Source organism: Mesorhizobium sp. WSM4989, from assembly GCF_029625795.1.
Taxonomy (GTDB): domain Bacteria; phylum Pseudomonadota; class Alphaproteobacteria; order Rhizobiales; family Rhizobiaceae; genus Mesorhizobium.
Genome location: NZ_JARTVN010000001.1, coordinates 841,852 through 898,540 on the forward strand (window position 1 = coordinate 841,852; position 56,689 = coordinate 898,540).

The 56,689-nt window shown below is 63.4% G+C and carries 56 protein-coding genes, 1 tRNA gene and 3 pseudogenes (2 of these 60 running past the window's edge); 12 read left to right on the top strand and 48 right to left on the bottom strand.

Translation table 11 applies throughout. The annotated features are described in order from the left end of the window. Positions 1-305: the start of a phage tail protein gene (locus P9217_RS04270; protein WP_278086577.1), read on the bottom strand. It extends 1,228 nt beyond the left edge of the window; only the first 305 of its 1,533 coding nucleotides appear in the window; its start codon is at positions 303-305; its stop codon lies beyond the left edge, outside the window. A gap of 108 nt (positions 306-413) precedes the next feature. Between P9217_RS04270 and P9217_RS04275 the strand changes: the two genes are divergently transcribed. Continuing rightward, on the top strand, positions 414-632 hold the full coding sequence (locus tag P9217_RS04275; protein WP_067327977.1) for a hypothetical protein: 219 nt from the start codon (positions 414-416) through the stop codon (positions 630-632). A 1-nt stretch (position 633) separates the two neighbouring features. Here the strand turns inward: P9217_RS04275 and P9217_RS04280 are convergent, their stop codons facing one another. The 28 genes from P9217_RS04280 to P9217_RS04415 form a co-directional block, all read right to left on the bottom strand. Next, the gene (locus tag P9217_RS04280) at positions 634-1,170 is read right to left on the bottom strand and encodes a DUF4376 domain-containing protein (protein ID WP_278086576.1); all 537 of its coding nucleotides are present in this window, start codon (positions 1,168-1,170) and stop codon (positions 634-636) included. Next, a complete protein-coding gene (locus P9217_RS04285; RefSeq protein WP_278086575.1) occupies positions 1,170-2,303 on the bottom strand; it encodes a hypothetical protein in 1,134 nt (377 codons plus the stop codon). The genes P9217_RS04280 and P9217_RS04285 overlap by 1 nt, the downstream gene beginning before the upstream one ends. Before the next feature lie 19 nt (positions 2,304-2,322). After that, the gene (locus P9217_RS04290) at positions 2,323-5,565 is read right to left on the bottom strand and encodes a DUF4815 domain-containing protein (protein ID WP_278086574.1); all 3,243 of its coding nucleotides are present in this window, start codon (positions 5,563-5,565) and stop codon (positions 2,323-2,325) included. 6 nt (positions 5,566-5,571) lie between these two features. After that, positions 5,572-6,699, bottom strand: coding sequence for a phage tail protein (locus tag P9217_RS04295; RefSeq protein ID WP_278086573.1), 1,128 nt, complete (start codon positions 6,697-6,699; stop codon positions 5,572-5,574). Continuing rightward, complete coding sequence (locus tag P9217_RS04300) at positions 6,696-7,559, bottom strand: baseplate J/gp47 family protein (protein WP_278086572.1); 864 nt, start codon at positions 7,557-7,559, stop codon at positions 6,696-6,698. The genes P9217_RS04295 and P9217_RS04300 overlap by 4 nt, the downstream gene beginning before the upstream one ends. A 104-nt stretch (positions 7,560-7,663) precedes the next feature. Continuing rightward, positions 7,664-8,059 carry a GPW/gp25 family protein gene (locus P9217_RS04305; protein WP_278086571.1) on the bottom strand — a complete coding sequence of 132 codons (396 nt, stop codon included), beginning with the start codon at positions 8,057-8,059 and terminating at the stop codon, positions 7,664-7,666. Further along, positions 8,056-8,235 (bottom strand): hypothetical protein, encoded by a 180-nt coding sequence (locus tag P9217_RS04310; protein ID WP_127215575.1) that lies wholly within the window; start codon positions 8,233-8,235, stop codon positions 8,056-8,058. Before P9217_RS04310 ends, P9217_RS04305 begins: the two co-directional genes overlap by 4 nt. 9 nt (positions 8,236-8,244) lie before the next feature. Further along, the gene (locus P9217_RS04315; protein WP_127215574.1) at positions 8,245-8,790 is read right to left on the bottom strand and encodes a phage baseplate assembly protein V; all 546 of its coding nucleotides are present in this window, start codon (positions 8,788-8,790) and stop codon (positions 8,245-8,247) included. Then, positions 8,790-9,599 carry a hypothetical protein gene (locus tag P9217_RS04320; RefSeq protein WP_278086570.1) on the bottom strand — a complete coding sequence of 270 codons (810 nt, stop codon included), beginning with the start codon at positions 9,597-9,599 and terminating at the stop codon, positions 8,790-8,792. Before P9217_RS04320 ends, P9217_RS04315 begins: the two co-directional genes overlap by 1 nt. A gap of 91 nt (positions 9,600-9,690) precedes the next feature. Then, complete coding sequence (locus tag P9217_RS04325; RefSeq protein WP_278086569.1) at positions 9,691-10,083, bottom strand: hypothetical protein; 393 nt, start codon at positions 10,081-10,083, stop codon at positions 9,691-9,693. 24 nt (positions 10,084-10,107) lie between these two features. Next, positions 10,108-10,344 (bottom strand): hypothetical protein, encoded by a 237-nt coding sequence (locus P9217_RS04330; protein ID WP_127246326.1) that lies wholly within the window; start codon positions 10,342-10,344, stop codon positions 10,108-10,110. Between the two features lie 54 nt (positions 10,345-10,398). Continuing rightward, entirely contained in the window at positions 10,399-11,454 is a 1,056-nt protein-coding gene (locus P9217_RS04335; RefSeq protein ID WP_278086568.1) for a major capsid protein, read from the bottom strand. 63 nt (positions 11,455-11,517) lie between these two features. Further along, positions 11,518-12,294 (bottom strand): hypothetical protein, encoded by a 777-nt coding sequence (locus P9217_RS04340; RefSeq protein WP_278086567.1) that lies wholly within the window; start codon positions 12,292-12,294, stop codon positions 11,518-11,520. Positions 12,295-12,340: 46 nt separating this feature from the next. Continuing rightward, complete coding sequence (locus P9217_RS04345; protein WP_278086566.1) at positions 12,341-13,675, bottom strand: S49 family peptidase; 1,335 nt, start codon at positions 13,673-13,675, stop codon at positions 12,341-12,343. An 8-nt stretch (positions 13,676-13,683) separates the two neighbouring features. After that, positions 13,684-13,956 (bottom strand): hypothetical protein, encoded by a 273-nt coding sequence (locus tag P9217_RS04350; protein ID WP_278086565.1) that lies wholly within the window; start codon positions 13,954-13,956, stop codon positions 13,684-13,686. Next, positions 13,956-15,557 carry a phage portal protein gene (locus tag P9217_RS04355; protein WP_278086564.1) on the bottom strand — a complete coding sequence of 534 codons (1,602 nt, stop codon included), beginning with the start codon at positions 15,555-15,557 and terminating at the stop codon, positions 13,956-13,958. Before P9217_RS04355 ends, P9217_RS04350 begins: the two co-directional genes overlap by 1 nt. Next, positions 15,554-17,554, bottom strand: coding sequence for a terminase gpA endonuclease subunit (locus P9217_RS04360; protein ID WP_278086563.1), 2,001 nt, complete (start codon positions 17,552-17,554; stop codon positions 15,554-15,556). Before P9217_RS04360 ends, P9217_RS04355 begins: the two co-directional genes overlap by 4 nt. Beyond that, positions 17,551-18,117 (bottom strand): hypothetical protein, encoded by a 567-nt coding sequence (locus P9217_RS04365; RefSeq protein WP_278088270.1) that lies wholly within the window; start codon positions 18,115-18,117, stop codon positions 17,551-17,553. Before P9217_RS04365 ends, P9217_RS04360 begins: the two co-directional genes overlap by 4 nt. Positions 18,118-18,293: 176 nt before the next feature. After that, positions 18,294-18,890, bottom strand: coding sequence for a phage tail protein (locus tag P9217_RS04370; RefSeq protein WP_278086561.1), 597 nt, complete (start codon positions 18,888-18,890; stop codon positions 18,294-18,296). A gap of 96 nt (positions 18,891-18,986) precedes the next feature. After that, a complete protein-coding gene (locus P9217_RS04375) occupies positions 18,987-19,823 on the bottom strand; it encodes a hypothetical protein (RefSeq protein WP_278086560.1) in 837 nt (278 codons plus the stop codon). Positions 19,824-20,165: 342 nt separating this feature from the next. Then, entirely contained in the window at positions 20,166-21,977 is a 1,812-nt protein-coding gene (locus P9217_RS04380) for a DNA primase family protein (protein WP_278086559.1), read from the bottom strand. Next, the gene (locus P9217_RS04385; protein WP_278086558.1) at positions 21,974-23,233 is read right to left on the bottom strand and encodes a P4 alpha zinc-binding domain-containing protein; all 1,260 of its coding nucleotides are present in this window, start codon (positions 23,231-23,233) and stop codon (positions 21,974-21,976) included. Before P9217_RS04385 ends, P9217_RS04380 begins: the two co-directional genes overlap by 4 nt. Further along, entirely contained in the window at positions 23,230-23,373 is a 144-nt protein-coding gene (locus tag P9217_RS04390) for a hypothetical protein (RefSeq protein ID WP_278088271.1), read from the bottom strand. Before P9217_RS04390 ends, P9217_RS04385 begins: the two co-directional genes overlap by 4 nt. Then, entirely contained in the window at positions 23,370-23,873 is a 504-nt protein-coding gene (locus P9217_RS04395) for a DNA methyltransferase (RefSeq protein WP_278088272.1), read from the bottom strand. The genes P9217_RS04390 and P9217_RS04395 overlap by 4 nt, the downstream gene beginning before the upstream one ends. Further along, complete coding sequence (locus tag P9217_RS04400) at positions 23,870-24,109, bottom strand: hypothetical protein (RefSeq protein ID WP_278086556.1); 240 nt, start codon at positions 24,107-24,109, stop codon at positions 23,870-23,872. Before P9217_RS04400 ends, P9217_RS04395 begins: the two co-directional genes overlap by 4 nt. After that, positions 24,099-24,386 carry a hypothetical protein gene (locus P9217_RS04405; RefSeq protein WP_278086555.1) on the bottom strand — a complete coding sequence of 96 codons (288 nt, stop codon included), beginning with the start codon at positions 24,384-24,386 and terminating at the stop codon, positions 24,099-24,101. Before P9217_RS04405 ends, P9217_RS04400 begins: the two co-directional genes overlap by 11 nt. Next, positions 24,379-24,654, bottom strand: coding sequence for a hypothetical protein (locus tag P9217_RS04410; RefSeq protein ID WP_278086554.1), 276 nt, complete (start codon positions 24,652-24,654; stop codon positions 24,379-24,381). Before P9217_RS04410 ends, P9217_RS04405 begins: the two co-directional genes overlap by 8 nt. After that, positions 24,651-24,899, bottom strand: a complete 249-nt coding sequence (locus tag P9217_RS04415) for a Cro/CI family transcriptional regulator (RefSeq protein ID WP_278086553.1) — start codon at positions 24,897-24,899, stop codon at positions 24,651-24,653. The genes P9217_RS04410 and P9217_RS04415 overlap by 4 nt, the downstream gene beginning before the upstream one ends. An 83-nt stretch (positions 24,900-24,982) precedes the next feature. Between P9217_RS04415 and P9217_RS04420 the strand changes: the two genes are divergently transcribed. Continuing rightward, complete coding sequence (locus P9217_RS04420) at positions 24,983-25,687, top strand: helix-turn-helix domain-containing protein (protein ID WP_278086552.1); 705 nt, start codon at positions 24,983-24,985, stop codon at positions 25,685-25,687. Between the two features lie 147 nt (positions 25,688-25,834). Here P9217_RS04420 and P9217_RS04425 read toward each other — a convergent pair whose 3' ends face one another. Beyond that, positions 25,835-26,347 (bottom strand): hypothetical protein, encoded by a 513-nt coding sequence (locus P9217_RS04425; RefSeq protein WP_278086551.1) that lies wholly within the window; start codon positions 26,345-26,347, stop codon positions 25,835-25,837. Positions 26,348-26,610: 263 nt separating this feature from the next. On the opposite strand from P9217_RS04425, the gene P9217_RS04430 reads away from it, so the two are divergent. The 3 genes from P9217_RS04430 to P9217_RS04440 all read left to right on the top strand — a co-directional run bounded on the left by P9217_RS04430 (position 26,611) and on the right by P9217_RS04440 (position 30,613). Next, positions 26,611-27,291 carry a DUF4145 domain-containing protein gene (locus P9217_RS04430; RefSeq protein ID WP_278086550.1) on the top strand — a complete coding sequence of 227 codons (681 nt, stop codon included), beginning with the start codon at positions 26,611-26,613 and terminating at the stop codon, positions 27,289-27,291. Positions 27,292-27,505: 214 nt separating this feature from the next. Then, a complete protein-coding gene (locus tag P9217_RS04435; protein WP_278086549.1) occupies positions 27,506-29,044 on the top strand; it encodes a hypothetical protein in 1,539 nt (512 codons plus the stop codon). A 27-nt stretch (positions 29,045-29,071) separates the two neighbouring features. Continuing rightward, positions 29,072-30,613: a hypothetical protein gene (locus P9217_RS04440; RefSeq protein WP_278086548.1), complete on the top strand. Its 1,542-nt coding sequence runs from the start codon at positions 29,072-29,074 to the stop codon at positions 30,611-30,613. Positions 30,614-30,639: 26 nt separating this feature from the next. Here P9217_RS04440 and P9217_RS04445 read toward each other — a convergent pair. The 5 genes and pseudogenes from P9217_RS04445 to P9217_RS04465 all read right to left on the bottom strand — a co-directional run. Next, positions 30,640-30,715 (bottom strand) — tRNA-Thr (locus P9217_RS04445). A 277-nt stretch (positions 30,716-30,992) separates the two neighbouring features. Then, positions 30,993-31,415, bottom strand: a pseudogene (locus tag P9217_RS04450) (thermonuclease family protein); the annotation flags it as partial. Between the two features lie 300 nt (positions 31,416-31,715). Further along, the gene (locus P9217_RS04455; protein ID WP_278086547.1) at positions 31,716-32,573 is read right to left on the bottom strand and encodes a plasmid partitioning protein RepB C-terminal domain-containing protein; all 858 of its coding nucleotides are present in this window, start codon (positions 32,571-32,573) and stop codon (positions 31,716-31,718) included. Then, positions 32,570-33,793, bottom strand: a complete 1,224-nt coding sequence (locus P9217_RS04460) for a recombinase family protein (protein WP_278086546.1) — start codon at positions 33,791-33,793, stop codon at positions 32,570-32,572. The genes P9217_RS04455 and P9217_RS04460 overlap by 4 nt, the downstream gene beginning before the upstream one ends. Before the next feature lie 85 nt (positions 33,794-33,878). Then, positions 33,879-34,118 (bottom strand): annotated as a pseudogene (locus P9217_RS04465) (recombinase family protein); the annotation flags it as partial. A gap of 65 nt (positions 34,119-34,183) precedes the next feature. On the opposite strand from P9217_RS04465, the pseudogene P9217_RS04470 reads away from it, so the two are divergent. From P9217_RS04470 to P9217_RS04480, 3 genes and pseudogenes are all read left to right on the top strand, one after another. Then, positions 34,184-34,438: pseudogene (locus P9217_RS04470) on the top strand (type II toxin-antitoxin system HicB family antitoxin); the annotation flags it as partial. Between the two features lie 182 nt (positions 34,439-34,620). Next, positions 34,621-34,938 carry a YMGG-like glycine zipper-containing protein gene (locus tag P9217_RS04475; protein ID WP_127246343.1) on the top strand — a complete coding sequence of 106 codons (318 nt, stop codon included), beginning with the start codon at positions 34,621-34,623 and terminating at the stop codon, positions 34,936-34,938. 114 nt (positions 34,939-35,052) lie between these two features. Continuing rightward, entirely contained in the window at positions 35,053-35,670 is a 618-nt protein-coding gene (locus P9217_RS04480; RefSeq protein ID WP_278086545.1) for a methyltransferase domain-containing protein, read from the top strand. Positions 35,671-35,800: 130 nt separating this feature from the next. Here P9217_RS04480 and P9217_RS04485 read toward each other — a convergent pair whose 3' ends face one another. From P9217_RS04485 to P9217_RS04495, 3 genes are all read right to left on the bottom strand, one after another. Further along, on the bottom strand, positions 35,801-39,166 hold the full coding sequence (locus P9217_RS04485; RefSeq protein ID WP_278086544.1) for an adenylate/guanylate cyclase domain-containing protein: 3,366 nt from the start codon (positions 39,164-39,166) through the stop codon (positions 35,801-35,803). 302 nt (positions 39,167-39,468) lie between these two features. Next, the gene (locus P9217_RS04490; protein ID WP_278086543.1) at positions 39,469-39,720 is read right to left on the bottom strand and encodes a hypothetical protein; all 252 of its coding nucleotides are present in this window, start codon (positions 39,718-39,720) and stop codon (positions 39,469-39,471) included. A gap of 138 nt (positions 39,721-39,858) precedes the next feature. After that, entirely contained in the window at positions 39,859-40,239 is a 381-nt protein-coding gene (locus tag P9217_RS04495; protein WP_278086542.1) for a hypothetical protein, read from the bottom strand. A gap of 154 nt (positions 40,240-40,393) precedes the next feature. Here P9217_RS04495 and P9217_RS04500 point away from each other — a divergent pair, with 154 nt between their 5' ends. From P9217_RS04500 to P9217_RS04510, 3 genes are all read left to right on the top strand, one after another. Beyond that, a complete protein-coding gene (locus tag P9217_RS04500) occupies positions 40,394-40,909 on the top strand; it encodes a hypothetical protein (protein ID WP_278086541.1) in 516 nt (171 codons plus the stop codon). A 35-nt stretch (positions 40,910-40,944) separates the two neighbouring features. After that, positions 40,945-41,589, top strand: a complete 645-nt coding sequence (locus P9217_RS04505; RefSeq protein ID WP_278086540.1) for a hypothetical protein — start codon at positions 40,945-40,947, stop codon at positions 41,587-41,589. A 233-nt stretch (positions 41,590-41,822) separates the two neighbouring features. Then, positions 41,823-43,118 (top strand): tyrosine-type recombinase/integrase, encoded by a 1,296-nt coding sequence (locus P9217_RS04510; RefSeq protein ID WP_278086539.1) that lies wholly within the window; start codon positions 41,823-41,825, stop codon positions 43,116-43,118. A 281-nt stretch (positions 43,119-43,399) separates the two neighbouring features. Here P9217_RS04510 and P9217_RS04515 read toward each other — a convergent pair whose 3' ends face one another. From P9217_RS04515 to P9217_RS04540, 6 genes are all read right to left on the bottom strand, one after another. After that, complete coding sequence (locus tag P9217_RS04515) at positions 43,400-45,190, bottom strand: alpha/beta fold hydrolase (RefSeq protein ID WP_278086538.1); 1,791 nt, start codon at positions 45,188-45,190, stop codon at positions 43,400-43,402. Beyond that, positions 45,187-47,724 carry a glycoside hydrolase family 2 protein gene (locus P9217_RS04520; protein ID WP_278086537.1) on the bottom strand — a complete coding sequence of 846 codons (2,538 nt, stop codon included), beginning with the start codon at positions 47,722-47,724 and terminating at the stop codon, positions 45,187-45,189. Before P9217_RS04520 ends, P9217_RS04515 begins: the two co-directional genes overlap by 4 nt. 37 nt (positions 47,725-47,761) lie before the next feature. Continuing rightward, positions 47,762-48,760, bottom strand: a complete 999-nt coding sequence (locus P9217_RS04525) for a DUF1839 family protein (protein WP_127325801.1) — start codon at positions 48,758-48,760, stop codon at positions 47,762-47,764. Between the two features lies 1 nt (position 48,761). After that, the gene (locus tag P9217_RS04530; protein ID WP_278056171.1) at positions 48,762-49,685 is read right to left on the bottom strand and encodes an amino acid--[acyl-carrier-protein] ligase; all 924 of its coding nucleotides are present in this window, start codon (positions 49,683-49,685) and stop codon (positions 48,762-48,764) included. A gap of 1 nt (position 49,686) precedes the next feature. Next, positions 49,687-50,826, bottom strand: coding sequence for an acyl-CoA dehydrogenase family protein (locus P9217_RS04535; protein WP_278056545.1), 1,140 nt, complete (start codon positions 50,824-50,826; stop codon positions 49,687-49,689). Positions 50,827-50,894: 68 nt separating this feature from the next. Next, the gene (locus tag P9217_RS04540) at positions 50,895-51,140 is read right to left on the bottom strand and encodes an acyl carrier protein (RefSeq protein ID WP_066997751.1); all 246 of its coding nucleotides are present in this window, start codon (positions 51,138-51,140) and stop codon (positions 50,895-50,897) included. 350 nt (positions 51,141-51,490) lie between these two features. Between P9217_RS04540 and P9217_RS04545 the strand changes: the two genes are divergently transcribed. Continuing rightward, positions 51,491-51,814, top strand: a complete 324-nt coding sequence (locus P9217_RS04545) for a hypothetical protein (RefSeq protein ID WP_066997754.1) — start codon at positions 51,491-51,493, stop codon at positions 51,812-51,814. A 27-nt stretch (positions 51,815-51,841) separates the two neighbouring features. Here P9217_RS04545 and P9217_RS04550 read toward each other — a convergent pair whose 3' ends face one another. The 4 genes from P9217_RS04550 to P9217_RS04565 all read right to left on the bottom strand — a co-directional run. Beyond that, positions 51,842-53,458, bottom strand: a complete 1,617-nt coding sequence (locus tag P9217_RS04550) for an ABC transporter ATP-binding protein (protein ID WP_095800339.1) — start codon at positions 53,456-53,458, stop codon at positions 51,842-51,844. Positions 53,459-53,475: 17 nt separating this feature from the next. Next, positions 53,476-54,600, bottom strand: coding sequence for an ABC transporter permease subunit (locus P9217_RS04555; protein ID WP_067327929.1), 1,125 nt, complete (start codon positions 54,598-54,600; stop codon positions 53,476-53,478). Beyond that, positions 54,593-55,516, bottom strand: a complete 924-nt coding sequence (locus tag P9217_RS04560) for an ABC transporter permease subunit (protein ID WP_066997760.1) — start codon at positions 55,514-55,516, stop codon at positions 54,593-54,595. The genes P9217_RS04555 and P9217_RS04560 overlap by 8 nt, the downstream gene beginning before the upstream one ends. 174 nt (positions 55,517-55,690) lie before the next feature. Further along, positions 55,691-56,689: the 3' portion of a peptide ABC transporter substrate-binding protein gene (locus tag P9217_RS04565; protein ID WP_278056167.1), read on the bottom strand. The gene runs 594 nt beyond the window's last position; 999 of the gene's 1,593 nt are visible here — the last part of the coding sequence; its start codon lies off the right edge, out of view; the stop codon is at positions 55,691-55,693.

Below are 56,689 nucleotides of genomic sequence, written 5' to 3' on the forward strand. Positions count from 1 at the left end.
CCTTCCGCGACGCGGTTGACGACGAGCTGCGCGGCGACTTGGTAGGGGCCGAGCTGTGCATTGATGCCCTCGACGGCGTCGACGAACAGCGAATCGGGATCGCAGAGCGCCAGCTTGGCCGTGTCATTGGAGTTCAGACGGACGGCGACACCGGCCGGGAACGCCGCGTCGAAGGCGGCTTGCGTTGCCGTCGCGGCCTTGCCGAAAGGCATGCAGATGCCGACGACGCTCATCAGCGCATTCGACGGCACGGCCGCCTCGTTGGCGTCGCGACGGATTGTGATCCCGAAAACGGGGTCGGTCATGACAGTCTCTCCTGTGGGGCTGAAAGACAACCCGGCTGATCGGGTTGAGCGATGTACTTTAGAGACAAGTAATATTGGTCGAACTGGACACCACCGGACTGTCAAGCTATGGAACTGGCGCTCAACAGCCTCAGAAGAGAGCCGGCAGTGACTGGAGACAGGCCAAAAAAAGCGGAACGCCTAATCATCGAAGCGCAGGAACGCTTTGAGCAGGACGACTTCAAAGAGGTCGCGCCGAACGCTATCGCGCAAGCGCTATTCGAAATCCGCCTGTCGCTATGGCTTTGTTTCGCCGTCCTTTGTCTACTGCTCTGGCGTCTCTGGTAGGTTAGCGAGGCCATCCGGTTTCGATGTCGACTGCCTCGAGCGCCGCGAAATCAGACGCGGCGCCAATTTCTGCAGACAATGCCCTCGCCCGACTGAAACACGCTTGCACATGCCTCCCGACTGCGATGGCGATTGCGGTCATCGTTACAGCATCGAGCGTGACCCATATGCCCGGCTGCGCCTCCCAATCGATCGCCTGAAGCTCGGGGTCGTTCTTGAAAAGGGCTACGGCGCCCGTGATCTTAGCTTGACTGTTTGCATCAGTGCGAACTGGCGCCCCGTTCACGAGAATCCCACCAATCTCGACCTTCCACCGCTGATCCGAAAGGGCGCTGAGCTTGGCGGCACGGGTTTCCTCTAGCGTTGGAACAGTCCGCGAGTAGGCCGTTGCCGTCCCAGCTGCTTCGGCGAACATAGCCCGGCCCAGTTCCTCCGGATCATCAGGAGACGCCGTGAATGGTATCCAGCCAAATGCAGGATGCTCAATCTCGACATCAATTGCGCCGAACTGGTTATAAACGGGGTTGCGATAGTCCATTACGAGATCCTCAAGAAGAGCGTTTGCCGGCGACGGTTGGACCCGGCACTATTGTTCACGCGCCCCATAGCCCTCCACGTCCCTGAAAGAGCGGCGCCGCCCTTAACGCCAGTCATTGAGCCGGACCCGAACACCGTATCGTCCGTGGCGTCTGTGGTACTGTTCTCGCTAACGCCGGAGGGCTGTATCGCAGACCCGGCGTATGTGGATCCGTCCACGATGCCGGTGCCGTTTAGACTGTAGCCAAAGACATAGGTTCCAACGGCGCCGTAAGTTAAACCTGCGTTGCCAGCGCCATAGTCGACGGTGCCGGGTAGGCCGTTCAGCTTGGCCAACAGCGCCGTCGTGAAGCTCGCGGTAGTTCCGGCAAGCACGGCCGAATAGGCTTGAACGTGCGTGCCAATTACCAAGCCGAGGAGCGACCGCATCGCCGAGTAGTCGGCCGCGGTAATCAACGAGCGAGCGTTGGCGGACGCATCGGTGATGTCTGCAGCGGTCACCGCGAGCAGCGCCTTCATTGCCGCATTGCTTGCCGCCTGCACCAGGGAACGGCCGCTAGCGCTCATGTCGATGATGTCGGCGACCTGAAGCGTCACTGCTCCGCTCTTACCGGCTACGCTCGAAACCTGGTCGGTATTGTCGATCTTGTCCCAAGAGGTGCCGTTCGAAACGATCCAGTCCCCGACCTTCCAGTCGGTGATGCCGCTAACGTTTGTCGCGCCGGGCGTGTCCACTTTATAGTACTGGCCCTTGTTGGCGCTTGACGCCGCCGGAATCGTCGGGGAGTTCGTATTGGCGTTCCAAGTGCCTTGGTAGGACATGGCACCAAAGAGCGCCGCCGGCAGTTGAGCTGCCGGAACCTTGCCGGTAGCGTCGAGAGCGGCATAGCCGTTCGCGTTGCCCTTTTCGAATGCGTCCTGCTTGCTGTCGAGAGCGGCCTGCAGCCCGGTCGTGTCTGAGATCGTGTGTTGATGCACCAGGAGCGCCCGGTTCGCGACTGAGACCAGGATACCCGCGACATCAACGTCGATCGCTGAGAGCGCCGCGATCAGCCGCAGAACGTCGTCTTCGAGATTGTTGCTGCCGTCCGGAAGCTGATAGCCGCGGTTCGGCGTGCTGTTTTCAACAGGCATTGGCGGTCCTAAGCGAGGGTTACGGGGTCGAGATCGCCCGGAAGTCGTAGGCCATCGGCCGCGCCGCCGGGGTGCCGGTGAGCGTGATGCGGATGCGCCCAACGGGATTGGCGTTGAAGCCAATGACGCTGTATTTGCGCTCGACCCAGCCGGCGTCCTGCAGCGGCGTCTGCGTCACCTGCGGAACCGGTGTCCAGACATCGTTGGCGGCGTCAGCATGCAGCGCGATCGTCGCGCCGGTCGGGATCTTGGTCTTCAGGTAGGACAGGATGTCGACGCCGGTCCCCATGTCGAAGGCGCGGGTGACATAGGTGCCCGTCGTCTGCAGCTCACCCTCGATCGCCAGGATCACCGGGAACACCACCGGCGAGACCTTGGCCGAGCCGGTGAGCACGGCGCGGACCTCGACATTGCCGGTGTAGAAGGCTTGCAGTTCCCAGGCCTGGTCCGGGTTGAGCAGGGTGACCGAACCGTCGTCGAGCTCGACCTCGAAATGCATCGCGGCCGCGGCGGTCGGCAGCTCGACCTCGGCTCGAATAAGCAGGTCGCTCATGTTGGCGGCGGCGAAGGTGCCGACATCGACCATCTTCGTCGCCGGCGCGAATTTAGCCGCGACCAGCTGGAAGCAGATGTCCTCGTCCTGGTGCGGCGTCCAGGTGACGGCGTTCGACGACGACAGCATCACGCCGACCGAATAGGGCTGCGCGGCGACCGGCTGCTGCAGGTCGGCATCGAAGTCGCCGAGCTTGGCCGTCTTGATCGAATGGTCGCCGTCATTGGTCTTGACGACGAAGGCGTATTCGATGCCGCCCGCGAGCCAGATCGGATAGGGGAAGCGGATCTCGGTCCACTGGCCGATCACCGCTGCGTTCATGTCGTAGAACGCCTGGGCGATGACGTTGACGGTCGGAATGCCGTTGGCGACCTCGACCAGCTCGAGCACGATCGGATTGTCGGGATCGCCGACCAGGCAGACCTTCAGGTTGACGCCGGCAATGTGCCGCCCCTCGGTCAGCGTGAAGGTCTGCGCCAGCGGGTCGGACCGGCTGCCGCCATTGCCGCCGCCACCGCCGCCGGCACCTCCGGTCTCGCGCGGCGCTGTCACCGAGGTCTGCTGCACGGTCGTGGTGACGACGCGACGCAGCGTCTCGATGTCGATCGTGCCCTGCCCGACGAAGATGGCGGCAGCCTTCGAGCCGCCGGCGCCATCGGCGACGAGGCCCTTCGCGCCGGCCGGCACATTGGCCGGGACGGTGAAGCTGTTGACGATCTGGCCGGCGCCGTCGGCGGAAAGGCCGCCAGGATTGACGTCGATGCCGTCGAATTCGAGCATGGTCAGGTTCTCGCCGGCACCGAAGCCATGAATAGTGAACTGCAGCGATATCTGCCTGAGATAGGAAAGCCGCTCCTCGCGCGTCGAGCTCTCGATCGTCTCCTTCTGCGTCGTCGTGGTCGTCGTCGTGGTGCGGCCGGTGATCGACCTCGACGTGGTGATGACCACGGGCGACGACAAGGCCGCCGCGCTGTCGGAGGCCCATTCGGTGGCGCTCTCGGTCCAGTAGTCGACCGGCGGGTTGATCGTCATTGACGCCGGCAGCGGCGTGAAGTTCTGGTATGGGTTGATCTTGGTGCAGCGCGTGGCCAAAGCCTGCTCGACCGCAACCTCTTCTGTCCAGTTCAGCAGCGTGACGCCGGCCAAGTTGATCGCATGGAAGGTGGGATCGATCGCTAGGCGCAGCAGGCCGCCGAACACGGCCGCGGTCTGCGGCTCGCCCTCGTCACGGTAGCGATCGGAGGTGAAGGGATCGACGAAGACGCCGTTCTTCGAGATCGGCTCGCGGCTGTCGATGTCGCGTTGCAGGCGCTCGAGGGCGATCAGATCAAGCGCATCGACCAGGCTGTTATACATCCGGTCGATCTTGGCCATGGTATAGGCGCGCACACCGATGTTGGTGACGTTCGGCGTGCCAGTCCAGATGTTCTCGACCAAAGCGAGCGGGAGCACGTCGGCGGGCACCGTCGGCGGCAGCGCGTTGGTGCGGCTCGAAACGCCCTTCAGGTAGACTGAATTGCCGTCGCTATCCAAGCCGAGCACGTCGACGCGCGGCAGCTTGAAGTCATAGTCGACCTGGATTTGCCCGCTATTGACGCCGCCGGCGACGGTGATGGTGGTTGCGGTGATATCCGTTGCCGAGACGATGCCTAGATAGCGGTATTTGACGGTGTAGCTCGACCCGGTCGCGGGCTCGGCGCCGCCGGCCGCCCAGGACACCAGGTCGCCGGCCTTGGTGTAATCGGCCGGCGTCGCATAGGTCGTGGCGCCCTGCTTCACCTCGAGGATCGACGTCACGCCCGTGTTGACCAGAGCGTCGGAGCCGTTCGGCGTGCCGCCGCGCACGACTGTCTCGGTGACTTCCTTCTCGACCTGGACTTCGCGGATCGTGGCGATCGGCCCGTGATTGAGGGTGACGATCGTCGGGTTCGCGCCGAATGTATGCACCTCGGTCGGGATGCGGAACAGATCGAAGGTTTCCGTCTCGCGGTGGCGCAGCGCCGCATAGCGGGTCCGCTTCTGGCCCTTGATGTTGGCGACGCCCTCGGCGATCGAGAAGACCTGGTCCGTTCCATCCTTGCCAAGCGCGGAGACCGAGCAGCCCGAGACGATGTAGTTGCCGTTGGCGTCGAAGTCGTAGATCGCGAGCTGCGCGTTGATGCCCGTCAGGTTCGGCGGCGGCGTCTGGTCTATCGCGACGCCATCCTTGAGCAGGTAGACCGAGTAGAGGTCGCCCACGCCGCCGTCACCGGAGAAGCCCCAGGCGAGCGCGTACACGACGCGGGCGGCGCCGGCTTCCCCCTCGGAGAGCGAGCCAGGCATCAGGCCCAGCAGAGCGGGCTCCTCCAGTTCGGTCACATAGGTTTTGAGCAGGCGCACCCCGATGTGCACGGCACCTGTCATCGGCACGTCTGTCAGCACCGCCGCCGGCGCGTCGAGAACGCGGCCCGCCACATAGAGCTTGCCGGCGATCAGCGTGACGGTTTGCGCCTCAACGTCGATGATGATGTCGGCGCCTTCGAGGCGGTCGCCGTCGCGCGCGACCAGATTGCCGATCGAACGGATCTTCCGCTGAAGGATGGTCTGGGCCTCGACCATCTCGGCCGCCTGACCAATCTTGCCTTCACGGTTGAGCACGCTGTCCCACAGCGGAAACTGCGGTGCGCGGTCATAGGCGCCGGTCAGGTTCGACTCGTGCTCGTAAGCCATTTTGCCTCAGCTGATTTTCAAGAGCGCACGAAAGCGTTCGCGCGAGGTTTTGCCGAGAAGCGCCAGCGCGATATCGAAGCCGCCGACCATGGCGCCACCCGCGATTGCGGCGCCGGGCAGCCACCGGATACCGGCGGGGTGTGCGCCGACGGGCGCGCCGCCGAGCGTGACGCTCCAGGATTGGATGGTCTCGCCCTCGCCTTCGCCGAAATCCATCATGGCTTCGACATAAAGGTTCGGACCGGCGCCACTTGCCACGACCCAGCTTTGCCCGGCGGCATGGTAGTAGCCGCCGAAGGAAGCGCTGACCGGCCTATAGACTCGCGCCCTGCGGAAACCGATCGGCGAGCCGTCCTCACGATAGACGCCGATCCAGCACGACTTGGCGAGCAGCGCGGTGGCGATGATCTGCGCCCGGGACAGAGCGGCGTCCGAGACCCATTTCAGGCCGGGCGTGTTCCAGGGGAACGGTCCCCAGCCGATCGACCCGCCCTCGACCGGCTCGATCCAGGCGCCAAGCGCGGTCAGCTCGGCTTCCGTCAGATCGTGCTGGCCGGCATCGAAGGTGCGGCCGAAGGACCATTTGACGCCACCGGCGTGGAGGAACACGCCGGAGTTGTCGCCCCAGATGCCGTCGCCCCACCTGGTGTAGGCCCAGTCGTGCTCGCGCACATTGTAGCCGTTCCAGGCGCGGTAGAACTCGGAGCGGACCGGGTCCGACAGGCGCACCACGGCCTCGATCGTGCCGAGATCGTCCTCGTTGTCGCGAAAACGGTCGAGCTCGAGCTCATAGAGGTGCCAGCGCGTGCGGCGCACCGGCGCCTCGTAGAAGGTCGAGAAGGCGTAGCCGACCCATGTCAGGCTTTCGGCCAAACCCTGCGGCGTGCCTTTCACGCGCTGCCAGCGGAGACCGTATTCGACCACCGAGGCAAGGTCGGGCAGATATTGCGAGATCGCGCCAAGCCCGTATTCGACGACGAGCCAGGGCAGGATCGAGGGCTGCACCGGCGCGAATTTGAAGCCGCGCAGCTCGTCGAAACCGGGCTCAAGCTCCGGCAGCCGGTCGAGCGATTCCGCGAGCGCGCGCTCGAAGGCCGTCGCGTTCTGCGGCAGCAGGTTCTGCCGTTCGCTCACCGGTCGCGGCCCTTGAAGGTGAGCGTCACCGTGCCAAGCTTCACCGCGGCGCCGTCATCCACGGTCGTGTCGGTCACCGGAGCGGTCAGCGACACTCTCTGCACGCCCGGCGCCTGCAGCTTGGCTGTCAGCCAGGAGCGCGTGACGTTGAAGCCGAGACCGCCCTCCTCGGCCATCGCCTGCCGAAGCAGGGTTTCGAGACTGTCGAACACTGTGATCGGCGTCGTCGGCAGAAGCCAGATGTCGGCCGCCACATTGACCGTGGCGCTGGTGGCGGAAACCACGGTGACGCGGTCAGAAATGACGCGGACGCTGTTCTTCTGCACCTCGTTGTTCACGCCCGCCAGAAGCGCTGCGTCGGGCTCGCCGAAATTGTCGGTCGCAAGCACGGCGATGCGGATGTCCGGTCCGGTGCCGACGCGATAGACGGCGACATCCTTGACCCGGATGCTGGCCCGGAAGGCGGCGCTTTTGTACCAGTCTTCGGAGCCGGCTGTTGAGCGGCCGGAAATGGCGACCACAGTGCGGGCGCGCAGCCTGGCATCAGTTTCGCCGGTCAGGCGGATGACGTCATAGAACGCAGCCAGGTGATCGAGATCGGCGCCGGCCGCGAAGGCCAGCAGGTTGGCTTTGACCGCGTCGTTGATCCCCGCCCTGTAGAGCACCTCGCGAAAGGCGCCGACCTGCAGCTGGATGTTGCCGGGCTCTCCCTCGAGATCGATGATGCCGGTGACGTCTAGCCCATAGGCGGTGGCCAGGTCGACGAAGACCGCCTTGATCGCGGCGAGCGCGTCGACCTCCGACGTGACGGAGATCGCCTGCGGCGCCGGCAGGCCCTCGAGCGTGGACAGATCGAGCATGGCGGTTCCTGTTTCCGGGCGAAGCCCGCAAGGCCGACTGGCCGTCGCGGCTGATGCCGCGCCCCACCGGAGCCGCAGGCGGCGAAGCCGTGCGCGGCGTGAGGCTATGAAGAAGTTACGATCAGTTGGCCGCCGGCCTGACCGAGGCGCAGCGAGACGGTGCCGGCCGGCGTGAAGTCGCCGAGATGGGCGCGCGGCCGGTAAATGCCTTCGATGACCCAGGCGGAAGCGCCGGCGCGGTCGAGTGTCAGCGGCGAGATGCGCGTCGGCGTGAGGCGCGGCTCGAAAAGCAGGATCACGGCCGCGACCGACCACTCGAAGCGGATGACGGTCTGGACGTTGGCGAGCTCGCCGAGCAGCGCCGGGACCGGACTGCCGACATATTCACGCAAGACGCGCTCGAAATAGCGTGTCGTCAGCAGGATCTCGATCGCCTGGATGACGTTGTCCCAGCCGCTCTGCCGCAGCCCGGTCGAGCGGTCCATGCCGAATTGCGTCACTTGCGCTTCCCGCGTCTGCCCTTCGCCGGAGCGTCGGCCGATCCATCAGCCTTCGGCTGCGCCGGCTCGACGACATGGCCGCGCAGCCGCTCATAGGCCGCCTGCGACGGCGTCATTTCGACGGCGGTGCCGGCCACGCCAAGGTGCGGCGCGCGCTTGGTGACAACGAGTTTCATGGAGGCCTCCTAGTCGGCGGCGAATACTTTCGAGGAGCCCTCGACGATCGGCCAAAGGCCGGTCGAAGATCCCGACATGACATGGACGCGATCGCCGATGCGGGCGACCTTCTTGCCCTCGGCCGCGCCGAGGTCGACGCGGGATGCCGACAGTTCCGCGCGGTAGCCGCCGCCGTCGAACAGCATCGTCGCCCCGCCGAAGGTCGACAGGATCCGCGTCCCCGGATCGGACGACGGGGATGCGTTCTGGTCCGAATAGGTCATCGGCAGCGCGACCGCCTGGCGCATGTCGCCATGCGGCGCGACCAGCATCATCTGCTGGCCTTGCGTCGGCGGCCGCCAGGACTTTTCGGTGCCGGCGATCTCGCCCCACGGCCGCAGCGGCGACAGGAATTCGCGGCCATTGGCGTCCGACAGCAAGAGCTGCACGCGCTTGGCGTCGTGATCGACCTTCTTCACCGTGCCGAACCGCAGGTTGCCGGCGACCATGCGCTTTAGCGCGGCGATATCGGCCTGGAGGCCGAGGATGACCTTCACCAGTTCCGTGTCATGCATCAGGCGGACCCGCCGAGATCGGGATCGGGCAGGATATCGTCCGTCAGTTCGGTCTGCTCGCCGTTGATGACGGTGCCGACCTGGTCGAACCCGACGACTTCGCCGGCATCGGGCGGTGCGACGCCCAGCATGGCCGGCACCGCGGCCGTGGTCATCAGGGTCGACTGGATCTTCTGCCAGCTCATCAGGTCGAAGCCCTTGGCGAACTCGCCGCGCATGATGACGACCGCAGACTGGTAGTCCGGGACCGTCGCCAGTTTGGTCAGTGCCGCGTCAATGACGGGAGGCAGCTCGGCGCCCGGAGCGGGATCGCAGACCGGCTCGATCTCAATCTCGACCATGCGGATGGCGTGCTTGCGGCCGCCTTCCGGATCGACGCCGCGAGCGGCCTTCACCGGCCCGATCGCGGCGACAAGCGAGCGGAAGCATTCCGCGAAGGCATTGTTGGGATCGGACAGCACGCGCCGCCACTGCCGGTCGAGCATGTCGAGCGAGAATTCAAGACCGGCATCGGTCGGCGCGATCTCGATCTGGTTGACCGCCTGGCCGTCGGTCGTCTGATAGGTGACGCTGCTGGCAACGATCAGGTCGAGCGCGAAGGTCACGGTGCCGGAGGTGACGAAGAAACCCTCGTTCTGGCCGGCATACTTGCTCTCGTCGATGCGAACGAGGATGACCGGCGTCTGTCGGTCGCTCATGATCGAAGACAGCGCCTCGATCGAGGAATCGGTGACGCCGTCGGCGGCGATGGTGTTGCCGCGCAGCGCCTGCACTGCAAGCATGCGCAGCATGGCGTTGACCAGGCTCATCCGTTCTGTCCTTCGCTCGCCGCGGCTTCGCCGCTCGCTGCGGACGGCCGGGCAAACGTGCCCGACGCGCGGTTGCCGCCTTTGGCGGAGATCACGGCGCCGCCTTCAGGTTCGACAGATAGAACACGATCACCTCGGGCAGGTCATCGACGACGCGCTCGATCGAATAGATCGGCTCGGCCGGGCGGCTGGTGACCTCGCACTGATCGCCGGTCTTCGGCAGCCAGGCCATATCGGCGCGCGGGATCGAAGCGGTGCACAGCCGGCCGGCGTAGCGGGTCGGGGCCATGCCGCGATCGCGGCCGCCGAGGAATTCCAGGTCCGGATCGATGTCGAACCGGCCTTTCAGGCCGAGCATGGCCGGGCGCGACGGATCGTCGGCTACCGACATCTCGCCCCGGACCTTGGCGCGGATGGTGATGAGATCGCCGAGGCGGGAGCGCGTCTCATGGACAAGGCGCGAGCGGGCTGCACGAATATCCATGAAAGGCTCCGAAAAGGTGAGGCCTCAGGCCTGGCCGAGGTCCATCTGGCTGGCCTCGTCCGCCTTCACGAGGTCAACCTTGCTGGCCGGGCGCGCGGCACCCTTTGCGACAAGATCGTCGAGCTGCTTCTTGTCGACGTCGATGATTGATCCAGGCGCCTTCACCTCGATTTCTGCGCGCTTGATTGTCTTGCCTTCCAGGCTCTTCTCGCCCGGCGACTTGCACAGGTGAACGGTGCTCAAAGCAACGGCTTTGACCATGATGCTTTCTCCAATTGTGTTGAATTGCCGAGAAACGATGTCGGACCGGGGCAATCAGCCGAGGACGGTCGCCTTCAGCGTCGCGTTCGGATTGACGGGCACCATCAGCGGCGCCGACTGGGTGAGGATCTGCTCGATCGCCACATCGCCTTCGGGAATGTAGTTGCGCGGGAAGATCGCCAGCGCCTCGAACTGCGCATGCACGTCGACGATCGTTCCGAAGCAGCGATAGCCCTGCACGTTCGGACCGGTCAGCACGACATCCTTGGGCGACATGAACGGAGTGACCGAGCCGTTGACGGTGTAATAGTCCTTATAGACCCAGACTTCGATACCGCCACCGAGCGTGCCGCCATAGCGGACCTCGCCGGTGGTCATGAGGCCGGTCTTGATCGTCAGGTCGGCATTGCCGCGCCTGGTCAAGTCCATCTCGGCGAGGATCTCGCTGTCGCGCCGCATGACGCCCCAGGCATCCGTGCCGACGGTGATGCGGTTCGGCGCGCCGCCGAATTCGGCCGAATGCATCGTGTCCGCCCAGCCCTGGATGTCGTCGAGGATGGACACCCCGGGATCACCCCAGCGCGCGCCGGCGCCGAGCACCACGGTGTGTCCGGCCGCTCGACCGAAGTCGACCAGCCGCTGCGGCATATCCTTGCCTTCGATGACGACCTGGCCGTCGATGACGGCCTTGGCGGCCATCCATTCCCAGAGCCTTTCGACCGCGACGCGATGGAACTGCAGGATGTCGGCCTTGACCGCATCGTAGCGGGCCGCGGGGCTCTGCGCATTGGGACCAAGCAACGTCCCTGGGCGGCGGGTGAGAGCCCGCAGCGGCGATACAGGGTCGCTGGCCTTGACGTAACCCGGCTTGAAGCGCTCGACGCGCGCGCCTTCCTCGTAGATCGCCCGCCCCTGCGCCATCGGGGCGACGAAGGGCGCGAGCTTGCGGCCCGAACGCGGAATCTTCTCCAGGTCGATATATTCGTCGGTCGATGACATCTGGTGGGGGAAGAGAAGATCGAGCCAGTAGCTCGGCACGATGTCGAGCTCGCGGAACACACCGAGCAGGGTGTGCGTGTCCCAAAGTTCGTAGTTGTCGAAATCCGCCATGGTCGTGGCCCTTGTGAAGATGCGGCCGACGCCGCGATTGCGTTAAGAGTTTGCGCCTTGCGCTCAGAGCCGCTTGCGGACGAGGATGTTGGTGGGCGCCGGCGCGCCCCGGAAAGCGGCCTCGCGCTTGTCATCCGTGTTGAACGAGGCATCCCAATTGAGCGCATCCGGATTGAAATTGCCGGCCCGGTAGATCGCGACGCGCTGCGCGACATCGGTGTCGACCACCGGGGCAGTCGTGATGCCGAGGGGCGCCACACCGATCTGATCCGCCCCGCCGACGAGGGTGGTGTTCGAAAATGCGATGGCTGCGCCGGTCTCGGTGGTTGCGATCGCGTTGCCGGGCGCTCCCGCGGTCTTGGCGGCGATACCGACGATCCCGGCGGCATCGGACTGAGCGCTGACATCGGGATGGGGCGTGGTGAGCGAACCGTATGCGGTGCCGGCACCAGCTCCGCCATTGATCGCCGCGATCAAATTGCTGGCGGTCTCCGCCGCCGTCGCACCGATCTTGATCTGACCGGCGACAGTCGTCGGCGCAGCCTTCAAGGTATAGACCGTCGCGCCGAGGGTGATGGTGTCGTCGACAGCCCCGGCACCGGAGAGCACCAGCCGGCCGGTCGCCTTGCTGCCGGGCGCATGGACAAAAGTCGCCATGGCCACGGTGTCCGTGGCCGCGAGGCCGACAACCGAGAAAGCCGGCAGCGCTACATCCGCTGCCACGGGAAAGTCCTCGGTGACAGGGTGCGGTATGGCCGAATTGAAGATTTCGGCGGAGGTGAACGTCTCGGAAACGTCCCGTGCCGCCATGCCCGGCTGCGCAAAGGGAATGCTGGTCATGATCGACCCTTTCAGGTGAGGAGTTGCGATTGGATGGTGCGAGGCATCAGCCCTGCCGGGCCGGCGCTCCCGTCGAGGCGCGGTAATTGGCCAGGATCCGGTTGGCCGCTTCCTGCGATGCCGCCGCGGACTTTCCAGCGCCGGGCTGTGCGAGGCCGGCCGCGGCAAGGCGCGATTTCTCATAGACCTCGGCGCCTGCGTCTACCGGCTTGAACGCCGCGACGTTCGCGACGACGAACGCGGCGACATCTTCACCGGTCATGGCAGGCGACTTGGTCGCCAGGTCGAGCGCCGCCGCCATGCGACCGCCGTCTCCCTTGACGCCCTCGGCGCCAAGGGCGGTCGTCAGGCGCTTGTTCTCGGCCGCCACGCCGGCGGCATGGCCTTTGGTCTCGGCAGCCGCGACGGCCGCGTCGTGATCGGCTTTCGGAATGCCGGCAACTCCAATGGCTGCGGGCGCGCCGGGGTTCTCGCTCATGGATGTGCTCCCTTTCTGCGGGGTTGAGCGCCCGCCGTTCGGCGTGGAGGCGCGGGAAAGTTCGGCAAGCACGCTTTCGAACGAACCGACCCGGTCGGCGATGCCGGCGTCGACCGCAGCCTTGCCAATGAACGTGCGTGCTTCCGTCTTGCGCGCGGCGGCTGCGGTGAGCCTGGAGCCCCGGCCTTTGGCTACCGTGGCGAGGAAGGCGCCGTAGAAGGCGTCAACTTCGGCCTGCAGGTCCTCGCGGACGGCGTCGGAAAGCGGCTCGAAAGGGTTGGCGTCGACCTTGTGGGCGCCGGCGTGGATGAGCGTCGGCGTGATGCCGTCGCGGTCCAGCTGCCGGCTGAAGTCGGCGTGCAGAAGAACGACGCCGATCGAGCCCGCTATGCCGGTTTCCGTGGTGACGATCTCGTTGGCGCCGGACGCGATGGCGTACATGGCCGAAGCCGCCATGCCGTTGACAACCGCGACGGTCCGCTTCCTTGCGGCAAGATCGTGCACGAGGGCCGCGGTTTCGAAGGCGCCCACGGCTTCGCCGCCTGGCGAATGCATGTCAAGGATGACAGACCTGACAGCCGGGTCGGCAGCTGCCGATTTCAGCTGGAAGCCGATCCCTTCGTAGGAAGTCAGACCGGAGCTGGCACCGACCCAGGCGCCGCGGTTCACCAGGGAGCCGGTGACCGTGATGATGCCAACCCCGTCGCGGGTGACGCGATACGGCACGGCGCGACGGGCACCGTTCTCGTCCTCGACGACCGATCCCCCCTCGAATCGGGAACTCTCGGGCCCATTGACGCCGAGCCTGCCGGCAAGGACGGAAAGCACCACCTCGGCCTTGTCACGCGTGATCAGCAGCGGCCGGTTCAGCACCCGGTCGGCGATATGGATCAGCGATGTCATGGAAGCTCCTAGCGGATGAACCGCATCGTCTTGGCGTAGCGCGAACGCTTTCCGTTCTTTGCCGAGCAGGCGGCCGCAAGGCGCATCAGTTCGGCGTCGAGCGCCTTGATGTCGGCGCCGGAAAAACGAAGCTGCTCTCGCGTCACCGGGGACTGGATAGACAGTTCCTCGACATGCTCGCCGGCGAGCGCGCGCAGCTTGACCGCATAGAGCGCCTGATAGAGCGCGCAGGGGTCATCCTGGTCGACGGCAACGCCGTTGATGGTGACGAGGGTCGGCATCAGGCATCCTCCTTTTTCTTCGATGCCTTCTCGTCCTGGATGACGTCGTCCTTCGCGTCGCCCGGCCCCTGACCGAACGGCGACGGCATGCCCGCTTCGACATAGCGCTTGTGCCAGTAGAGCCGGCGCTCGAAGACCTCCTCCGCGTCGGCGCCGATCTCGGCGCATTCCATGTCAAGCGTCGACGTCCCGTTGAGCAGCCGCTCGCTCGCGGCCTTGGCGCTCTTCTGGTCGTCGGCAGTGGCCTTGGCCGGGCCTTGCCACATTGCCCAAAGCACCCTGTCGCGGTTTGCGGAGAAAGCCTCGTAGCCACCCTTGAACGGCAGCCGGCCGGTACCGATCAGCTCGTCCACCAGATGCTCGAAGCCGATCTGGCAGATCGGCGAAGCGATGCGATCGCGACGGCGGGTGACAACCGGGTGCAGGGACGCCCCTTCCATTCGGGTCGAGGAATAGGTCGCGCCCTCGTAGTTCATCGTGTAGCTGGCAACGCTGATGCCGATCGCGCGCGCCATGCCGCGCTGCAGCTCGTTGGATACGGGCAGGAATTGCGGCCCCGGAATGCCGGTCGACATCAGGTCGAGTTTCTCTCCGGGCGCCAAATGCGAGATTTTCGGATCGCTGCCGACCGAGATTTCGCTTTCGGCCGCCTTGTCCATGACGGCAAGGAAATAGTCGCGGAACTGGGCGCGCAGCTCCTTGCCGTCCTGGCTCTCGCCGAGCGCCTCAAGAGCCTCGAAGGCCTCTGCCGAAGGCTTTTCGCTGGTCAGCACCTGGGCAAAGACGGTCTGCAGGATGCCTGTCTGGATCGTCACGTCGACCAGCGTCTCCCATTGCAGGTATTCGCGAAAGGCCGCGACGAGCCGAGAAATGCCGCGCACGTCGTTGCCGTCGACCGGATCGAACACATGAGCGACCATCTGCCGCCCTTGCGCGTCATAGGCCCGATGGTCGCGCTTGACGACGATGCCGGTTTCTTTCTCGGCGAGACGGTAAGCCACAGGACGGCCGTTCGGATCGTGGATGACGCCTTGATACAGCCCCTCGAACTCACTGGTGTCCTGCACCAAAGCGGTAGGCGTCGTCAGGCACATCTTGGTTCCGGACGTGATGCCGTAGCGGCGGCGGTCGCCGGCGGACATATAGTCCATCAGCATCAGCGCCTCGCCAAAGACAACGTCATGGCGCAGAGCGATGTCGACCTTTTGCGGCACGATGAATTTGCCCTTAAGGTCGCATTCGCGCGCGTTCCACGCCCAGCGCTTCCACTCGGCCTTCAACAGCTTGATGAAATCGTCCGTCTCCTTCCTGTCGTAACCAAGCTTTGCCAGGTCCGGCATCGGATTGAGGATGAGCTCGACCCCGACGGTGTCGGCGATGACCTGGTCGACCGCACCTCTCAGACGGCCGGAATTCTGGATGATGTCCATGGCAAGGCCGGCCGCGCGGCGCCAGGCGGTGCGGACCTCGTCGCGGTGGTCGCGCAGCGCGGTGCCGCGCGTCGACAGGATCCGCGAACGGCTGTCGCGCAGATACCCGGCATTTGCAGGCGGGCGCGGAGCGGCGCCTCCCCTGCCCAATATCCGCTCCAGCAACTTCATGCGCGCCTTTTCCATTTCTCGCGACGGGCTTGCGAGGCCTCGTCCGTCGTCGATTCCGTCGGGTCCGTGGGTTCAGGCTTCGGGGCATGGCGCAGGCCGTGAAGCAGATCCGGCTCCGAAGCCGGTCTCAGGCGCTCGCGCAGCGCCGCCCAGTCGTCCGCCCTGTTGGTCGACAGCCCGAGCATTTCCGCCATCGCCATGGCGTAGACCTGCGCGTCCAGGCAGTGGTTGTCCGGCCGCAGGCGTTTCCATTCCTCGTGGAACTTGCCGCGCACGACCTCGGCGACGAAGGCCTCCGCCGTAAGCTGCAGGAAATATTCCTTCGGCAGGAAGTCGCCGAAATGCACGTAGCCAGGCGGATCGGCCGGCTCGCCGGAACGCAGGCCGGGCTTGTGCAGATTGGCGAACAGCTCGGACTTCAAGCCCCATGTGCCGACCGGCCACAGCATGGCGCTGCCGAAACGCTTGCGCTTGCCGCGCTTGGTGACCGACTTCTTGGCCGGGACGCTGATTGCCGGCATACCGCGTCCGCCGACGCCCTTGACAGCATAGGCATTGGGGCGCCGCCGGCACCATTCCAGGACCTGATTGGTGCGGCCGCCGTCGCCGCCGTCCACGGCCAGTGCCTCGATCCGCCGCCAGCTACCGAAAGCGTCGTGGAGCGGCTTGGCGAAGAACTCACCGAGCTTCGTCCAGGCGCCTTCGCCTGCATTGTCCGTCGCACCCTCGAAGAAGCGGACGCCCAGCACCCAGCACTGCCGGTCTTCGCCAAAGGCGACGACGACGGTCCAGATGCCATTGTGCTGCACGTCGGCGCCGGCGACGAGAATAAGCCCCTCGGCAGGGATCTTCATTTCCGCGAAGGGTTCGCGGCGCTCCATCAGCCGCTCGTATTCCGGCGCGTTGCCCTTCACCTTTGCGGGAAGGCCGTACACCAGATTGAAAATGCCCTTGTCGCCGAGACCGCCGGCCTTGGAGTGGTTGAGTATGTCCTCGGCGATCGCTTCGTAGCTCATCATCAGCGAGATGAAGGCATCGACGTGGAAGCCGGGGTGCCGGTCAGGACCGGTCAGGGTGGCGATGTAGCGTCCATTGCGGACGCCGATGACCCGCTCGGTTTCGGTGATGATGTGCCCGCAATGCGGGCAGACATAGAAGCTCTTGTGCGGATGCAGGCGATCGAGGTGAAAGCCCTCGTGGGCCTGGACGAACTCGCCGCCACATTCAACACAGGCAATGTTCCAGAAACGCTGGTCGGAGCGCTTGAAGGAACGGTCGATCCGGCAGTGCCCCGGCAGATCGCCGAGTTCGTCGCCGGTGTCGATCTCGGGCGTCGACAGCTCGAAGATCTTGAAGGCCTTTGTGCGCCGGAAGGCGGTGAAGCGACCGAAGAAGAGCGTTTCCGGATCGTCGCCGCTGACATGGGTCTGCCACTTGGAGACCTCGTCCTTGACGCCGTAGCGCGTCGTCTTGCCCGAGAGATCGGTCGCGACGTTGGCGTTGGCGAGCATTAGCGATCCGCCGGCGAAGCGCTTCTCGTAGATGGTGGAGCCCGAGCCGGACCGGCTCACGGCCGGGAAGATCACCTGCTTGCCAGTCTTCGCCTGCCACGCCTCGATAAGCGGCTGCAGCTTCTGGCTGTTCATGTCCTGCAGGAAGTCGATCGACGGCAGGCCATAGATGGTATTGTCTGGCGCCGTGTCGGCGATGTAGAGCGACCAGGCAAGGGCGAGGATCGAGACGCCGGTCTGCTGCGACTTGCGCACCGTCACCAGATTGCAGGGATGCTCGAGCGACAGGCAGTCGGCGATCTCGCCGAGATACGGCGCATCCTCAAGCGCCCAGAGTTCTCCTTTCTTAGGCCCGTCGACGAGCACGATGTTGTCGGGCAGCCACTCGCGAAAGCGCGCCGGCGGGCGAGGCCTGATCGCCTCCGCCAGTGCTACGCCGGCCAGGCGGAGCGCCCCCGGATGGCCAGGCCCGACATGGATGCTCAAATCTCTTCGTCCTCGAGCACGTCGTCATGCTCGGCAGCTTTCTCGACGATGGCGCCGAGCCGATCGGCGATTTCGGTGTTCAACTCGAAAGCGATGCTACGCAACAGCACGCGCAGGCCATGAGCGCCTTCTCTGGAAACTGCCAAAGCCATGTCGTCGGCCTTGTTCTGCAGGCGGGCGATGCTCGACTGGATCTCCCGGCCGCAGACGGTCAGGGCTTCACGCATCCGGTCGGCACGAACCAACTGGCCGATATGCTCCTGCCGACGCAGCTTCTCGCGTCCGACTTTGAGCCAGGCTTCTTGCCGAAGCGCTTCGTCGCGCGACGTGCTGGAGTTGGCCGGCGGGGCTGACGTCGCGTCCTTGCGAGCGGCCGCAATCTTCTCGGAGCTGGCGAACTCGCCGCGGTAGTGATCGTAGTGCGCCAGCGAGAACCGCATGATCCGATCGCGCGCGTCGCGCTCGACCGGAAGGTCGTGCTCCTCGACCAGCCGCCGCACGAGTTTGGTGACGGCCTGCTTCGTGACGCCATCGCGCGCCGCAATCTCGGCAGGCGTCGCCATGATGGTTTCTTCAGACGGCATTCAGACAACTTCCTTCGAGCCGCTGACAACCCTGACAACTCAACTTTTTGGATGGTGCGACTGGCAAAAATTCAGGGGCGGGTCTGCCCGTCCTAGGTCGAGGCTCGGGATACGGTCCCTATAGCTTTGGGCAGCGGAGTGGCTGTCTTGCCCGGTCAGTCGAAGAAGCCGGGGAGCATGAAGCTGATCTCATGCATGACCCTCGGCGGCAGCTCGCGGTTGGCGAAGGTTGTGAACTCTTGAGCCGTGTCGCCCTTGACCATCTCGGCCGGGATGATGACGCCTGAATCCACGAGTGAGACGGGCCTGCCCCACCTCGTCGAGGAGCGGTCCGGCGCGTAGACGTGGCCGCCCAAGCCATTGGCTGCGACGCGATTTGGAAACCGGCCTGCCTTGGTGAAGTCTCCGGCAAACAGCCGCCGCGCGCCGAAAGGCGAAGCGGTCACGCCAGCCCGCGTCTCGCGCGGCTGGAAGTATTTGAGCGAGACGTCGCCGCCCTGCGTGCGCATGGCATAGGCGAGCTCGCCATAGTTGGCCCGCTCGACCTTGATCGCCCTGCGGATCGTCCGGTACGGCAGGCCCGTCTGGTTCGCGAGCGTCCGCGTCAGCTTGGTGCGCAACCGATCGCCGACATGATTCACGGCTCGCGCCAGCACCAAGCTGCGCTGCATCTCGCTCAAGCGGCCCAGCGCATTGTCGAGCCGCCTGAGCCCGGACAGATCGGCCCACCTGATCGTCAGCAGGCCGTTCACGCTCGCACTCCGAAAATGAAAAGCCCCGGTCGCGAGGAGCGCCGGGGCGAGTTCTTTCTTACCGTGATCAGGTCTATGTCAAGTTTCTGCCGCGCGTCAACGGACGGAGGCAGTTTTTTTCGCTCCCCGGTCTGCGGCGCCTTCCGCCAGCCAAATACCCGCCCTGTCCTCCTCGAGCCAGGGCGTCATCGAGCGGTCGGAAGACACCAGCCGATGCGCGATCAGCTGCGGCCCGAGCTCGGCCTCGAGCCAGCGCAACGCCGCGACCCAGATCTGGTAGTCGAGCCGGCCCATGATGTCGCCGCTCGGATCGGTCGCGAACTCGTACTTTCGGTAAGCGCCCTTCGCCGGCCGCTTGAGGCGCTCGTCATAGCCATGCACCTCGATATCGTAGGCCTGGCCGTTATTGTCGATGACGCGCTTCATGACGAACCAGGCCGGCTTGCCGCCGCGCTCCGCCAGCCGAACCCTGGCAGGCTCCGCGGTCCAGTCCGGCTCCCGCCCGAGGATCGCGGTTCCGACGACCAGGCTAACAATGCCTTCGCCGCGTTGCGCGTGCGAACGGGCGCTATAGCGCTCAACCGCCCGCGCAACGTACAGCTCGGCCAAACCGTGCGTATCCGGCCAATCGGCCAAGCCATTCCAGCCCTGCGGTTTGATGACCTCGCAAGCGGCCAGCGCGGCCACCGCCCGGCCAACGGTCACCGCATCCTCATGCGGCTCGCCCTGCTCGATCCAAAAATTATCATAGTCTTTGCGGCCGGCGTCTATCAGCGCGCCAAGCTCGCCAAAGCTGGTGATCTTGCCCCATGAGGAAGCCTGCAACATGCGCCAAGCCGAATGCGGATTTTCCAGACCTTCCACGCCACCGCCCTTCGGCAGCTCATGGACGAAGGCCCAGGTCAACAGCTCTTCTATGTTCACCGTCTTCATGTGCTGGCACTCCTTCGTCCCAATTTTTCTCTTATCGACCCAACTCGCTGCTCTTCGTCCCAAATCGAAAAGGTAACAAAGCGAACAAAAGCAGCAGGATAGCCGGGATGTCGGGACGGGAAGGTCGCAAGGGACGATGAAATCCGCGCCATACATGAAACACCCGCCATCCCTCTTTGTCCTTCGTTTGATCTCATCCGCGCACGGACGAACCGAGAAAAATCGACCCTAGCGTCCCTTGCTTCCTAACCTGCTGCTTTCCCAAACCCTTTCAGTCCGGCTCCCTTCCCCAACTCGCAATCTACCGTCCCTCGCGGCCTTGGCGCCAAAATGGGGAAAGGGTCAGCCCTCAAAGCCGTATGGCTCCGGCGAAGGGCCTGGATCGCGGCCGGGCGGCCTGACGAACTCGTCCTTGACCCTGATGCCCCGGTAAATCGTGGTGCCGCTTTTCGCCTTCCAGAAGCGCTTCATCGCGCCTTCAGGCGATCGCCATGTCAGCCGGGTGTAGTCGGGAAGCTTGCGCGAGAACGTAGAGGCTTTGAACTCGGCCGCACCCTCGCGGACTGCCCAGTTGGCGTAGCCGAGATGCAAATCGCCGGGCGAGGTCTCGTCATCCTCCTTGCCCGTCACGACGCAGGCGTTGCGCAGGAAGGCGCCAATCGGATCGCTCTCTTCCCGATATTCGCGGGTCGCGGCGAGCACGCTTTCCGGTGGTCGCAACCCATAGTTCAGGTAGTCCAGCGTTCCCCGTACCAGCCAGGCGAAGACGCCGTCGGCTTCGGCGCGCAGCTTCTTGGGCAGGTCACGATCGATCCTGTCCTTCGAGATCTGGACTTCCCAGGGTACGAGGTAGACGCGGCGCCAGATGCCGTCGGAGGTGTCGTCGATGCGCGGCTTGTGGTTACCCGAAAGCAGGATCTTGAACTGCGGCAGCACCTCGAAGAAATCCTGGTGCAGCCGCCGCACCGCGATCTTCTCGCCGCCGGTCAGCGTCTTGATCAGCGCATCCTTCAGCTTCACGCCCATTTCGGGTTCCGATGCCGCGACCAGCCGCGCCCCGGGCAGGCGCGCGAGGTCGGGCGTCGCCTCGTTGCCCCCTCGCCTGCTGTCGCCGGCGAAACTGTCGATCGACAGCGTCACCGCAAAGTCGCCGAGGATCGAGCAGAGCAGGTCGACGAAGGTCGACTTGCCGTTCGAACCGGCGCCGTAGAAGAACACCAGGCATTGCTCGACGGTGAGGCCGAGAAGGCAATAGCCCGCAAACCGCTGCAGGAAGCTCCTGATCTCCGGGTCGGGCTGCACTTCCTTCAGGAAGGCGTCGAACACCGGCGCTTGCGCTTCCGGCCGGTACTCGGCCTCGCCGCTTTTCGAGATCAGGTCGACGGGATTGTGAAGGTCGAGGCGCGGCCGCCACTCAAAGACTGGATCCTGCGGATCAGACTCCTCGTGCTCCATCCGCACAAAGCGCAGCGTGCCGGAGCGGCAGTTGAAGGCGTAGACGTCCCTGTTGAGGTCGCCCACCATCCTGGCTACATGCGGCAGCGCCTCCTTCATCATGTTGTCCAGCTTCGAGGAACCGGCCGAGCTTTTCGCATGACGATGCCGTGACGACTTCCTCGCGTTGGCGCTCTTCCGCGCCTCATCGGCCGCGTCGATCATGTCTTCCAGTTCCATCAGCCGGCCGAGCTTCCCGGCGTCCCAGCCCTTCTTCGGCGCGCCTAAGCGCTTGCGCTCCAGGCGGGCGTTCCGGCCGGCCTCCAGGGCCCTCTCCTCATCCTCGGTCGCGGTCAGCAGCGCGGCCTCGGCCGAGATCAATTCGGCGGTTTTCTGGGCCAGCGGCCGGACCACCGAACCACCTTCGTCCTCTTTCCAGCGTGTGCCGTCGAAGCCATGCCAGCCGACGCGGGCCACATGCAGCACCCGCGAGCCGTAGCGGATCAGAAAACGGCGACCATTGCCGATATCCGTCTCGGGCTCCGAGGCGCAGTCGCTCAGCACCGACTGCTCGTCGGGCTGTTCGGGAAGCCGCCGCCGCGTTTCACCCGCGCCAGGCAAGGGGGATCGGGGCTCTATCCCATAGGCGGCAGCCTGGCGCTGGGCTTCCTCGAGGACGGCGGCCACCTGGTCCGGCATGGCGGGCTTCTTCCTGCTCACGCCACCCTCTTCGCGGCTTCGGCAGCCATGGAGGCGAAATCGCTTCCAGGCCGCGGCCAGACGATCGGGATCGCCCTGCCCGGCCTCGCATGCCTGGCGCGGGCGCGCGCCATGGCAGCCGCCGTCATAACGCGCTCGGAGTCGCCGTCGGCGAGCAGCACGAGCTCAGTGACCTGCTCGCCCACCCAGATGGCGTCCTCGGGTTCCTGACCAGGTCGAGGAATCGGGCCGGCAATCATCACCGGTCGCGGCACGCCTTTCGAATCCGGCTTCTTCAATTCCGGATGGGCGAACCGCGAGGCGGGATCGGCCGGGCCGGCAAGATTGCCGAGATCGCCGGCGGCGAAATAGAACGTGTCCTCGCGCCAGCTCTCCCAACACGCAAAGGCCGCCCCGTTCTCGATACCCTCCCCGCCGACCCAACGTGCCGCTGAAGGATCGCCGAAAAGCGGGATCAGCCCGCCCTTCTTCGAGCCGCGCATTTTCTTGGTCGGTAGGGCCTCGCCCGTCGCCGGATCGGTGAGCAGCGGCCGGCACTTCGGCGGACGCGCGAGATCGATCCAGGTGATGTGGCAGCCGATCGCATTCAGGTCGGAATTGATGAAGGGCGCGACCATCGCCGGCCCAGAATGGAGCTCACTCGGCCGACCGCGCTGATCGCTGCCGTGCCAGTAAGCCAGCTCCGATGCGCAGCGCAGCCATTGCGGGGCGCGAATGCGCCCGCAGCCGCGTGCCTCGAGATAATCGATGACCAGCCGCCCGAAGCGGCCGACGCGCGCGGCGGCTTCGTAGATGGACCTGGCCTTTTGCCGTTCGCGCTCGCGATAGTCGACCCGCCGTTCGGCGCGTTCAGCCGCCCGAACTTCATTCAGCTGCCGGCGCTCTTCAAGGCGGCTGCGGCGAGCGATAGCCTCGGCCGCGTCTTCCTGGCCCGCCTCGCAAGGTACCGGCTGCTGGAGCACAATGGAGCATGCCTCCAGCAAGGCCGCGCGACGATGCAGGTCGAGGCCCTCGCAGTGGGCAGCCATACCGATGCCGTCATTTCCGCCGGCGCCACCAGCCCGGCAGTTCCATTTGTTCTTGGCGGTGTTGAACGCAAAGGTGTCCGTGCCTCCGCAATGCGGGCATGGCTGCGGGTGCTCGTGACGGCGGCCGGTGAATTTCAGGCCGAGCCGTTTGGCGGCGTCGTCGATCGAGACGGCGCGCGCCTCTTCGACGAAATGTCCGATAACGGAGCCACCAGACTGCTCGCTCAAAACAGCGACTCCTGTTTCGGCTCAGCTGGGGCTTCGACAAACATGTCTGGCTGCGCATAGGCCTTTCGGATCCGCTCGCATGCGATCTCGAAATAGAGGGCATCAATTTCGATGCCGATGAAGGGGCGGCCCTGCTTCACGCATGCGACGCAGTCGTGCCCGATCCCATGAAGGGGTCGCAAACTGTACCTGCCGCGAAAAACCGAAGGCACCACTCCATCAATTCTACCGGCTTTTGGGTCGGGTGGGTCTTGGCATAGCCGACGACCCGGCGACGGTAGAGCTTTGCGGGGCTTTGAAACGAGGCCCAAGCCTGCTCACACATCGCAAGACTGAAGTCCTCTGGTTGGACCTTGTCCCACACCAAAAAGCACTGGGAGGGCGGCAGCGGGAAGTAATTGCCGCCCCAGATAATCTGTTGATCCGAGACCCTCCGCATTAAATCGAAAGTACTTTCACTTGGCGCGCTTGCGTCCCAGTCCTTGCGCTCATGCTTTTGCCTCACCGGATTCGATGCAATGCCGATTCCGTACGGCGGGTCAGTGAGGATTGCTTTGATGCCGAAAAGCGTCGACAACACCTTCCGGCAATCCCCTAAGATCAAACGGCAGGCGCCTATGATCTCTTCACGATGGTTCATTCGAACTCTTTTCCGATCCCCTCGCCGCCGCGCGAGAACACACCCTCGGTTTCAGCCAGCGCCCGCACCTGCCGGGCGGATAGCCCCAGCCGCGCCCTCACCTGATCGAGGCTCTGGCCCATTTCGAACAGCAGCCGCACGCCTTCGGCCTGCATCGGCAAAGGGAGCTTGAAGAGCGCCGTCGCGTCGATGCTGCTAGGGTTCCCGAAGATTGCTTTTGCGGGTCTATCCAGCATCGCCGGTGCTCCCTGTTTCAGTGCTCTTCCCGTGAAACATCGCGCCGGTGTCACGCGGGGGCGGCAGGTAAAAGGCTCGGAAGGAAAATTTCAGCCAATCGCACACGGCGATGACCTTGGGCGCCGAGACGCTCTGGCCGTTGCAGACGCGCGAAAGGTCGGAAGCGCTTAACCCGATGTCGGCGGCGCAAACGCGCCAGCCGCGGCCGTCTTCCTTGAGCGTCGCCCGCAAGAGCTTGCCGAGCTCGCGATAATCATAGGCAGCGAGCCTAACCATGCCTGGCCTCCTTTTTGAGAAACAGCGCAGGTTCCTCGCCGATCCAGGCGCAGAGCGCGAGGAACTCGTCGGCGCCCGGATCGCGGCCGCGCGCGGCGCGAAAGACGGCGTCGACCTCGACGTCCGCCTCTCTCGCCACGCGCGTCGGCGACTTGCCGCGATGGATGCGCCGGGCTTCCAGAAAGAGTGCGAAGAGCGTGAAATCCACCGGCGATTTCCGGCTTTCCCGGCCATTTTCCGGCACTTTTATCGAGGAGGCGCGGCTCATCGCGGCGCCTCCTCGCTGCTGCCGGTCCCGGCTTGGGAGGATGCGCGACCGGCAAGAATATCGGGACCGAAGAGGTCGGGGCGCTGCGCATGGCGCGAGATGCCGGTGGCGCGCTCGATGTCGAGCACGCGTTCGGCCGGCACCCGCTTCCAGGAGTAGAAGGCCTGGTGGCGGATGCCCAGATGCGAGGCAAGCGCGCCCAATCCGCCAACCTTGGCGGCTGCGATTCTGACGATTTCGATCATGGCATGATGGTAGGTATTACCTACCTACTATGTCAACAGGCAATCTCTTGCAAAAAAGTAAGCAATAGTTACTATGCTGCGCCATGATCGCGACGATACGCATCGACTCGACGACACTCGGCCAGCGCCTGCGCCAGGCGCGGGAGGCTGCCCGCCTGACGCAGAACGACGTCGCTGACCATTTTGGCATCAAGCGCGTCTCGGTCACGCAATGGGAGGCGGATACCACCCGCCCCTCGATGGAGCGCCTGCCCGAGCTCGCCGCGCTGCTCAAGACCGATGTCGCCTGGCTGCTCGACGCCTCAGGCGCCGCACCTGTGCCGATTGTGCGCGAGCCGAAGCCGAAAGCGTCGCGCACGCCGATCATCCCCGGCGACGAGCTGGTCGGCGGCCGCGACCTGCCGATCTATGCTGCGGCCATGGGCGGCGAAGGCCATATGATCGTCACCTTCGAGGCGATCGACTGGGTGAAGCGGCCGGCGGTGCTGCAGAATGTGCGCGGGGGCTACGGCATCCTGGTGCGCGGCGAATCCATGATCCCCGCCTATTGGCCCGGCGACACGGCGCTGGTGAACCCGCATTTGCAGCCAGCACGCGATTCGGACGCCGTGTTCTTCCACACGCCGCCCAAGGAGCGCGGCGACGAGGAGGCCATCATCAAGCGCCTGCTCGGCATGAACGACCGCGAATGGACGCTGGAGCAGTATCGGCCGGCGAAGACGTTTACGGAGAGCCGCGTGGACTGGCCGATTTGCCATCGGGTGGTGGGGAAATACAACGCGCGGTGAACGGAGGCGAGTTGCTGCCTGAGCACCAAATACCCGAACTGACGCCAACTTGACCAGTTGAGCTAGAAATAGAAATAAATACAGCGAGTTACCAGATTTTGTGAAGCAAAAAAGGCGGCTGGGGGAAACGCAGGGGTATGAATTTACCTACTGCTCGACATTGATGCTGTTCGCCAATTTCCCGGTGATCACCTTGAAAACAAGGCCACGGGGAACGGAATGATATAATTCGAGCTTTAGGCCGGCATTGTTTTCGAAAGTTTTGATGTCGTCCGGATAGGCATAGCATTGGGTCAACTTGAGCCAAAGGTAGAGTTCCAATGTTTTCGCTCCGCCAGCAGCGCCCTCCAAAGCCTTTGAAATCTCCTTGCAGTTGTTCGTGGTGTAAGACAACTCTTGGAGGGCGTAGACAGGGGTCGATAGGGCACGCGACAGGCGAGTGCCGTCAGAGGTGGAAAGCTCTTGCTGGAGCCACTGCGACTCTGCCGGTGACGGTCGAGGAACGATTGCGTCGATTGCCTGCCAGTAAGCGAAAGAGGCTGCCGCGATGCGTTTGCGGGCAAAGGCATCCAACGGCTTTGAGGGATCGCTCACGTCAAGGGCAGCGAAAAGTTCCTTGGCGATAGGATTGTTCAAGTCTGATGCCTTGGAAACGGTCATCGCGCCCTATCAGCGCTCCAGCTACAGAAATGCGAATTGCCATCTCATGAAGTATCCCCCGACACTAAATGCGATTGTGCGTCATCTGCCATTTGTTGTCCAATCGGGTCGATCGCAGCTGGGCTACTTCGCACTTGGACTCTCGTTGACGACAAGAGCCCAAGCGAAAGGCAATGCCTAGATCGACCGCTTACAATACAATACTTTGTGCGCGAATCTCGCCGTGAGTGCGCGAATGTAAGTCGTCGTTGGGGGATGCGGTCTTGTATCTGAAAACCACCGGGCATTTTACGATGGCTGATCCGCCGGCGATCAACGTCCGGTGTCCGGCCTGCCGGCACGTTGGGAGTTTTTCCCACGTCGGCGTGAACGATGTAACCAGCGCCGTAGTCGAAAAGCAGGCTAATGGACGGTTCACGCCGATTGGCACGAAGACGTTTGGAATCCGGGTTTGCCCAAACACTGAATGCAATTCTGTGCTGTTTTTTGCCCGGCAAACGCCGGGTGGAGCGGCAGTGACATTCCCAGCCGAAGTGATCGATTTTGACGCTAGCAATTTGCCGCCGAGTATTCTGGCATCGCTTGAAGAGGCTGTGAAATGCCATTCGTCCGGCTGTTATCGGGCTTCGGCGCTCATGATACGCCGCACGCTTGAGGAATTGTGCGAGGACAAAAAGGCGTTTGGCGCAAACCTAAAGGCCAGGATAGCTGCGTTGAACGCGGTAGCGATAATTCCGACCGAATTGCTGAATGCAGCGGATGAATTGCGGATTCTGGGGAATGACGCCGCCCACATTGAAGCGAAGGACTATGACAAGATTGGAGAGGAAGAGGCAGAGCTTGCAATTGAACTGGCAAAAGAGCTTCTGAAGGCCGTTTATCAGTACACTTCGCTCCTGACGCGCCTTACGGCTTTGAAGAAAGACAAGTCCGCGCTTCCCTGAAATCTTGCAGCGATGCGCGGCGCAGTTTACTCGCCGCGCATGTGCTCGGCACGTCCCATTGCGTCGCCAGCCACTCTAATAAGGTCGAGAGCAGCAAACATTCAAACAGACGCTGCCTCAGTTGAACCGTAGAGAAATTACAATAAATTCAGAGGCTACGACGGTCGATCAGCCCAGCCCGCGCCGGATGGGGTACTCTCGGGGGTAGATTTCAGTGTCTAGAAGGCCGCGCGTAGATAAAGCCAGCGAGTACGCGTTTGCCACCATTTGTGCGAATGCCGGCGTGCATCCGCAACAGGTCAGCGAGGACGAGACAGGTTGGGATTATCTCGTTGAATTTCCTCCCGACCCGGATTTCACACCCGCGGACGCGCAGCCAGCGGCCCTTTCAGCATATTCCCAAATCAAATCGACGACTGGCCGCATCGTCCGCACGTCGATCACGTTGTCAAATGCTCGTCGAATGGCGCAACAAAGCCATCCTTGGTTCGTGGTGCTTTTCCACAGGCTGCCATCCGGCGAGACTCGAATCTATGCGAAGCACTTTTGGATTGACCTGATCACCGAGAGTTTGAGGGCGGTACGAAAGGCCGATCTGGCCGGCGAGAAACTTCACAAAAAAACGCTGACAATTTCATTCGATGAAAACGACGATCACACAGACGACTTGATGCCATGGATGGAGAAGACGATTGCAGAAGTCGGCGACTATCGCGGACAGAAAACCAGCGCTTACAAGTCCGTTGGGTACGAAGGTGGCCAAGCCTCCGTCAAATTCAGCTTCCAATCCGAAAATGCAGACGCAGTTGCCAAGGCCTTCTTGGGCATTGGCAGTGTGCAAATACAAGATTTCGAGATGGTTCCGCATCGGTTTGGTCTGCCAGACCCACGGGGTCAGCTATTGGCCGGCACCGCCACCATCACGGCCTCGCCGTCGACATGGTACAGTTGCCGAATCAAGGTGAGGGCTAAGAACGAAGACAGCCAAATCGTGATGCCGGGCAAGGCGGCGTTTACGTCGTTTCCTAGAGGTTATGCACGTTTTACGTCTGAGTATGTGGATCTAGTTTGGTCCACCAGCGATAACGGCGTTACATTCAATAGCAAGATTTCCATCGACCAACGCCGAAGCTTGATCGCATTGTTGACGCATGTCAGGCTGTTGTCGCTTTTCACAACGACCGATACTGACATTCAGATATGGGTAGGAGGCAGGCGTGTCTACGGAGGCCGAGCCCGAAAGGCTGCGGATGGTCGCTGGCATCAGCTGCATGCCCTGCTGACGTTCCTTAGTTCGCTTTCCGAGGATGATCTAGAGTTATCGATCGCGGACGTCGTGGCGGCGGCGGCGGAACTGGCGCGCCTCCGAGAAATCGTAGCAGTCAAAGGGGTTACCTGTAGTCTCGAGTTTACGGACGTTGAAAGAGTGCCCGCTGGTGCGGAACGGTTGCTATATGCTGCTCAAGTGGCTGTTGGTACCGTCACCTTCTTTGCAATCGTTGAGAGACGGGTGATCAGCGAGGACGCGACGGGGCTGCAAAGGAGATTTGAACTCGGCGATCCACGCATCGTTGAGAGCTATGCCGGGACGGGCGAGGGGCTAGATCAACAAATGCAGGCTGACTTCGAACGAGAGATCAACCAAAGCCACCTCACATTGGGCGTCGCTGATATCAGACCCGCGCTGGAAGGGCGCGAAATCCGTATCTACGGCTCGCCCGGGTTCGATCGATCAAACGAAACTGCCAGTTAGACGTTCGATGCTTGAGGGTCGGTCACTATGGCTTCAGATCACAAGAATGTCCCAGCAAATCGGCTCACCCGTGACAATATTGGCGAACACGCTGAGGCACTGAAAATACTGGTAACCGAGGATGTCTTTGCTCAACTCACCCGTGGGTTCAAAGAGCTATCATCCGCCAAAACTCTCCCGCAGTATTTCGAGCGCCTTGCTCGCGCTCATCCCTTCGCAGTGGCTTGGTCCGAACTGCAGGAATCTGTCGAGGCAGCTTCCATTCAGCTGTCCGAAGCACCCTTCTTTTTGCTCGATATGCGCTTCTCCCTTATGTCGGCAGCGGCCGATCCGGAGTTTCCCAAGCTTCTCAATCGGCTCAAAGGCGACGACGAATTTTTTTCAGCCGCTTTTGAGGCCTTTGTATTCCATATGTACGCTCACGAATTCAAATTGCCCATTGCTTTCGTGTCGCCGGGTAACGGCAAGCAGCCGGATCTGGTTTCGGATTTTGGCGACGAGGGAAAGGTATATCTTGAATGTAAGAGCCTTTTGGACGACGTGCGCCTAGAGGAGAGGACTTGGAATAGGATTAGAGAGGCGGTTACAAGGAGACTTGAGGCAGGTAAAAGAAGTATAGAAATTGCGATTGTGGCAAGACGGTCGATAGAGCCGAGAGACGCTGCCGAAATAGTCAGTGAAGCGTTCCGAACGATTGACGATCCTGAAAACGAAATTCGCGTCGATGGGAAGGATTACGTTGTGAGCAAGCGGCTGCTAATGGACGACGGAAAGGTTATGCAGCTTCCAATCAATTTCAGTGCTGACGCCGACTATAGCATGGTTTTTGGCTACGAAAGTAGGGAGGCTGACGCTACAAAGATATGGATGATCAAGACGAAAGCTTTTTCAAAATTTAATCAAGTGACTCGGATGAGGGAGTTATTTCGAGCGGCCAAAAAACAGCTTCCTAAGGATCATCCAGGCATAGTTCATTTCCAAATTCCTTACAGGAATACCCGCCAATTCCAAAAGTCGCTCGATGACTGTAGAGATACTCTTATTAATGATCTCAATAGGCGAAAGCATATCTGCGCGATAGTGATCACCGGTCGTTTTCTAGACCATTACAGAGAAAACGGCAGCGATCCCATAACGACATTCCACTCAGTAATACCTAATTACGCTGCCGAGTTGAAATTACCGGATGCCTTTTTAATTCTTGGCAGTCATAAAATGACAACCGTGGGAGGGAACGTAGTCGATCCCTTCGAATTGCCACCAACCGGAGTAATATGCATAAACTTCGAAATAACTAAAGATATGTCGCAGCAGGCGGGCCGTTATATCATCCAGTACTGCTCTGGTGACGGTCGCCGTCAATTGAATCTGTGGCAAGATTTTTTCGATCGATCTAGGTTGGAGGTTTGGCATGAAGAGAGCGGCCATCATGTACTCGATTTCGACATGACCGGTATCGAGCAGGGTAAGCTTCATAAGGCTGCAATTCGGTGGAACGGCACGGGATTGGCGATCGCACTCAACGGAATGCTTCTGGCAAGCTCCGGCGCAGATGCAGTCACATCCTAGTGGGGACAGCCGGTCGTGGGTTAGGCTGGTGCCGCCTGAGGGACTCGAACCCCCGACCAATAGTTAACAAAACTACTGCTCTACCAGCTGAGCTAAGGCGGCACATTCGCTTCGACCGCCGCCACCCCGCCGCAACGGCTTCAGCTTCCGAGCAGAACCACCTCTCCCCTTTGGCCGGATTGATGACGGTGACTATGTAGTATTTCTGCCCGGGCAAGTGATAGATCCGCTCGCCTTCGGCCGAGATGTTGCCTTTGATTGTGCAGCCGGCGTTGCAGCTGCCGAGCGCGAAAGTTGGTGTCGACGGCGCTTGCACATCATCGCTGTGCTGCGCTCGCCAATCCCAGGGCAGTTGGAAATTGCCCACCCACAGGCCGAGCCTTGCCGCCTGCGCTTTGGCCTGTTGCGCTGCAAAGGCGCCATTGCTGTATTTCGGCCAGTCGAGCGCTTGCCCGTACTCGACCATCCAGGCGGCGATATCAGCCCCGTCGGCTCGTGTGCAGTTGCCGACAAAGCGCCCGTAGCGGTCCCAGGTCACGAATGCGGATTGCACCGGCCTTGAGGCTGCCAGGAATTTGTCCAGCGCTTCGGCGGAGCGGCGGCCGCAGGGATATTCGAAGCCCTTCACATCGTCGCAATATTGGCGGCTCTCCGGCGCGTCGATGCCGTTGAAGCGCACATGCTGGCCGTGGATCTCGATTGTGTCACCGTCGATGACCGAGGCGACGCCGGCGATTGATGCCGGCCTCGGCTTGATGATGTTCTGCAGGCTGATTTCCGGAAGCGATCCGCTGTTGTGCATGACGAACTGCGTGAGCAAGGCAGAAAACGCAGCCACCGTCACGAGCACAAGACGAAGCGGCACGCTTGCCCATCGCCTGGCGCGCGAGCGTTTCGCGCCTGCGCGCCGCCCTCGCCACCGGTCAGAGCGATTGTTATATCGAGCCTTGTCCAAGCCCTCTCTCCCCAAGAGAAAGATGCGGCCAGACAATCAGTTAAGCAAGAGCCCCGGATTGCTTCCTGGGATCTGGCGCAGGGCACACGGCTCAGTGCAGCGCCAGCCCGTGATCAAGACAACGAGTTCGACGGCAAGAGGGAGAGCTCAAATCCACGCGCTTCGTTCAGCGATCGGTGCACGTTTCTGAAACCCACTTTCGCGAAAGTCGAGCAATTCCTGATACACCTCAAGGTGCCCGGCAAAATTGCGCGCCATAAACCGCACTAGCGCGGGGTTGTTCAGCAATTTGTCAATATAACCGGTAACGGCGATCAGGTTGAGCACTGTTGCGCCATGGGTGCTGGCGGCGCTCAGATATTCATGGCTGACCTTGGCCAGGTCAGTTTGCATGTCAGCCAATTGCGTCGGGGAGATGCCCTCATATTGCTTTCCGGGCGCAAAGGGATCGGTGAGCTGCGATCGTGGTGTGAGCGCGATCAACACTCTCGCCACTCGAAATTGCACCCGGTCCAACGCTAGCATGAGACGCACGATTTCAACCTGCCGGCTCGGCACGACCTCTCGCAACAAGGGGAAAATCTTCAAGGGGGCGCCGAAATCGTTCAGGAGGTCGAGAGCCTCGAGACAGACACCGCCGACAAGCTGCGGCTCGGCTGTGAAGCACGACGGGCCGTGCTGTTCTTCAGAACGGATATCGGGTCCGGTTGGCGAAACTTGCGTCAAGATCCAAGGCAGCGTTGCGAGATCATGCGCCTGCAGCAAGGCGGGGAACACCGCGTTGGCCAGGATCTGACCGGTGGCATAGACGACGACTTCCAGTTGATGCCGCGCTGCGACGGCTTCTCTGATGAAATCCTGCATCAGATCGAATTGGCGTTTATAGGTCCGCAAGAATGCCGGGCCACGCAATGGATTCTGCGGCGGCTGCAAATTGCTCGTAAGACGGGTGGCATGCCGGTTGTTTTCGACGAAGCGACGAAGCTCGGCCTTGGTTACTGTCACGGGATCGCCGAAATCGATTCTCGTCTCGCCATCTCCACGACAGGATCGAGCGAAGCGAAGAGGAAGGCATCAAGGCGCACGCCGTTGTTTGCGTTGAGCATGCGAAGGGCGGATTGCGCTTCATGCGCGGGCGCAATGAGGAAGTCACGAACAGTTTGATGATCGGGCTCCATTCTGATCAAAATCGTCACATCTGGCCCAACGAGACCGCGGTTCCAAAAAATCCAGCGTGGATAGCCGGTGACGATAATCCGATAGCGCGCGATCCATATCGCGATGGAGAATTCGTCATTGACGCGCAAAAGCTTTGTTTTGGGATCGTACAGTGCCGAACCACCGACCTTGTCAATGTTCGACATCAATTCCTCGACGACTTGCTGCCGGATCTGTTTGAGCCGGTTGCTGACATCGAGTTTCCGATAATTCGCCGAGGCGTCGTATCCGATCAACTGGTAGGCGGCCTTCATGCTTCCAAATCGGTGCGCGTAAATGGAGGCTGAATGACAGAAGGGGGCGGCGTCGATGATTGGGCTCGACAGCTTCCCCCGCTCTTTTAAGAGCTTGGTCAGATCGGCAAGCAGCTCCTCATCGGGCCTGAGGTAAGCGCGCGCGCGCCTGATAGCTTGCGCACGATCGAAAAGCGCCCGAGTCACGAGCGGCTCGATGACATTGTCGGCGCGAACAAATGCGCTTGGCGGATTTCTTACCCGGTCGTGTAGAAGCCTATGGGATATTCGATTCCAGACATTGTTGCCGATGTACTTCTCGCTCGTCAGTATCGTGCCCACGCATGCTTTGGTCCATGGTCGGCCGCGTTCAGTAACAAGGCCGCGAGCGTTTAATGCAGTCGCAATTTCGGCTTCCGTTTTTCCCTTCGTCACGAATTGATTGAACATCCATCGTACGGTGGAGACCTCCTCTTTCGGCCCCGGCACTAGAATGACGCGATCGCTTGCCAGCCCTTTTCGCTCATCGCGACCAAGCATTGCCTTGGGATTTCCGGAGCCATCAACAAGAAGGCGCCTGAAGCCATAGCCGGCGGGGCCACCGCCGCTGAAACCCAGTTTGACGATGCGGCTTTGACCGGCGAAGACCCTGTTCGACAGCATGCGGCTGTACTCCGCGGCCATGCTGCGTTTGATCGCCTTCAGGACGTCGGACCCGATGCTCCCATCGTTGACGAATAGCTCGGCGCAGAACTCGATCCGCACTCCGGCCATAGGTGGCGCTTTCATCGGTATTCTGGAAGCGCCCCCAACGGCTCACATCGTAGACAACGACGGTTTCGAAATCGGCTCGCCGGCTTTCCACATCTTCCAACAGCCGCCGCAAGCCTGGGCGCCCCACGAGGCTGAGGCCACTTCGCCCGGGATCCTCATAGGTCGCAACAATGTCATAACCCATGACGCTCGCATAATTGCGGATCGCATCTCTCTGGTTGTCGATCGAGTAGATCTGCCTGTCTGTGGACATGCGCAGATACTGGGCCGCACGGGTCCTCGGCCTCCTTGGAGGGGGCCTGTCAGTGGCCGGAAACTTGTCCATCGCTTGCACCGTCGTGCGGGTGTTTCTAAGCTAGGGGCCGGCCCGCCGCGCGGCAAGAGGAAGGAATGCGCCAGTACATCGGGTTGATCCACAAAGAAGACGCCAGCGATTACGGAGTGTCCTTTCCTGACTTCCCCGGCGTCGTTGCCGCCGGCGCAAGCCTCGGCGAAGCGCGCGACTTGGCCGAACAGGCTCTCGCCTTTCATGTTGGGGGTCTGATTGATGATGGCGAGGCCATCCCAGAACCTAGCTCTCTTGAACAGATCATGGCTGACGCCGACAATCAGGAGCTCGCGACCATCATTGTTCCATTGAGGACCCGCTGAAGGGTTACTGCCGAGAGGGTCGCCTTTGCCGTTTGGCAACCATGGCCTTCAACCACCGGGAAACCCTGACTCATTTCGTGAGCAGGCTCCGCCGCCGTTCCGCCGCAATGCGAGCCCACTTCGGCCAGGTACGCCCCTGTTTTAGTTGGTCTTTGGGGCTTGAAGGAGTTCTGGAGATGATGATCAAGAAGGTTTTTGTGGCGGTGCTGATGACCGCGGCACTTGCCGGATGCGAGACCCAGACCGAGGGCCAGCAGCGCGCCACCACCGGCGCGCTGATCGGCGGCGCCGGCGGCGCACTGGTCGGCCAGGCGATTGGCGGCAACACCAAGTCGACGGTGATCGGCGCGGCGAGCGGAGCGCTGCTCGGCGCCGTCGTCGGCAGCGCCACGACCCCGCAGCGCCGCGGCGAGCAGCTCTGCCGCTATCGGGACCGCTACGGCCAGATCTACACCGCGCCTTGCGACGATCGCTATTACAACGGCGACTATTGATCCTTTGAGTGACTGGGAGACGGCGTTTTCTGCGCCGGCTCCCCTCTTCCGTCATCCTTTTGTACGCTTCTCGCTGTAAAACCGCCGCTGCGGCGGGCTAAGGAGGAGGTCGAAATGACGACGACCCTTGCCGGCGAGCTGAAGGACCGTGGCAAGCGCGCGGTGAAACGGCTGATCGGCTATGATTCCCGCAACTGGCTGCGCATTCGCCAGATCGAGGCTTTTACCGCCTTCCTCGAAGCGGCCAATCGCAAATCCCGCGACGTCATCGAAATCTCACCCGGCTGGAACCGCTACTGGCGCGCGATGTGCCCGAACTACCGCTCGGTTGATTTCCCCGAGTTCGACATCTGCCGCGACCGCACTGACGAGCAATTTTCCATTGTCATTGCCGACCAGGTGCTCGAGCACGTTCAGCGGCCGCTCGCCGCCGCCGCCAACATCCATGCAATGACCAAACAAGGCGGTTGGGCAATGGTCGCCACGCCTTTCCTGTTCCGGGTGCACGCTCGCCCGCACGACTACAACCGCTGGACGCCGGCGGGATTGAAGCAGGTCATGGTCGAGGGCGGCTTTGCGGAAAATGACGTGCAGGTCTTCGGCTGGGGCAACAAGGCCTGCGCGAGGGCGCACATCGGCGGGCCGGTGCGGGCCTACGGCCTGTGGCGGGATCTCAGCAATGACGAGGAGTACCCGGTCATGGTGTGGGCATTCGCGAAAAAGCGCTGTTAAGCCGATTTTGGGCCGGAAGGGGAAGAACCGCTGATGGGATGATTGAACTGAAAAGCTGGCCTTCGCGCCCAGCACATTGGCGGCTGTTTTGCGCCAAGGACCGGACATTGCATGGCTGGCATGTGGGTCATCATGCCCCGAGCTTGTCGAGCAAGGTCTTGGCCTCTTTCAGATCGGGCGTGTCGAAGCCCTCGGTGAACCAGCCGTAGGTCGGCGCGAGCAGGTCGTGGGCCTCGGCGCGCTTGCCCTGTTCGGCCAAAAGGCGCGCAAGCGATGTGGCGGCGCGGAGCTCCCAGGATTTGGCACCTTGCTCACGAGACCGTTCGATCGCTTGGCGGAACGAGATTTCAGCCTCGTTCCAACCTCTTGGTTCCGCGGCAGCGCATATGGCACCGCGGAGCCGCAGCAATTCGGCATCGCACCACCGCTCGCGGGTCCGGTTCACCTGGTCGAGAGCACAATCGATCAGGCGCACGCCGTCCGACGCGCGATCGACACTCCCGAGCACCTCGCCGAGGAATCCCATCGTGTAGGCCTGCGTCACTTGCGTTCCGACGGCCTGCATCCGCACCAGCCCATCCTCAATTTGCGCGATCGCTCGCTCCTTCTGGCCCTGCTTCGCCAAGAGCCATCCCTTTTGCTGGGCGGCCATGGCAATCCAGAACGGATACGCCTGCTCGGTCGCGAAGGTGAGCGCACGGTCGTTCCGCTCCTCGGCTTCGGCCACCTCGCGTCGGAATATTCGTAACCACGCTGCCCATACCAGCACGTAAGCGCGGCTGAAGGGGTGCGCCAATCGCTCGGCCAAGACAAGGGCGTCTTCCATCCGGGTCAGCGCCTGGTCGGGGTAGCCGAGGTGCCAAAGCACCGCTGACCCACGACATAGGCAAATCGGTCCGGGATCCTGGCCGTATAGGGCGAGATGAGCTCGATGTCGCTGTGGGCGATAGGCTTCGGAGGCCAGCTCCAGATGTTTGCGTGCGTCCCTGAAGTCGCCGCGCCAAGAAGAGCTGACCCCCCGAGCATAATGGGCTTCGACCACCCACACGGGATCGTTACTCTGCAGAGCAAGGTCGAGAAGCCGTCCGCTCAGGTCGTGCGCCGACGTGAGTTGGGCGCCCGTGGCCGAGTAGATGGCCAGGCCGAGCAGAACCGGGAAGACAGCCGCATCTTCTGGCATCAGCTCGCAAAGGCGGCGCGCGCGGGAATAGACCCGCTCGACCTCGGCATTTGCGTAGCCATTCTTGGCGGTGAGCACGCGGCCCAGCACCGTTAGCGCTGCGAGCTCGCGCCGCTGGCGCTCCGGGCCCGCAGGCAGCGTTTCGATCAAGTTCAGCGCTTTCCGCAGATGGTTTTGGGCCTCATCGTTGGCCGAACGGTCGTTGGCGCTCTCTCCCGCGCGCTGCCAATAGCTGATGGCCTGAATCGAGAGGCCTGCAGCCGTATAGTGCTGAGCCACGATCTCGGGCTCGTGCTCGACGACGTCGCCGAAATGCTGCTCGAGCGCGTGGGCGATCCGGGTGTGCAGCTGCTGGCGGCGACTGCGCAGCAAGGTGGCATAGGCGGCATCCCCCACCAATGCGTGCTTGAAGATGCAGGTCGCGTGCGGCGGCCGACCGCGCGCGATCACGAGCTCGGCGCCGATCAGTTGGTCGAGGGCGTCCTGGAGTTCCCGTTCCTCGCGCTGCGCCACCGCCGCCAGCAGTTCGTAAGAGAATTCGCGGCCGATGGCGGCGCCAATCTGCGCGACCTCCCGCGCTGGCGTCATCAGCCGATCGAGCCGCGCCACCAGAGAATCCTGCAGGGTTGCAGGGATCGCCAACGGTGGCAGCGGGCCCGAGAGTGCGTAACGGTCGCCTTCATCGGTCAGCGCGTCAGATTCAATGACGGCCTTGGTCACCTCCTCGAGGAACAGGGGCACGCCGTCTGTCTTGGCCACCATCTGCTCGAGCAATCCGCCCGGCAGCGCCTTGCCCCCGGTCAACCGCTCCACCAGGGTTGCGCCCTGCCGGCGGCTCAGGCGGTTCAGCGCGAGCGAGGTGACCCGCGGGTGGCCGGTCCACCGCGGCTCGAACTCAGGGCGGAAACTAAAGATCGCCAGTACTGCAAGGCGCGGGATCTGCGGGACCAATCGGTCGAGAAGCTCCAGCGATGTTGGATCAATCCAGTGGATATCCTCGAAAACCATCAGCACGGGCTGACGGGCCGCCAAGCCAATTAGCTGCCCGGCCAGAGCCTCGAGGGTCAGTTCCTTCCGACGCTGAGGGCTGAGGTTCAGGGGTGCATAGCGGCTGCCTGCCGGGAGCGAGAGAAGGGCCGACAACAAAGGGGCGACGTCCCGGACCTTGTCTGTGGACCGCGCCAAGAGGCGCTCCAGCTTGTCGAGTTTTGCGCTCGGTGAATCGTCCGGATGGAAGCCAGCCGCGCGGGTGAGTTGGACAATCGACGGGCGAAGGGCGCTATTTGCGTGGAACGGCGAGCACTGGCAGCGTATGCGGATGTGCGGCCGGTCCCCCAGCCGCCCGCGGAGCGCCTGAACCAGATGCGATTTGCCGATGCCGGGCTCGCCGGAGAGCAGGACCACCTGGCCCTCGCCGGACGCGGCCTTGCTCCAGAGCTCCGCGAGCAAAGCAAGCTCGTCGTCACGCCCGACCGTGGGCGCTAGGCCGCTCGTCGCGCGCGCTTCGAATCGGGTCTCGGCGGCACTCTCGCGAAGCACGCACCACGCGCGGATCGGGGCGTCGAACCCTTTCAGGTCGTGCAGGCCGAGGTCGGCGAACTCGAACAGTCCGCCGAGCAGTCGGCGCGTCGCGAGCGGGATCACGATCTGGCCGGGCGCCGCCAAAGCTTGCAGCCGCGCCGCCAGGTTCGGCGATTCTCCGACCACCGCTTCCTCTTGCGCCACTCCTTCGCCGATGAGGTCGCCCACCACCACCAGCCCGGTTGCGATGCCGACGCGTATCGCCAGCGCCCCTGGTGCCGGGGTCGCGAGCCTTGCGATCTCATCAACGACCGCCAGCCCCGCCCGCACGGCTCGCTCCGCGTCGTCCTCATGCGCCTTCGGATAGCCAAAATACACCAGCACACCGTCGCCCATGTATTTAGCCACAAACCCGCCGAAGCCACGCACGGCCTCGGCAACGCAGTTCTGATAGGCCGCAATCACCTCACGCAAATCCTCGGGATCCATTTGCGCGGAGAGCGCTGTCGAGCCGACAAGGTCCGAGAACATCACGGTGACCTGGCGGCGTTCAGCGGTGTCCTTCGCGGCGTTGTCGGCCGCAAGAGGCGCATCGGACAGCAGCGTGCTTGCTTCAGCGCGCAAGGCTGCGATGGCGTCGAGCAGCTTACGACGATGTCCGACAAGTCCGACACCCAGATCCTTCAAGTCCTCGGCCGTCAACCTCGGCAGGACCGTGTCGTCGATTTTATTCTCGCGGAAGGAGGCCTCATACTGTTCGAGGCCAAGCCTCCGCAGCCAACCTCCGACGTCCATGGCTGCGCCCCTGGCTTGCCAACCCACGCATGATCCACCAAGGGGGACAGCCTGTCTAGAACCGGGTTCCGAATGACCCGTTTGGGTCAAATCCAGACGCCATGCCGCCTGAGCCGAACGCCTGCTTTCGGGAAACGACGAGGAGCCATCGGCGGCGGACATGCGGCGCTTTCCAGATAAGCAGTGTTGGGCCAGAAGGTCAGCTTGCGGCCGCCGAGGAGGGAGAGAGCGGGCTTCAGCTCCGCCAGCTTGCCTAAGCATTAGAAAACACCGTCGCATTTCGCAGCGGTGTTTGCTGACGTTCAACAGGCTACTGGTATTTCAGCCTCAAGCGCTGGAACGATCCCGTTGGCGTAGAGGATGATGGCATCTTCGAACTCGCCGCTCGAAGGATCACCCGTACGGCTGAATGCCACGACGCCGGCCGAACATTCCGCCAGTTTCTCTGCCAGTCGCAAAGCATGCTCGATGTCCTGTACTTCCAGCGCCGCTCCAGCGGCGATCGCTCCCTTGGGCGTGAAATTGAATCTCTGAACTACAAAATACGTCAGCAACGCCGCCTCCTTAGCCGCGTCAATCTGACTCAGCCTTCGGAACAAAACAAGTACAAACCCGACGGGCCGGTGCGACAAATCCACAGCCCAAGGCTGCAAACAAACCTACCCGGCCTTGACAAGGTAGGTAGGTAATACCTACTCTTGGAAATTACCAATTGGAGCCGGGCGGTGAAATCGATCTCTGAAGCGCAGCAGTCCCGCGATCCTTCCGCTCGGCCCGTAGAGCATCAGCACTGCCGCGCAGGCGAGGTCTTCGCTTTTGCCCTCCCAAGCCCGGACGGTTTCTTTGACCTTGCTCCGAATGACCGCGGCAACCGTCGGGTCGTCGAGCTTGACGTCCTCGGCGGCCAGCATCAGCGCCATGGCGCCTTCGTTGATTTCCAGTTTCGGACAGATCTTGGTGCCGGCGATTGCCTGCCCGACATGGGACATAATCGCCATTTGCCCATCGCTGTAGGCAAAGGCTGGACCGGGCATGACGAACAGCGAGACGACAGCTCGCACCGACTTTCTCATCCGATCCCCCCTGCCCGTAGCGCACGGTTTGAACGCTATCACAAGGATGAAGCCGTCGCGAAGCGGCTCGCTGCTATTGCCTTCATTGCCGCCACCCTGTTCTGCGCCGCTGTCACCGTCGGCGCCCTCTGATTTCCGTTTAAGGAGACCCGTCTTGCTCGATAAAGTTCAACGTTCATCGCAAACCCGCCGCGAGTTTCCGGAAGCCGGGTTGGACACCCATCCGCGCTGCTTGGAAATGTCAGAGGCTATGCGCGATCTGTTTGCTGTTGGCGGCGGCGTCCGGCTTGAGGACTTGATCGGGGCCGGCTTCACAAGCGCCGAAATCATCGAATTTCAGGACAGCGCCGCACGTCTGGCTTTGCTCGCCAGCACCAAGCAGATCACCATTCGCCCGGATCTGCTTGCGGACATGATTGAGAAGGCCCGGCACGCCGCGCCCAATCGGCCACCGCTGCCCGGCGACGCGCAGCCTACACAGAGCCTTATCCTGGCTTGGGGCCAGTATTGTGCGGCTCACGGCGCCCTGCTGCTCGACCCCTGGTCGGGTCAACGCGAACGCTGCATTTCGGTGCTGTCGGGCTACCTCGACCGGCTGCCGATCTTCCCGGCCATTCGCAAGAGCGTTATCAACGCCGTCGAAGCAGCCATGCCGCAGGTGCACCAATGAGGCCCGCAAGCAAGGCGCTTGGCGGCAGACCCGCCATGATCCCAACGTTCAAGCCGGATGGGTCGGCCTTCGACCTCCTCGAACCGAAGGCGTCCGACATCAGCTTCGCCGATATGGCCAACACGTTGTCCAAGCTCGCGCGGTTCAATGGTCTCTATCGCTGCCCGGCCTACTCCGTGGCGCAGCATTGCGTGATGGGTGCCGACGCGCTGTTCCGCGAAACCGGCGACGGCTTGGCCGCCGGCTATTTCCTTCTTCATGACGGGCATGAATACGCGCTCGGCGACATCACCAGGCCGGCAGTCGATCTGATCCAGCATCACATCTGTCGACTGGCGAGCGACGCGGGATTGGCTGCAGATTTCATCGACCAGCTCGCCCACCGCGCGATCGCGTCGGCCAAGCGCAGCATCGACCTTGCGATCTACCAGGCGGCTGAATTGCCCAATATCGACACCGTGCCGGCCTATGGCCGTCAGATCCGCGACATGGATAATCGCATGCTGGTTGCCGAGGCCGCGGCCCTGTTCGGAGCCAGGCCGAACAGCGCTTGTCTGCCGCGCGTTTCGCTGCCTCCGCCAAAGCTTGTCGGCGCAATCGGGCCGTGGGGCGCGATGAAAGCAGAGCTTGCCTTCATCGACCGCCTGCAGCGCTATCTTGGTATCGCGGCGCGAGGCTGAACGTGCAGTTTTCGTCAGGAACACCAGCGGCAACGGCACTCCATGAACGGGTCCGATGAGTACACGGAAAACGCGCCGCTGCGGCTGGACATCGCGGCCCGGATTGCTTTCCCTGATGGCTCGATGGGCCCAGCCGGTTTGCGCAAGGAGCGCGACCGTGGGCGGTTAGAGACGGAAATCATCGCCGGCAAGGAATACACCACACTCGCAGCAATCGGGAGAATGAGAAAACTATGCCGCGTCCAAGCAAGGGAATTCGACTCGTCTGGCGGTCCGAGAGCCGAAAGGCCGACGGCAGCCTGCGCAGCAAGGCCGGCTGGTACATCGAGGACGCCGGACGACGACATCCCACTGGCTGCGGCAAGAGCGAGCTTGTTGAAGCTCAAAGGCAGCTCGCCGACTACATCAGCGAAAAGCATCAGCCGACGCGCCAGCGCAACCGCGACCCCGACCAAGTAAAGATCGCCGACGTCATCAACGTCTATGCGGAAGACGTCGTCGCGCTCAACCCGTCGCAAAGCTATCGCAAGGAAACGGCCGCGCGGCTGCTCGCCATTCTGACCTTCTTCACCGGCACCGTCGCCGACATCTCAGGCGCACTCTGCCGCGAATATGTCAACGGCCCGGCCAAGAACGGCCGGATCCTGCCGACGCCAGCGATGGGACGCCGGCAGCTGGAGGATCTGCGCGCGGCCATCAACCACTATCACGCCGAAAAATACATCACGGCCGTGCCGAAGATCGTGTTGCCGGCGCGCTCCGAGAAGGCCAAGCGCGCGCTGACGCGATCTGAGGCGGCGAGGCTGCTCTGGGCAGCCTGGCAGATGCGGCAGACCTGGAAGGGGCAAGAGAGCGATCGCCGGACCGGCCGCCACGTGGCGCGCTTCATCCTGACCGGGCTCTACACCGGCACGCGATCCGCCGCCATCTGCGGGGCCGCGACACGGCCCACAGTGGGGCGCGGCTTCGTCGACCTTGAGCGCGGCGTCTTCTTCAGGCGAGCCGCCGACATGGTCGAGACCAGGAAGCGACAGCCGCCGGTCAGGCTGCCGGACCGGCTGCTGGCGCACATGCGCCGCTGGGCGCGCACCCCGGTTGACATCAAGACCAAGGGACGCGGCAAAAGCCGCACGATCGGCCGCATGATCGCGCACGATTTCATCGTCGAATGGGAAGGCGGCCCGGTTCGCTCCGTGCGCAAGGCGTTCAAGTCGGCCTGCGAGATCGCTGGCCTCGGCTGGTACGAGGCGCGGATCGTCAAGGGCGTCGAGACGCAAGTGTTCGTCACAGATGTCACCCCGCACACGCTGCGCCATACAGCTGCGACGTGGCTGATGCAGAACGGCGTCGAGCTTTCCAAGGCAGCCGACTTCTGCGGCATGACGGAAGCCGTGCTGCGCAAGCACTACTACCACCATCACCCCGATTTCCAGGCCGACGCCGCCGCGGCGATCACGGCCAAGGCGCCGGCGCCGCGCCAGAAGAGCAACATCGTCCGATCGGGCGTCTCCCACCTGAAACCCACCTGAAACCCCGGAAATAAACGTGAACAAAGGCCCCAACAGCGGCCAATCATTAATCGCAAAAGCCCGGAATTCCGGGCTTCTTCTGGCAAGACAGCTTGTTCGGGACGATGGGGTCGCAGGTTCAAATCCTGCCACTCCGACCAGAACGAAATCTCCCGAAAATCTTTAGTTTCCCTGATTATTCAAACCTTTCGGCTTCGCGCAGGAGAACCGTATCGCTGCGTGACGCTTCAAGACGCGACGCGCTTGCCGCATGTCAATACTCAAGCCGAACTGATGATCCCCTACGGCGCCAGGAAGGAAGGGCTTGCCGTCGCGCGCACCGGCTCGGAACGAGCATAACCGTCACGCCTGATGCCGCCATGGTCGATCAGGCGAGCGATCACGGCGCGCCGTGCGTGATACGGCGTCAGCGTGTGGTCGGCATTCGGCAGCGAGACCCTGGTCACGCCGCGAATGCTATCGAGCCGCTCTTCCTCCGAGCCAAAATGGCGGGCGATCTCCTTGAGGCTCAGATCGCCTTCCGAGGTTACGAGGAGGACCCGCACGCCGCGGCCGCATAGGTCGCGCATCCAGCGTTCCACCCGCCGCTGTCCAAGCAGCGCGGCCGGATGCAGCATCGACAATGTGGACTTGATCGCCTCCAGCCCGCGCCGGACGATCAGCCGGGCGCATCGCGAAGCGATCCCGCGCCATGCGGCGTCGGCCGGCTCGCGGCTCTCCTGCCTGGCGGCAGCGTTCTGCCCGAGCACGGCCTTGGACGTCTCGTAAGTCTTCCAGACCGCCATCTCCAGCGCGTAGGAACCGTTCCAGGCGAAGCAGAGCGGGTTGATCATGGTCAGCATCCGTACCCGCCGATCGGCCCGCGCGGCGTGAAAAGCCTGAAATGCGCCTGCGCAGGTGCCGACCAGGCCGACCCCGGGGTAGCCGGCTCGCTCCATCCAGTTGATCGCACGACTTACATCATGGCGCGTGCGCCGGTCATAAAGGAACAGGCGCCCTTCCTCGGTCGGATCGCTCAGGCCAAGTCCGGGCAGGTCGACGCGCAGCGAGGCTACGCCTTCCGCCGCCAGGGCTCGCGCCGCTTCCACCGTGCCGCGCGCCCAGCCGACATGCGGCACGCCACCGGCATTGAGGAAGATCACCGGCTCGGCCTCGGTCTGGCGTCCGCGCGGTCGGCAAAGCACACCGCAGATCATCGGCGCCGGTCCGATCAGCACCGGGCTTTCCGCGTAATGCGGACCGTCCAGGATCTGCGATACATCGCGCGGCATGGCCTTTCCCGCTGCCGCTTCGCCGGCCTGGTCGGCGATCCAGGCGGCGCAGCGATCGAGAGCGGCGGCCGGAATCCGGTTGGCGGTCGGGTCGCACATCAAGAGAGGATAGCCATCGAACTCGGCCGTCGCGATTTCCGCAGCGCCCGCCGAGTCGCCGCGCACCTCTTCGGCAGCCAGCGGCTTGCCGTTTGTAAGCACCAGCATCGGCAGGGATGGAAGGCCAGCCGCGGCATGCCGCCAATCGAGCGCCGAGAGATCAGCCAGCGTTTCATGCGAAATTCGGAAGCCGGCGGCCTCGCGCCCCTCGGCGAAAACCCCTTCGCCCGCCGAGCGGCTGGCCAGCGGCGCGTCGATCATGCGCGACATGGCTGTGATCTCGCGAACATAGGCCTTGCCGGAGGACGGCGGCGCGAGCAGCACGAGACCCGCCACGTCGTCGCGTCCGGCCGCCGCCAGCGGGACCAGCAGGGCACCAAGCCGGAAGCCGACCAAAATGACGTCCGCCACGCCGCAATCCTGCTTCAGCCGATCGATTGCTGCGCCTATGCTCGCCGTCCACCGTTGCACCTGACCGGGCGTTGAATGATCCCCGGCGGCATTGCCGCAGCCGGGATAGTCGAATTGCAGCGCCGGCAGACCGTTTTCGGCCAGCTTGTCAGCCAGAAGCCGCAGGAAACGCCGGCTGCACAGGTCCTCGTGGCCATGCGCCCCGGCGATCACGACACCCCGGCCGCGCCGCCCGGTGCCCCTGCCTTCATGAAGCCAGCCGATCGTGTCGGCGAAGACGACCCCCTTCATGCCACGCTCCCGGCAGGCCGCAACGACTGCATGCTCTCCACCCTGGTCTCTACATTGTCGGCTTGCGGCGCATCGTAGGCCACCTCGCGATCGCCATTCAGCGCCGTCACGACGCCGGCCGGCGTGGCAGAGGCCGGCCCATCCAGGCCAATTTCCTTCACCGCGCCCGGCATCAGGTGGAAGCCGTTCTCGCGCGGGAAGAACAGCCCATCCTTGATGGCGACGTGATAGGCGGCGCGCTTGCAAGCGAGCCGCAGGCGCCAGCCGTCTCTGCCGCGCATCAGCCCTGCCGACAGGCCGACATCGCGTCGCGCGGTCATGACGCCGGGAAGCACATGAAAGGCTTCGGCCAGGATCTCGCCGTCGCGGTCTTCCAGCCTTGCCACGGTTACCTCGTGCCCCGCTGGGCCGAAGCGATAGGCATAAGACAGATCAAAGAAGGCGCCGAGCAGCGAGAATGCCGCAAGCGACTGCGTCCCGCGCGCCTGCAGAGTGACCGGCCGGCGCGCCGCCACCACCGGGGTGACGCCGTCGCGCAGGCAGGCAAGCGATAGCGTCGCCTCGACTGCCCTTGCCGTGTCATTGACGAGATGGACGCTCAGCCCGTTGACGCCCTCATCGCTCAGCGTCAGCCGGAGCGGCGCGAAGGCGCGTCTCAGCGCATGCCAGACCGATTTCGGCCGACCGGCAGAATCGACGACGCCCCACCCTGCTCCCGGGCGCAGATCCTTCCAGAAGAACACCAGCGCGCCCGCCGTCGGGGAGGCCGGTCTGCGCCATTCGTCGATCGTGCGCTCAACCACCTCGGCAATGACGGCGCGCGAGAGGTCGAGGTAGCGCGCCGGATCCTCCATGCGCAGCCGGCGAGCGTCGACGCCGAACAGCGTCTCCAGATAATGCTCGCGCACGTCCTCGAAATCCCACGACGCACCTGCATCGCGCGGCACGCCGGCCTTCCAGCGCGGATCGTGGCCGGGCGGAACGGGCAGATGCTCATCGAGCGTCGCCTGTTCCGGCACGTTGGCGAAGGCGAGGCATTCGCTGGCGAAACGCACCTCCGCGCGGCGCGCGTCCTCCAGTGGCCGGCAATAGGCGCCGACGCCATAGTAGTGCGTCGGGCCGCCATCCGCGGCGAAGGGCAGGCTGCCGCCGGAGGGCGAGGAGGACACGAGCGCCAGATCGGGCAGGATCGCCTGCGCGGCCGGACGCACGACATCGTCGAACCAGGGTGTCGGATCCATCGCCACCGGCATGCCGAGCATCGCGGCCTGCTGCGCCACCTCGCTGCCGCCGCACAGCACCGCCAGCGACGGCGAATGCCGAAGCCGCCCCAACAGGTTCTCCACCTCGCGCGACAGCGCCGCCCGCCAGGCCGCGCTCTTCGCCGGATAGTCGAAATTGGCAAGCATCAAGTCCTGCCAGACCAGAATGCCCATCTCATCGCACAGCTCGTGGAAGGCATCGCTTTCATAGGCGAAGGTGCCGCCGAGCCGCAGCATGTTGACGCCGGCTTGGCGCGCGAGATCGAGGTCGGGCTCGATTTCGGCTCGCTCGCAGGGCAGTCGCACGGGATCGGAGGGCGTCCAGACCGCGCCGCGGCAGAACACCGGCACGCCGTTGACGACCAGGCGAAAATCGCCTCCGTCGGCACCGCGATCGATCTCGATGCGGCGGAATCCGACTCGGCCCAGCCGGCTGCGCACCGTGCCCAGCGTCGCCATGACTTCGTGCAGCGCCGGCTCGCCATGTCTGTTCGGCCACCATGGGGCGACATCGGCAATGGCCAATTCCGCCGTCAGCCGGGTGGGTGTCTCGAACTTGAGGGGCGCGCGCACTCCGGCACAGCGGACATGCGCCGTTTGCGCATTGTCGAAGGGTTCGGCGAGGGTTATCGCAACGGCAAGATGCCCGGTCGTGCCGTCGAGCCTGGCGCGCATGTCGGCATCGAGGATGCGCTGCCCGCCATTTTCGTGGATCAGCTTGACGGGACGCCACGGCCCGACGACATCGAAGCTCGGGCACCAGCCCGGCATATGGCCGATCAGGGTCGTGCGCACCAGCCGCAGCCGCTGATCGTCGATCATGCGAGGGCGCCAGCGGGCGCGCGGACCGATCGCCGTTTCCAGATGGCGGTAGAGACTGCGAAAGACGATGGCGAGCTGCTCGCCCCCTGAAAGGCTTACCGCAGCCTCATGGCGCTCGAACATCGAGGTCGAGGTGAACAACAGCCGATCGTCAAGCCAGACCTCGGCGACAGTCGCCAGCCCCTCGAACACCAGCCGCACCGGACCGGTCGCGTCGAGCCTGCGGCTGTACCAGACATCGCGGTCGTGCAGCCGGGTTGGCTGCTTGCGGTCCCAGCGGCCATGCTTTTCCAGCGTGGCGGCCGCCGTGCCGGGACAGGCCGCGTCCAGCCATTCGGCATTTGCGTCTATGTCATTCGGCGAAGCCCAGGCACCTGCCGCCGAGATGGCCATCCGCCACCCCCGATCCAGCAATCCGGCAGTGCCGGCGATCGACACCGTGGCGTCCATTCCCCCACCCATCATCAAATGCGCGTCGGCCGGCCCGCTAGGCCGCCTTGGAGGCGACACCGGCCATGCGGGCGTCCAGCACGTTCATCACCGTTTCGTAGGCCTGCGCCATCGGCGCGATTGCTTCGGTCAAGCCGTCGAAGCGCTGCCGCGCCATCGCGCGGGCGAGCTTGAACTGCATGACCTTGGCGCCCTCGGCAATGCTGCCGGCGGCTTGCACCGCCTCTGCCAGGCAGGTTTCGCCGTGCTGCCCCAGCCATTCGAGATGACTGCCAAGAAGTTCGAAATTCGCGCCGACCTGCCGCAGCGTGTTGAAGGCATAGGTGTGGAAATAGGCAGGCGACTTCGTCGCCAGCCTTTCAGCGTGGCGGCCGAACGCGGCCGCATAGGCGGCGAGCGGATTGCGCTTCGGCCGCCGCTTCAGGTGATGCGCGAGCAGCGCCGCCGCGGTCCCGACCGCGTCGCGGGCCGGGCGCGTGGCGTCGAGCTTCACGAATTCCGCGTAAGGAAACAGCGGCAGGTCGCCCGCCGACACACCATCCCATTGGCCGAAGATGCCGTCATAGTCTTGGCCCTCGAGCGCGAAGTAGCCGTCATTGTGGAAGTAGCGCATCTGCCGCGACTCGGGATCGAGCGCATTGATGCCGACTGTGGTCTTGGAATGGCCGCTGCGGTAGGTGAGGCCTTTGGTGTCGGGCAGGTAGAAGGCATCGACCTCGACCAGCGGCAGCCGGCCGAGCTCGACTTGCGTCAGCACATGCGTCTCCAGCCGGTCGAAGACCGCCAGCTCTTGGATGTCCAGCCCCGCCAGCCTCTGCAGGTCGGCGGTCGGGAACTTGAAGAACGTGAACTGATCACCTTCGAAATCCTGCGCCGCGGTGAAACCGAGCGCCGCGACCGGATCGTGCCCGGTCGCGTGCAGAACCTCGATCAGAAGGTCGACATAGCAGTTGGTCTGCGGCCACCGCCTTTGCGGATCGTGCAGCCAGTGCGGCCGGTAGGTGGCCGGATCGAGGCCGGCGATAGCCCTCAGCATCTCACACGCTCCAGAGCACGTCGCGGACCGCCGCCGGCCAGGCTTCCGTGTCCGGCCCATGGTGGCGGAACAGCGCCAGCGCCACGCGCTCCAGCCCGAAGCCGACGCAGGCCGAATGGCAGAACTCCCCGTCGGCGAACTTCAGGCCCCAGGTCTGGCCAAAATGGTCCTGATGATAATTGAAGCTCAAGCAGGCGGTCGGCTTCTCGATGCTGGTCACCGGAATCAGCAGCTCGAATTTCAGGCCCTGATCGCGCTGGTTGTTGGCCATCATCCTGCCGCCGCGGCCGAAGAACGGATCGTTGGCAAGATCGACCTCGCAGGGCAGGTCGAGCGACTCGATCATGGCCCTGCCGCGCTTCAGCCAGCTTTCGCGGAACGAGCGCACCTGCTCGGCCGTACCGATCTTGACGAACTCGCGCATGCGGAAGAGCTGCATGCGCGCCGGGTCCTTCGACGGCTCGTGGCGGAAGCAGTAGGAGGAGAGTTCGAAAAGAAGGCCCTGCGCCGGCACCGGGCCGCGCGCAGCTATCGTGGGATAGAGCGGATAGCAGGCGGCGGGTGTCAGCGCGAGGTCCGTCGCCTTCTGCAGCTCCGTCCAGTCTCCGCAGTCAGCCATCATGCCGAGCAGCTGCGCATGCTCCCGCTCGCCGCCCATGAAGGAATGCACGCAGCCGGCAAGCTGCGGGAAGCTCTTCATGTAGCCGCTCTTCTCCAGCGTCGCGCGGCTCATGCCCGGCGGAAAATGGATGCGGGTGGCCTTGTCGGGCGCGCCGAGCCGGGTGACGAGACGCTCGAACCGCTCGATCACGTCCTCGAACGCGCCCGAACGGCCATAAAGGCCGTCGACGCCGGATTCGAACAGGATGCCGTTCTCGAACAGGCTGTCGAGCAGCGACTTGGAGTCGAATGTCTTGGCGTCCATCTCAGCTCCCCAGGCCGGTGTCGAAGCGGCTCATCAGCATGAGCGTCGCGGTATTGGAAAGGATGCGGTCGTTGGAGATCATCACCGGCGCCGAGGTCACGTCGCGCAGGTGCCGGCCGACGCTGAACGGGGTACCGTTCTTGTAGCCAAGAATGCCGTTGACCAGCATGGCGAGACGCACCACGGCGCCGGCCTTCTCGCTGGCCGCGACCTTCAGCGCGTTGATCTCGGCGGCGAAGCCGATCGAAGACAGCGCGTCGTCGTCGCCCGCGGCCGCTTCGAAGCGGTGGATGGCGGCCGCAAGGTGGCCTTTCATCTCCTGCAAAAGGGCGGCCGCTTCGGCAAGCCTCAGCGCGCCCGGCGGCATGGAGTCGGGCTGCTTGCGCGCCGCCGCCTTGACGAAGGCCTGCGCCCGATTGAAGGCGTCGGCGGTGATGCCGAACCAGGTCGCCGCCCAGAAGATGTGCGAGCTGGCCAGCATCGACTGCGCCGCGATCTCGGAGAACGGCTCCGGGAATATCTGCGCCGCGTCACCCGTGGCGACCAGATGAAAGCCGTCGGAGCAGGTGCCGCGCATGCCGAGCGTGTCCCACACCGACGTGCGCTCAAGCGTGCGGTTGCCGTCGGCCGGGATCACCACCATCACCTGATCGGAGCTGGCCGCATCGGGGGCGCGACGCGCCGTGGCGAGGATGGCGTCGGCATAGTTGCCATAGGAGATGACGGTGGCTTCCTTGGTCAACGCGAAGCGCCCGCCGGCGACCTCGACCGCACAGATCGAGTTGCGCAAATTGCCGCCGATGCCGGCCTCCGTAGTCGCCGAAGCCATCAGAAGCTGCTCGTCGGCGATGCGCCGCATATAAGCGCGGTGCCAATCGCTGGCGCCTCCGTGAGTGACAAAGCTCGACGTCTTGATCTGATGCATGGCATAGATCATCGCGCTCGAGCCGCAGGCCTGGCCGAGCTGCACGATGAGGTCGGCGATCTGCAACGTGCCGAGCCCCTCGCCGCCATGCTCGATCGGGATCGCCACGCCGAGCAGGCGCTCGCGCTTCAGCGCCTCGATCGTCTCCGCCGGGAAACGCCCCTCCTTGTCGACGGGGTCGGCATGGCCGGCGGCGATCTCGGCGACGCGGCGCATGCGCTCGGTCGCGGCTTCGGGCGCCTCCGCGAGCGAGGCCGCCTCTATCTTTCTCAACACGTTCATGGCTACGCCGCCTTGCGCGTCAACTGCGAAACCGCATCCGCGATGCTGGCCAGCGAAGAGAAGGTGCGCCGCGTCAGCATCGTCTCGGGGAATTCGATGTCGAACTCCTCTTCGAGCGCCAGCATCATCTGCACTGAGGCGAAGGAGGTCAGCCCCGCGTCATAGAGATTGGCGTCGTCGGCGAGCGCGCCGAAATTCAGCGGAATCATCGGATGCTGCTCGAGCAGCGAGCGTATCTGGTCAATCATGGAGGCCCCACCTTGCGTTGTGCAGCCGGCAATATCGCAGACGCAACGCAACCGTGGCGTTAATGCCGCAGAGCAGTTTCAACCATGCCTAAGGATCGGTAACGGACCGCAATACAATTTTACGGCTCTCGATTCGGACGGACCTCTGTCCGGCGTTTCTTGTGGCTCTGTATCCGCATCGATATCAAGCCACGCGCTTTCGACGCCGCCAGCCTTCCGCAAAAGCCTGCCGTCAATCAATCAATCAGATAAATGGTCGACAATAGGCCCTCACTTTGGCCTAATGGTTGCCGCTATCCCATTCGAGAGCTGCTGGACGATTTTTGGAACGGCGAGACCGGGGTAAGAGTATGAAGTTCACGCTGCGGGCTCTCTTGCCGTTGACCTTGATCGCAGGCTGCTCGTCGAGTGTTGCGTCGATCAATCCGGCGAAATACGACGGGATGAGCTGCGCCGAGCTCAACAGCGCGCTCGGCGACACCGCCACCGATATTTCGCGGACGGCGATCAGCCGCGGCAAGGTCGCCAATACCAGCGTGCCGACTTGGCTGCTCGGCGGCGAGCGCGTGAAGACGGTCGTGGCCAATCGCGATACCGCCAGGATCGAGCGGCTGCAGCAACAGCAGCAGGCGATCATCGCGGCCAGGAAGAGCCGCTGCCCGTCCTCGCAGTGACTAGGGCGTCGCCGAGCAGCGGAAGTCTCAAGCGCTGATGCGGAACCTGGTCGTATCGATCGCCGCCTTCATCAGTGTCTGCGTGTAGGCTTCCCGCGGATTGCCGAAGATCTCCTCGGCCGGCCCTTCCTCGACGATCTTTCCCTGCTTCATGACGATGATGTAGTCGGCCATGGCGCGCACCACTGCGAGGTCGTGGCTGATGAAGAGGTAGGACAGTCCGTGGTCCGACTGCAGCTTGCGCAATAGCTCGACGATCTGCTTCTGCACCGAGCGGTCGAGCGCCGAGGTCGGCTCATCAAGCACCACCACTTTCGGCTTCAGGATCATAGCGCGGGCAATGGCGATGCGCTGGCGCTGGCCGCCGGAGAACTCATGCGGGTAGCGGTTGCGCGCGTTGGGGTCGAGGCCGACCTCGCGCAACGCCTCGACGGCACGCTGGTCGCGCTGTTTGCCCGTCAGCGAAGGCTCGTGCACCAAAAGCCCTTCGGTGATGACCTGGCCAACCGTCATGCGCGGCGACAGCGAGCCAAACGGATCCTGGAAGACGAGCTGCAATTCGCGCCGCAGCGGCCGCATCGCGTGGCGGTCGGCCTCTGAGATGTCGCGGTCGCCAAAGCGGATGACGCCGTCGCTGGGGAGCAGCCGCAGCAGCGCGCGGCCGAGCGTCGATTTGCCGGAGCCGGACTCGCCGACGATGCCGATCGTCTGGTTGCGCTTCAGCCGGATCGATATCTTGTCGACGGCCCGCAACATCAGCGGCTCGCCGCCGAGAAAACCACCGCCGATCTTGAAGACGACCTCGACGTTGCGGCCTTCGAGCAGCACGGGCGAATTGGCGGGCGCGGCCGCCTTGGTGCCGGTCGGCTCGGCGGCGAGCAGCATCTTGGTGTAGGCGTGCTGCGGATTGGCGAAAAGCGCTTCCGCCTCGCCCTCTTCCACCACCTCGCCCTGGCGCATGACATAGACGCGGTCGGCGAAACGGCGGACGATGCCGAGATCATGGGTGATGAAGACGATCGCCATGCCGAGCTTGCGCTGCAGTTCGGCAAGCAGCATCAGGATCTGCGCCTGAATGGTGACGTCCAGCGCCGTCGTCGGCTCGTCGGCGATCAGAATATCGGGATCGTTCGCCAAAGCCATCGCGATCATGACGCGCTGGCGCTGGCCGCCCGACATTTCGTGCGGATAGGATTTCATCCGCCGCTCGGGATCGGGGATGTGCACCAGTCTCAACAGCTTCAGCGCCTCTTCACGCGCGGCCTGGGCGCTCAGGCCGCGATGGCGGCGGATCGGCTCGATGAGCTGGTTGCCGATGGTGTAGAGCGGATCGAGCGAGGTCATCGGCTCCTGGAAGATCATGCTGATCTTGCGGCCGCGAACCTTGTTGAGCTCGCTCTTGGTCATCTCCAGGAGGTTGCGGCCGCGGTAGTCGACCTGGCCGGTCGCTTCGCCATTGGAGGAAAGCAGGCTCATCGCGGCCATCATCGTCTGGCTCTTGCCGGATCCGGATTCGCCGACGACGGCGACGGTCTCGCCGGCATTGACCTTTATGCTGATGCCCTTCACCGCCTCGACCGTGCCGTCGAGGGTCTGGAAGCGGACGCGCAGGTCCTTGACGCTGAGGATCGTTTCGGAAGCCATGTCAGCGATCCCCATCCTTATCGATCTTTGGGGTCGAGCGCGTCGCGCAGGCCGTCGCCGACAAAGTTCAGCGCGAACAGCGTCGAAACGAGGAAGAAGGCCGGGAACAACAGCAGCCAGTTGGCATAGCCGATGTTCTTGGCACCGACCGAAATCAGCACGCCCCAACTGGTCATCGGCTCCTGCACGCCAAGCCCGAGGAAGGACAGGAAGCTTTCCAGGATGATGACCTGCGGCACCAGCAGCGTCATGTAGATCACCACCGGCCCGAGCAGGTTGGGGATGACGTGGCGCACGAGGATGCCGCGCTGGCCGACGCCCATCGCTTCCGCCGCCTGAACGTATTCTTGCCTGCGGATCGACAGCGCCTGGCCGCGCACGATGCGCGCCATGTCGAGCCACAGCACCGCCCCCACCGCCAGGAACATCAGCACGAAGTTGCGGCCGAAGAACACCACCAGCATGATGACGAAGAAGATGAAGGGCAGCGAGTAAAGCACGTCGACGATGCGCATCATCACCTCGTCGACCCTGCCGCCGGCAAAGCCGGCCGTCGCGCCGTAGATCACGCCGATGACGCCGGCGACGACACCGGCAAGCAGGCCGATCGCGAGCGAAATGCGCCCGGCCATCAGCGTGCGAGACAAGAGATCGCGCCCGGTGTTGTCGGTGCCGAAGAAGAAATACTGCTGCTTGACGGCCGAGCTCATGGTCATTTCGAGCCCATCGGGCGACTTGCTCTCGATCTTCGTGTCGTCGAAGGCGTCGGAGCGGTCGAGATAGCGGATATTGCGGTCGTCGATCGGCTTCTTGGAGGTGACGGTGACGACGACGCGGCTGCCGTCCTGGTGCCACTCCTTGATGTCGACGCGCATGCGTTTGATCGCGTCGCTCAGCGCACCCTGGATCATGTCGGGCTTCGGATAGGCCGACAGGCTCGGCGGCGTGCGCACATAGTCGCCGTAGATGGTCGTGTATTCATGCGGCACGACCATAGGGCCGAATACGCTGATGACGGCAATGAATGCCAGATAGTAGAGGCTGAACATGGCGGCGCGGTTGCGCTTCAGCCGCGCCCAGGCATTGCCCCAGAGCGAGCGGCCGACGATCGGCTCCGGAGCGGCTACGGCAAGCTCAGTCATAGCGCACCCTCGGATCGACGACCGCATAGAGAAGATCGACGATCAGGTTGAAAACGATGGTGAAGAGCGCGATCACCACCACGGTTCCCATGACCAGCGTGTAGTCGCGGTTGAGCGCGGCGTCGACGAAGTAGCGGCCGACGCCTGGAATGGAGAAGATGGTCTCGACGATGATCGAGCCGGTGAGCAGCGCCGCCGCCGCCGGACCGGTGAAGGAGACGATCGGCAGCACGGCGCCGCGCAGCGCGTGCTTGACCACCACCGACCAGTCGGAGAGGCCGAGCGCGCGGGCGGTGCGGATGTGGTGCGAGCGCAGGCTCTCGATCATCGAGCCGCGCATCAGGCGGGCGACGATGGCGATCTGCGGCAGGGCGAGCGTCAGCACCGGCCCGACCTTGTTGATTAAGGCGCCGTCGCCCCAGCCGCCGATCGGCAACAGCTTCCAGGAAAGGCCGAAGACGAGCTGGATCACCGGCGCGGTGACGAAGGTGGGGATGGTGCTGCCGGCGGTGGCTAGAGCGATCACCGAATAGTCGGCTATTTTATTCTGGTTGAGCGCCGCGATCGTGCCGAGGATCGAGCCCAGCAGCAGCGCCAGCACCAGCGCCGAGGTACCGATCTGCACCGAGATCGGCAGGCCTTTGGCGAAGAGTTCGGTGACGGTGAAATCCGGCAGGTTGTAGCTCGGTCCGAAACTGCCGCGCAAAAGATTGCCGAGATAGTGGAGATATTGCAGCCAGAGCGGATCGTCGAGGCCGAACTGGGCTTCGAGATTGGCCCTGATCTCGGGGCTCAAGCCCCGCTCCTGATTGAACGGGCCGCCTGGCGCGACGCGGATCAGGAAGAACGCCACCGTCACGATGACGAACAGCGTCGGGATGGCGGTCAATAGCCGCCGGAAGACATAACGCAGCATCGGCGCCCCGCTTCAGCCAGGGCGACGGCTCTCCAGACGAGATCGTGGCGCGCTGGCATCTCTGATCTTCGCACCGGCGTCGCCGAAAATCCAATCCGACTTTCGGCCCGGCACGACGACAGACCGCGGCCGCCACTCCCTGAAAGAGAGCGGCGGCACGGCCAAGGTTCCTTGTCAGTCCTTGGAGATGAAGCGAGACGGATGAATGTCCATGACATTGTCCTCGAAGCCATGCAGCTTGGAGGAAACGATATCGTGGTAGCTGTAGTAGAGCAGCGGGATCTGGCCGACATCGTCGACGAGGATGCGCTCGGCTGCGGCGAGGTCCTTCATGCGCTCCTCAGGCTTGCCGCCGGCGGCGGCTGCCTTGTCCATGGCGGCTTCATAGGCAGGGCTGTTGTAGTTCGAGTAGTTGTTGCCGCTCGCCTTGCGCGAGATGCCGAGGAAGGTCTCCGGATCCTTGTAGTCGGCGATCCAGGCGGCGCGGGCGACGTCGTAGTTGCCCTTCTGCTCGAGGAAGCCATAGTGGGTCTTGGTGTCGGTGTTGAGCAGCGTCACCTCGATGCCGAGCGGCTTCAGCTGTTCCTGGATGGCGACCGCCGTGTTCTTGTGGTTCTCCGAGGTGTTGTAGCGGATCTCCATCTTCAACGGATGCTCGGGTGTATAGCCAAGCTTTTCCAGCACTTTCTTGGCCGCATCCTCGCGGTCGATCTGAGACATGTCGGCGTATTTGGCCAGTGCCGGCGTGTAGCCGTCGATGCCCGGAGGCACCATCGAATAGCCGGGCAGCATAGAGTTCTGCCAGACCTTCTCGGCGAGGAAGTCGCGATCGATCGCCATCGAGATGGCGTTGCGCAGCTCGACGTTGTCCCAAGGCGCCTTGTCGGTCTTGACCGCATAATAATAGGTGCCGAGATATGGCCCCACACGGATCTGGTCACCGAATTTGGTTTTGAGATCGGCGAGCTGTTCGGTCGGCAGGTCGCCATAGCTATCGAGTTCGCCGGCCTCGAAGCGCTTCATCGCGGACGAGCGATCCTCGGTCGGGATGTAGTTGACCACGTCGAGCTTGACGCTCGCGGCGTCCCAGAACTTCGGGTTCTTGACCAGTTTCATGTGGTCGTTGGGAACCCACTCCGCCAGCGTATAGGCGCCGTTGGAGACCAGCTTGCC

Coding starts and splice junctions, on each gene's coding strand:
- P9217_RS04275 (WP_067327977.1), top strand. CDS start 414: ATGGAACTGGCGCTCAACAGCCTCAGAAGAGAGCCGGCAGTGACTGGA.
- P9217_RS04280 (WP_278086576.1), bottom strand. CDS start 1,170: ATGGACTATCGCAACCCCGTTTATAACCAGTTCGGCGCAATTGATGTC.
- P9217_RS04285 (WP_278086575.1), bottom strand. CDS start 2,303: ATGCCTGTTGAAAACAGCACGCCGAACCGCGGCTATCAGCTTCCGGAC.
- P9217_RS04290 (WP_278086574.1), bottom strand. CDS start 5,565: ATGGCTTACGAGCACGAGTCGAACCTGACCGGCGCCTATGACCGCGCA.
- P9217_RS04300 (WP_278086572.1), bottom strand. CDS start 7,559: ATGCTCGATCTGTCCACGCTCGAGGGCCTGCCGGCGCCGCAGGCGATC.
- P9217_RS04310 (WP_127215575.1), bottom strand. CDS start 8,235: ATGAAACTCGTTGTCACCAAGCGCGCGCCGCACCTTGGCGTGGCCGGC.
- P9217_RS04315 (WP_127215574.1), bottom strand. CDS start 8,790: ATGCATGACACGGAACTGGTGAAGGTCATCCTCGGCCTCCAGGCCGAT.
- P9217_RS04320 (WP_278086570.1), bottom strand. CDS start 9,599: ATGAGCCTGGTCAACGCCATGCTGCGCATGCTTGCAGTGCAGGCGCTG.
- P9217_RS04325 (WP_278086569.1), bottom strand. CDS start 10,083: ATGGATATTCGTGCAGCCCGCTCGCGCCTTGTCCATGAGACGCGCTCC.
- P9217_RS04330 (WP_127246326.1), bottom strand. CDS start 10,344: ATGGTCAAAGCCGTTGCTTTGAGCACCGTTCACCTGTGCAAGTCGCCG.
- P9217_RS04335 (WP_278086568.1), bottom strand. CDS start 11,454: ATGGCGGATTTCGACAACTACGAACTTTGGGACACGCACACCCTGCTC.
- P9217_RS04340 (WP_278086567.1), bottom strand. CDS start 12,294: ATGACCAGCATTCCCTTTGCGCAGCCGGGCATGGCGGCACGGGACGTT.
- P9217_RS04345 (WP_278086566.1), bottom strand. CDS start 13,675: ATGACATCGCTGATCCATATCGCCGACCGGGTGCTGAACCGGCCGCTG.
- P9217_RS04350 (WP_278086565.1), bottom strand. CDS start 13,956: ATGCCGACCCTCGTCACCATCAACGGCGTTGCCGTCGACCAGGATGAC.
- P9217_RS04355 (WP_278086564.1), bottom strand. CDS start 15,557: ATGAAGTTGCTGGAGCGGATATTGGGCAGGGGAGGCGCCGCTCCGCGC.
- P9217_RS04365 (WP_278088270.1), bottom strand. CDS start 18,117: ATGGCGACGCCTGCCGAGATTGCGGCGCGCGATGGCGTCACGAAGCAG.
- P9217_RS04375 (WP_278086560.1), bottom strand. CDS start 19,823: ATGAAGACGGTGAACATAGAAGAGCTGTTGACCTGGGCCTTCGTCCAT.
- P9217_RS04395 (WP_278088272.1), bottom strand. CDS start 23,873: ATGAACCATCGTGAAGAGATCATAGGCGCCTGCCGTTTGATCTTAGGG.
- P9217_RS04400 (WP_278086556.1), bottom strand. CDS start 24,109: ATGCTGGATAGACCCGCAAAAGCAATCTTCGGGAACCCTAGCAGCATC.
- P9217_RS04405 (WP_278086555.1), bottom strand. CDS start 24,386: ATGGTTAGGCTCGCTGCCTATGATTATCGCGAGCTCGGCAAGCTCTTG.
- P9217_RS04410 (WP_278086554.1), bottom strand. CDS start 24,654: ATGAGCCGCGCCTCCTCGATAAAAGTGCCGGAAAATGGCCGGGAAAGC.
- P9217_RS04415 (WP_278086553.1), bottom strand. CDS start 24,899: ATGATCGAAATCGTCAGAATCGCAGCCGCCAAGGTTGGCGGATTGGGC.
- P9217_RS04420 (WP_278086552.1), top strand. CDS start 24,983: ATGATCGCGACGATACGCATCGACTCGACGACACTCGGCCAGCGCCTG.
- P9217_RS04425 (WP_278086551.1), bottom strand. CDS start 26,347: ATGACCGTTTCCAAGGCATCAGACTTGAACAATCCTATCGCCAAGGAA.
- P9217_RS04440 (WP_278086548.1), top strand. CDS start 29,072: ATGGCTTCAGATCACAAGAATGTCCCAGCAAATCGGCTCACCCGTGAC.
- P9217_RS04460 (WP_278086546.1), bottom strand. CDS start 33,793: ATGGCCGGAGTGCGGATCGAGTTCTGCGCCGAGCTATTCGTCAACGAT.
- P9217_RS04475 (WP_127246343.1), top strand. CDS start 34,621: ATGATGATCAAGAAGGTTTTTGTGGCGGTGCTGATGACCGCGGCACTT.
- P9217_RS04480 (WP_278086545.1), top strand. CDS start 35,053: ATGACGACGACCCTTGCCGGCGAGCTGAAGGACCGTGGCAAGCGCGCG.
- P9217_RS04485 (WP_278086544.1), bottom strand. CDS start 39,166: ATGGACGTCGGAGGTTGGCTGCGGAGGCTTGGCCTCGAACAGTATGAG.
- P9217_RS04495 (WP_278086542.1), bottom strand. CDS start 40,239: ATGAGAAAGTCGGTGCGAGCTGTCGTCTCGCTGTTCGTCATGCCCGGT.
- P9217_RS04505 (WP_278086540.1), top strand. CDS start 40,945: ATGATCCCAACGTTCAAGCCGGATGGGTCGGCCTTCGACCTCCTCGAA.
- P9217_RS04510 (WP_278086539.1), top strand. CDS start 41,823: ATGCCGCGTCCAAGCAAGGGAATTCGACTCGTCTGGCGGTCCGAGAGC.
- P9217_RS04515 (WP_278086538.1), bottom strand. CDS start 45,190: ATGAAGGGGGTCGTCTTCGCCGACACGATCGGCTGGCTTCATGAAGGC.
- P9217_RS04520 (WP_278086537.1), bottom strand. CDS start 47,724: ATGGACGCCACGGTGTCGATCGCCGGCACTGCCGGATTGCTGGATCGG.
- P9217_RS04525 (WP_127325801.1), bottom strand. CDS start 48,760: ATGCTGAGGGCTATCGCCGGCCTCGATCCGGCCACCTACCGGCCGCAC.
- P9217_RS04530 (WP_278056171.1), bottom strand. CDS start 49,685: ATGGACGCCAAGACATTCGACTCCAAGTCGCTGCTCGACAGCCTGTTC.
- P9217_RS04535 (WP_278056545.1), bottom strand. CDS start 50,826: ATGCGCCGCGTCGCCGAGATCGCCGCCGGCCATGCCGACCCCGTCGAC.
- P9217_RS04540 (WP_066997751.1), bottom strand. CDS start 51,140: ATGATTGACCAGATACGCTCGCTGCTCGAGCAGCATCCGATGATTCCG.
- P9217_RS04545 (WP_066997754.1), top strand. CDS start 51,491: ATGAAGTTCACGCTGCGGGCTCTCTTGCCGTTGACCTTGATCGCAGGC.
- P9217_RS04550 (WP_095800339.1), bottom strand. CDS start 53,458: ATGGCTTCCGAAACGATCCTCAGCGTCAAGGACCTGCGCGTCCGCTTC.
- P9217_RS04555 (WP_067327929.1), bottom strand. CDS start 54,600: ATGACTGAGCTTGCCGTAGCCGCTCCGGAGCCGATCGTCGGCCGCTCG.
- P9217_RS04560 (WP_066997760.1), bottom strand. CDS start 55,516: ATGCTGCGTTATGTCTTCCGGCGGCTATTGACCGCCATCCCGACGCTG.